The following is a 55,558-nucleotide window of genomic DNA, read 5'->3' as shown; positions in this document are numbered from 1 at the left end:
AGCGCCAGCCCGTAGAAGCGTTTCAATACCGACAAGCGCCGGTTCGCCGAACTGGGGCGCGTGTCGGCGTGGCGTTCGGCGAAATAGGCGGCGATGTCCTCGGGCTGCACGGCAAGCAGGCTGGCGCGCTGCGGCCGCTTGACTTCCAGCCAGCCGGCAAACAGCTTGAGGTCGCGGCGGTAGGCGTCGAGCGAATTTTTGGCCAGCCCCTGTTCCAGCCAGAGGGTGTCGCAGAACTCGTCGATCAGTCCCAGATCGATTGCTGCTGCCATGGGGATGCGGTGGCGCCTTCGTGGCGCAGCAGCCAGCGCTTGACCGACAGGTGGAAGCCGTTCTCGTCGTCCTGGTTCGAAAACCCGCCCAGGCCGCCGGATGCGGTAACGCGGTGGCAGGGAACGATGAGCGGAAACCAATTTGCGCCGCAGGCCTGGCCGACCGCGCGCGGGGCCGAGCCGATCATCTTGGCCAGCTGGCCGTAGGTCTTGACGCTGCCGCGCGGGATTGCAGAGATTTCGGACCAGACCCGGCGCTGGAACTCGGTACCGGCCTCGAACAGCGGCAGGTCGAAGCGGAAGTCGGGGTCTTGCAGGTAGTGCGCCACCTGGACGGCAGCGGCATCGGCCACCTCGTTGTCGGCGGCCTTTTCCTGGAACGAAGGCTGTAGATAGACCAGTTCGCGGACACGTCCGTCAGTGGTGCGGATCCCGATGGCGCCGAACGGCGCCGGGACGATGGCGTTGAACAAGGTGCTTGCCTGGTCGGTCTTCATTCCAGCATCTTAACCGCTGGGATGGCGCCCGGCCACCCCCAGCCAAGGCTTCCGGCGAAAAAAAAGCGCACCCTGAGGTGCGCTACAATTCGGGTCACGTCCCCGGCCGTTTAGCGGTGCTAACGGCTTCTGTAAAACGTGTGTCTCCTCGATTGTTCTCCGGTATGGATTACCGTGATTTTCTCTATGCTCCCCAAAACCGTGTGTGTTCTGTTCGCGTACGCACCATGTGGGTGCGAAGAGGCCCCATCATAACGCAAGCTTTTCGAGCAAACGTATCTTTTTGGCCACATTACCAAAAATTATTTTTAGATATGAAGAAAACGCATGAGCGTTCGCAAGGCCTGTCATGCAGCTGTCATAAGACGCTCTGATCAGTCCTTATCTGGCGACCTCGCGCTGGATCGCCTGCACCACGTCCTTGCCGATGCGCGCTTCCATCTGTGTGTACACCGGCTGCATGGCGCGCCGCCATTCGGCCTGCTGCTGCGGGCTGAGCGTATGGATAGTGGTGGTGCCGGCGCGCCGGATCGATTCCAGGGCCGCGTCATTGGTACGCTGGGCAATGGTCTTCTCGTAGGCGGTAGCCTCGGCCATGGCTTTTTCCAGCGTCTTGCGAATCCCGCCCGGCAGGCCGTCCCAGAACTTCTTGTTGACGATGACGGCGTAGCCCAGGTAGCCGTGGTTCGACACCGTCAGGTGCTTCTGCGACTCGTGCATGCGCTGGGTGTACATGTTCGAGGGCGTGTTCTCGGTGCCTTCCACCACGCCGTCGCGCAGGGCCGGCGTGGTTTCCGAAAACGCCAGCGCCAGCGGCTGGGCGCCCAGCACGCGCATCTGGACGTCCAGCACCTTGGAGGACTGGATGCGCATGCGCAGGCCGCGAAAATCGGATGGCGCCAGCAGCGGCTTGTTGGCCGACATCACCTTGAAACCATTGTCCCAGTAGGCCAGGCCGGTGATGCCCTTCGACTCGAGTTTACGCAGCAGGCCGCGCCCGATGCGCCCCTCCGTCACCGCATACAGCGCCTGCTTGGACGGGAAGATATACGGCAGGTCGAAGGCTTCGAATTCCTTCACGCCCAGCGGCGAGAACTTGGCCAGCGAGGGCGCCAGCATCTGCACCGCGCCCAGTTGCAGGGCTTCGAGCTCCTCGCGGTCCTTGTAGAGCTGGCTGTTCGGGTAGACTTGCACCTTCACCCGGCCGCGGGTCATCTGCTCGGCCAGGACCTTGAAGCGCTCGGCGGCGCGCCCTTTCGGCGTGTCCGGCGCGACCACGTGGCTGAACTTGATGATGATCGGCGCCTGCGCCCAGGCGGCGTTGCCCGTGACGGCGAGCAGTGCGGCGGCGAGGAATCGGATCTGCAGGGCGGCGGTTCGGTTCATCCTGGTGGGGAACGGGAATATGATGGGTGGGACCAGTCTGCGCGGCAGGCTTGCGGCGCGCCATCGTGGACTTCCACAATAGCCCGACAGTGTAACGAAGTACGGAGCATTAATGAAATTTCCCTTCACCCAGCAGCCGGACGCGCAGCGGGCGCGCTCCTGGCGCTGGCTGGTGCCGGTCCTGCTGGTGCTGCTGTTCCTGGCGGTGCTGATCTGGCTGCCCTGGCAGGCGCGCCAGATGGAGCAGACCGAACGCCAGGAACAGCTGATCGCCGACACGCTCTGGGTCGAGCAGACCCTGCGCTTCGAGCTGGCGCGCAGCGAGGAAGCGCTGGCCGGGCTGGGCGCCGACCTGGTGTCGCGACCGCCGCAGCAACAGCTCACCCCGCAGGCATTGCAGGCGCGCTTCCGCCAGATGTTCGAGAACGGCCATGAGCTGGTGCGCATCGTCTGGTATGACGCCGATGGCAAGGTCATGGCCAGCCACGGCCTGGAACCGCCCGCCGTCCTGCCCGCGCCGACCCGGCTGGCGGCCCAGGTGGCCGGCGCGACCCGGCGCGGCCGCTACAGCGAACCCTACGGCGCCAGCGACGCCACGCCGGGCGTGCTCGACTTCTACCTGCCGCTGTACGCCGGCGGCAAGCCGGCCGGCAGCCTGGTGGCCACCTACAGCCTGCAGATCCTGCTCGACGAAGCCGTACCCTGGTGGTTCGCCCAGGACAACGCCCTGACCCTGCTCGACCGCGAGGACGACCCGGTGGCGCGCCGCGCCGCCGGCGGTCCGGGACGGGGGGTGTATACGCACCGGCGCGAGCTCGACCTGCCGGGCGCGCTGGTGGTGCTGTCCACCGACAGCGTCAAGCGCGCGCCCCAGCTGCTGCCGAACCTGCTGGTGGGCTCGGTCATCGTGCTGGCCCTGGGCCTGGTGCTGAGCCTGGGCTCGCTGTGGCGCCACATCTCGCGCACGCTGGCGGCGGAGCGGGCGCTGCGCCAGCAGATGGCCTTCCGTACCGCGATGGAAAACTCCCTGATCACCGGCTTGCGCGCGCGCGACCTCGAGGGGCGTGTGACCTATGTGAACCGGGCCTTCTGCGAGATCGTCGGCCTGCCGGCGGAGGAACTGGTCGGCAAGAAGCCACCGATGCCCTACTGGGCGCCGGAAGTCATGGCCGAGTACGAGGAGCGCTTCGCCGGTGTCCTGTCGGGCAACATCACGCCCCAGTTCGAGACCGTGTTCCAGCGCCCGGACGGCGTGCGCGTGCCGGTGCTGGTCTACGAGGCGCCGCTGGTGGATGCCGACGGCCGCCAGACCGGCTGGATGAGTTCGATCCAGGACATCACCGACCGCAAGCGCGCCGAAGAGCTCAACCGCCAGCAGCAGGAAAAGCTGGAAACCAGCGCGCGCCTGGCCACCATGGGCGAGATGTCCTCGATGCTGGCGCACGAGCTGAACCAGCCGCTGGCGGCGATCTCGAGCTACACGGCCGGCGCCCTCAACGTGCTCGAACGCACCGGCAAGGCGGGCGAACCGGTGAATGCCGGCATGCTGCGGCATGCGCTGGAGCAGGCGCGCCAGCAGGCGCAGCGCGCCGGCCAGATCATCCGCAGCGTGCACGAGTTCGTGAAGAAGCGCGAGCCGCGCCGCGAGCCGGTCACCATCCCCAGCGTGGTCGAGGGGGTGCGCGCGCTGGTCGAGCTGCAGGCGCGCCAGGCCGGCGTCATCCTGCGCGTCGAGCTGCCGCCGCAACTGCCGAAGGTGGAGGCCGACCGCGTCATGCTGGAGCAGGTGCTGCTCAACCTCACCCGCAACGCGATCGAGGCGATGGTCGACACCCGGCTCGACCAGCGCGTGCTGCGCATCGGCGCTGCCCACGCCGATGGCATGGTGTCGGTGTCGGTGATCGACCGCGGCCACGGCATCTCGCCGGAGGTGGCGGCCGGGCTGTTCTCGCCCTTCTACTCGACCAAGCTTGACGGCATGGGCATGGGCCTGTCGATCTGCCGCACTGCGATCGAGTTCCACGGCGGCACGCTGACCCATGCGCCGAACCCCGGCGGCGGCACCATCTTCACGTTCTCGCTGCCGGCGCAAGCGGCGAGCGGGGCGCTGGGCTAAAATCCGGGTGCGACCCTTGCCGCAGATGATCAAGAATACCGAGGACGGAGACCCACCACATGCTGCACATCGTCGACGATGAAGACGTCATCCGCGACGCGCTCGCCTGGCTGGCGCAATCGCGCGGCCTGGAAGCGCGCGGCTACGCCAGCGGCGAAGAATTCCTCGCCGCCGTCGGCGCGTCCGCCCCCGGCACCGATGGCGCGCAGGGTGACTGCGTGCTGCTGGACGTGCGCATGCCCGGCATGAACGGCATCGCCGTTTTTGACCAGTTGGTAAAAAATGGCCTGAGTGCGCGCCTGCCCGTGATCTTCCTGACCGGCCACGGCGACGTGCCGATGGCGGTCGACTCGCTCAAGCGCGGCGCCTTCGATTTCTTCGAAAAACCCTTCAACGACAACGTGCTGATGGACCGCGTCGAGGAAGCGCTGGTTGCCTCGCGCAAGGCGCTCGATGCCGCCGCGGTGCAGGCGCGCCTGGCGACCCTGTCGGCGCGCGAGCGCGAAGTGCTTGACCTGATCCTGGCCGGCATGATGAACAAGGTGGTGGCCGACAAGCTCGGGATCAGCATGCGCACGGTGGAGGTGCACCGCGCCCATATCTTCGACAAGATGCAGGTCAAGACGGCGGTCGAGCTGGCGGGCCTGCTGAAGTGACTATGCCGGCACCGTTACCACAATTAATACTTTGCTTATCACCGCGTGGGCGGAAAATAGTCCACTGGACTATTTTCCCCTGCCCACCCTACACGCCCTCAATTGCTCTTCGTTCTCCTTCTTTTTCGCGCGGCAAGCGTCACTGCGGTTTGAAGGAAGCCTTGTAAAATGAACCGGAACGCGACACGGCCGCTGCATTCTGTGGCGATCGCGGAGCTATTGCATTTAGGAATTCTCATGAACGAAAAAACAGTTGCAGACAAGATGTTCCTGAGGACGGCGAAATCGATGCTGATCCTTAACGGACAAGCCAATCCCGGCGTGGCGGCGCAGATGCCGCAGCAGCTCGTCCAGGAAGGCGACGGTCCCTTCGACGTGATCCTGATGTTCGCGCTCAACCGCAAGGAGCTCGAGCAGTACCTGCCGATCGCCAAGGAACGCCTGGGCGAAAAGGGTTCCTTGTGGATCGCCTACCTCAAGCAGACCGCCTCCAAGGCCACCGACATCAACCGCGATTCGATCAATGCCTATGCCAAGGAAAACGGCATCACCGCGGTGGCGATGATCTCGATCGACGGCGACTGGTCCGGCCTACGCCTCAAACGGATCGAGTAAAACGCCATGCTGTGCGAGCGCCCAGGTTACATGCTCGCGCACCAGGCTTGAAGGGTGGCCGGTACGCGCTCGTAAAGCGGCCACAATCGCCGCATCGCCCTTGCCGGCCGCGCTCGCCGCGGCATTGCCCAGCCCCACCGCCAGGTTGCGCAGCCAGCGCTCGTGGCCGATACGCCGGATCGGGCTGCCTTCCATCCGGCGGTTGAATTCCTCCTCTTCCCACCCGAACAGTTCAATCATGCCGGCGTCGCCCAGGCCATTCCTCTCGTCGAAGTCGGGTAGCAACGCGCGCTGCGCGAACTTGTTCCACGGGCAGGCCAGCTGGCAGTCGTCGCAGCCGTAGATGCGGTTGCCGATCAGGGGGCGCAAGTCTTCCGGGATGCTGCCCTTGAGCTCGATGGTCAGGTAGGAAATGCAGCGCCGCGCGTCGAGCCGGCCGGGGCCGAGGATGGCCTGGGTCGGGCAGACCTCGATGCAGGCCTGGCAGCCGCCGCAGTGGGCGCCGGTGGGCGGATCCACGGGCAGCGGCAGGTCGACCAGGATTTCGCCGATGAAGAAGGTGGAGCCGGCCGCGCGCGACAGCAGCAGCGTGTGCTTGCCGCGCCAGCCCAGGCCGGCTTTTTCCGCCAGCGGCAGTTCCATCACCGGCGCCGAGTCCGTGAATACGCGGTAGCCCAGCTCGCCGACGGCCGCCTTGACCTTCTCGGCCAGGGCCTGCAGGCGGTTGCGCAGCACCTTGTGGTAGTCGCGGCCGCGCGCGTACACCGAGACCACGGCGGCGCCCGGTTTCAGCTGGCGCGCGTGTTCCTCGGCACGCCAGTCCTCGCCGCGCGACATCGGCAGGTAGTCCATGCGCGCGACGATGGCGCGCACCGTGCCCGGCACCAGCTCGCTTGGCCGCGCACGCTTCATGCCGTGGCTTGCCATATAATCCATCTCGCCATGGCAGCCGGCGTCCAGCCAGGCCTGCAAGCCGGCTTCCGCATGCGCCAGGTCGACGTCCGCGATGCGCACGTCGGCGAAACCGAGTTCCGCGCCCCATGCCTTGATGGTGCGTGCGAGCTCGTACAGGTCGGGTGGGGATGTCAGCATGGCGGGATGAACAACATGGCGACAGCGGTCGCTTAACACGCTATTTTATTCGATGCAGCCTTTCAAAGCCTACTTGCCCGACGAATCCGCGACCGCCGCCTTGGGTGCGGCGCTGGCACGCGCGCTCCAGCCCGGCCTGGTGATCTACCTGCACGGCGACCTCGGCGCAGGCAAGACGGCGCTCACCCGCGCCCTGATCCAGGCGGCCGGGCACAAGGGCACGGTCAAGAGCCCGACCTACACGCTGTCCGAACCCTACCGCGTGCAGGTCGATGGCCAGGAAATCAACATCATCCACTACGACCTGTACCGGATGTCGAGCCCCGAAGAATTCCTGGACGCGGGCTTCCGCGAAGACTTCGACGGCAGGAATATCTGCATCGTCGAATGGCCCGAAAAAGGCGAGCCGGTGTTGCCCTCACCCGACGTTCGAATCTTGCTTGACGTCAGCGGTCTCGGCCGTGAGGTAGAATTGCAGGCGTTGACTCAACCAGGCCTGCTATGTCTCGACCGCCTCGCCTACCCGCCACCGACTCCCTGATTCCTGGTTCGCCGCGCCGCCGCACCCTGCTCAAGGCCGGCGGGACGCTGCTGCTTTCCGTGATCGCCCCGCTGCCGGCCAGCGCCGCGCAGATCCTGGCCGTCCGTGTCTGGCCCGCACCCGACTACACGCGCGTGACGCTGGAAAACGACAGCAACCTCAAGACCGAGCACTTCCTGCTGTCCGACCCGCCGCGCATGGTGGTGGACATCGACGGGCTGGGCCTGAACAGCACCCTGAAGAGCCTGGTCGCCAAGATCGAATCGAACGACCCCTACATCAAGCAGGTGCGGGTCGGCCAGAACCGTCCGAACGTGGTGCGCCTGGTGTTCGACCTGAAGGAAGAGATCAAGCCGGAAGTGTTTACGCTGGCGCCGGTGGCCGGCTACCAGCACCGCCTGATCTTCGACCTCTACCCGACCAAGCCGGTCGATCCGATCGCAGCGCTGATCGAAAAGGGCGACTGGTTCAGCGAGGCGCCGACCTCGGCGGCTGCCGGCAGCGCCAATCCAGCCTCGCCCCTGCCGGCCGCGCCGCCGGCCCAGACCGGCGCCGTCCCGGAAGCCATCGCCAAGCTGGAATCCGAGATGTCGGCCCTGGACGGCACCCCGCCGCCGCAGCCGGTACAGCCGACGCCGTCGAAAGCCGGCGCCAAGGCTGCGCCGCCCAAGGTGGTGCGCATGGTCACCATCGCGCTCGACCCGGGCCACGGTGGCGAGGACCCCGGCGCGATCGGCGCCAACGGCAGCCGCGAGAAGGACATCGTGCTGGCCGTGGCCAAGCGCCTGAAGGCCAGGCTCGAGCAGTTGCCGAATACCCGCGTCATGCTCACCCGCGACGGCGATTACTTCGTGCCGCTCGGCCAGCGCGTGCAGAAGGCGCGCAAGGTGCAGGCCGACCTGTTCGTGTCGATCCACGCGGATGCCTGGATCTCGCCGACCGCGCGCGGCTCCTCGGTGTTCGTGCTGTCCGAAAAGGGCGCCAGCTCGAGCGCGGCGCGCTGGCTGGCGGACGGCCAGAACCGGGCCGACCTGATCGGCGGCGCCAACTTCGCGGTGCGGGACAAGCAGATCGCAAGCGTGCTGCTCGACCTGTCGACCACGGCCCAGATCAACGACAGCCTCAAGCTCGGCAAGGCCGTCCTGAGCGAAATCGGCGGCATCAACCGCCTGCACAAGGCCTCGGTCGAACAGGCCGGCTTCGCAGTGCTGAAGGCGCCTGACATTCCGTCGATTCTGGTGGAAACTGCATTCATCTCGAACCCGCAGGAAGAAGCCAAGCTTCGCGACGAAGGCTACCAGAACCAGCTGGCCGAGGCCATCACCAATGGCATCAAGCGCTATTTCGCCGACAACCCGCCAATGGCCAAGAGCCGCCAGACCTGACCCTTAGCTGACCATGACCCTCGCCACCCACACCACCTACGGGCAACTGCCCGCGATCCGGATCCAGGCGCCGGACGGCGCCGAAGCCACCATCACCCTGTATGGCGCCCACCTGGTTTCCTGGAAGGGCGCGGACGGCCGGGAACGCATGTTCATGAGCGAGAAATCGGTGCTCGACGGCAGCAAGGCGCTGCGCGGCGGCGTGCCGGTGATCTTTCCGCAGTTCGCCGAACGCGGCAAGGGCATGCGCCACGGCTTTGCGCGCGTGAGCAACTGGCGCCTCGAAGACAGCGGCCTGGAAGACAATGCAGCCTGGGCCAGCTTCGACCTGGCGGCGGGCGACCTGCCCACCACCCTGGCCGACGCCTGGCCGCACACCTTTGCCCTGTGCCTGCGCGTGGCGGTGCGCGCCAACGAACTGGACATGACGCTCACCGTGCGCAACCTGGGCGCCGCCCCCTTCCCCTTCGCGGCGGCGCTGCATACCTACCACCAGGTGCCGGACGTGTGCGAGGTGCGCATCGAGGGCATCTCCTCGGACGAGATCTCGATCATCGACAAGCTCGACGAGGTGTATCCGCACGTGGCGGGGCGCGCCCAGCTGGCCACCAGCACGGGAACGCTGGTGCTGGAACAAAGCGGCTTTACCGATGCGGTGGTGTGGAACCCGGGCGCAGTGGATGCGGCGGCGCTGCCGGACATGGAAAACGGCGAGTACAAGCGCTTCGTGTGCATCGAGCCGGCCGTGCTCGATCCGGTGACACTGGAGGCGGGGCAGTCCTGGACCGGGACCTACCGCGTCAGCTGAAATGAAGAAGCCCGGTGATGCCGGGCTTCTTTTTGCGCTGGTGGAGCGCGACGTACTTGGATTCCCGCCTTCGCGGGAATGACGTGCATGAGTTATCGTTGAAGTCGTTTGTACTGTTAACCCAGAGACCGTCGTTCCCGCGAAGGCGGGAACCCAATTTTGCGTACGTACAGACCAAACGACCGTCAGTTCGACTCCTTGATCATCCTGCCGTTACTCTGCTGGATCGGCCGCGCATTGAGCGGATACAGGCGCGAGAACAGCGCCATCTGCGCCGGCGACGCCTGCATGGTCTGCTTCATCACGATCCACAGCACGTCTTCGGTGCACGGCGGCTCGGTCAAGGAACCCATGTAGGTGAAGTACTCGCGCTTTTCCGGCAGCGCCTCGCTCGGGTCGATCAGGATCGAGGGCGACACGGTCTGGTGCTTTTCCAGCGGCAGGTGGTTCCACACCGTCTGGATCAGGGAATTGGCCTTGCCGCGCTCGAGCAGCACGGCCAGCACCAGCAGCTTGCCTTCATAGCTGCGGTGCACCAGGTGGATCACCATTTCGGTGCCCTTGCCGTTGATGCGCTCTTCCGACGGACGATGGAAGTGGAACTGCTGCAGCTCGTAGGCCATGTTGCCGACCGTGAGGAAGTTACCGCCGCCGACCGTCACCTGGATGGTGTGGCCGTTGTCGATCTCGCTGAACGAGCTCGGACGGTAGTCGAAAGCGATCTGCTCGAGGTCGACCTTGATGCCGTCGCGCAGGTCGATCGGCGACTGGCGCTTGCCGGTATTGCACTTGGCCCAGTTCGAGTTGATGTTCGACCAGTTGGCCGGGCCGTACTCGCCTTCGTAGCTCCAGTGGGTGCCGTTCTTCGGCTTGTTGGCGGCGGCGATCGCAGCTTCGGCTTCCTTGCGGCGCTTGGCTTCGGCCGCCTTGCGCGCCCTGGCGGCCGCGGCGGCGCGGGCCGCCTGCTGCTCGCGCAACTGGGCCAGGCGCTCGGCGATGCGCACCGACAGGTCGACTTCCGACTGTTCTTCGTCGGCGGCAGCCGGCGCCGGGCGGGCCGCCGCGGCGCTACGGGCATCCGCGGCGGCGGCCAGGGCCTTCATGTCCGGCTTGACCGAGCCGGGGACGGGCTTGCCTTCGAGAATGGCCTTGACGGTGGCCGTCTTGCCATCGGCGGGCTTGGGAGCGGGGTCGCTCGCGCTTGCGGAAGCCATGACAAGGCTGCAAGCCAACAGGGCGATGAGGTGGCGCATGAGAATCCAGGGAGTGTCTGTCCTCATGCTTATCGGCAATAAGCGCGGTAAACTTGAGCGCGCTGGAACAAGAACGCCCCGAAAAATCGGGGCGCTGCAAGGATGACAAGCCTTTGTCTTTACCGGCTCAGCATGTTGCGGCCGAATTTATACAGGCCGCCGATCGCCAGCGGCACCATCGCCGCCGAAATGCCGACCAGCACGATTTCGGTCAGGTGCTCCTTCACCACCGGGACATTGCCGAACAGGTAGCCGGCAGTGACCAGGCTACCCACCCACAGCACAGCCCCGGTCACGTTGAACAGCTGGAAGCGGGCCAGCGTCATCTCGGACACGCCGGCCACCAGGGGCGCGAAGCTGCGCACCACCGGCACGAAGCGCGCCACGATGATGGTCTTGCCGCCGTGCTTCTCGAAAAAGTCATGGGTGCGGCGCAGCGCATCCTTGTTGATCCAGCGGTAGTTGTGCGTAAACACGCGCTGGCCGATGGCCCGCCCCACGTAGTAGTTCACGGTATTGCCCGTCACCGCGGCCACGATCAGGAGCGTCATCAGGAGCGCGAAGTTCATCTGGCCGGTGGCGCAGAAAGCGCCCGCGATGAACAGCAGGGTGTCGCCGGGGAGGAAGAAGAACAGGACCAGTCCGGTTTCGCAAAACACGATCGCGAACAGCACGATGTAAACATAGGTTCCGTACTGGGCCAGGAGCGCGCCCAGCGTCCTGTCGACATGCAGGAGCATGTCGAATAACTGCATCAGATCCATCATCTTCCTAGAGGTTAGCCGCGCATCATACCACCAGTTACCCTCCCGGCATGCGGCAGCATCCGGACGGCTTTACCTTCCGACCACATTCCCGCACAATCGCCGGGATAAGCAACGGATAACACACCTGGAGACCGCATGACCGCTTCGTTCAACGCATCACGCCTGGCCCTCGCCGCCCTGGCCCTGCTGGCCGCCGGCAGCGCCGGCGCCGCCCCTGCCAAGCCTGAAAAAGAGTTGCCGCCGAAGCCCGCGCTGGCCGACGTGGTCAAGGCATCCAAGCCGGCCGACTGGCGCGCGCTGGACCCGGAAAACACGCTGTACATGGACCTGCCGACCGGACGCGTGGTCATCGAACTGGCTCCGAGCTTTGCACCGAATACCGCCGCCAACATCCGCGCCCTCGTGCGCGAGAAGTACTTCGACGACCTGTTCATCATCCGCTCGCAGGACGGCTTCGTGGTGCAGTGGGGCGACCCGGACGAGGAAAACCCGAAACCGTTCAAGGCCGCCAGGACCATCAAGGCCGAGTTCACCGCGCCGATCAAGGCTGCCGGCAGCTTCACCCGGCTGAAGGACGGCGACGTCTACGCGCCCCAGGTCGGACACGTAGAAGGCTTCCCGGCCGCGCGCGACCCAAGCAGCGGCCAGACCTGGCTGGTGCACTGTCCCGCGATGATCGGCGTGGCGCGCGACACCGGTTCTGACACCGGCAATGGCTCGCAGCTGTACGTCGTCACCGGCCACGCGCCGCGCCACCTCGACCGCAACATCACCGTGGTGGGCCGGGTCGTGCAGGGCATGCCGCTGCTCTCCAGCCAGCCGCGCGGCACGGGTGCCGCCGGCTTCTACGAGAAGCCCGAGCAGCGCATGCCGCTCAAGCTGGTGCGCCTGGCGGCCGACGTGCCGGAAGCCGAGCGCAGCAAGCTGGAGGTGATGCGCACCGACAGCGCCACCTGGCAGGCCGTGGTCGAGGCGCAGCGCAACCGCGGCGGCCCCTGGACCAAGGTCGCGGCCGGCAAGATCGACCTGTGCAATGCGCCGATTCCGGTGCGGGAGCAGAAGTAGGCGGGATATAATTTGGCGATGAACGCGCCCGCTCCCACCCATCGCCCGATCCAGCAACTCCCCGACCAGCTCATCTCCCAGATCGCCGCCGGCGAAGTGGTCGAGCGGCCATCTGCCGTGGTCAAGGAGCTGCTGGAAAACGCCCTCGACGCGGGCGCGACCCAGATCACCGTGCGCCTGGAAGAAGGCGGCGTCAAGCGCATCGCCATCACCGACAACGGGCGCGGCATCGAGCCCGACCAGCTGCCGTTGGCGCTGGCGCGCCATGCCACCTCAAAGATCGCCTCGCTGCACGACCTCGAACACGTCGGGACGCTGGGCTTTCGCGGCGAGGCGCTGGCGTCGATCGCCTCGGTGGCTGCGGTGCGCATCACCTCGCGCACGCCGAACGCCGCCCACGCCTATGAAATCGTCGGCTCGCACGAGGGCACGGTGGCCCCATCCTCGGGCGCGTTCGGCACCACCATCGACGTGCAGGACCTGTACTTCAATACCCCGGCGCGCCGCAAGTTCCTGAAGTCCGAGCAGACCGAATACGGCCACTGCGCCGAAGTCGTGCGCCGCATCGCGCTGTCGCGCCCGGACGTCTCGTTCAGCCTGACGCACAACGGCCGCACCATCGACCACTGGAACGTGAGCGAAGCGGCCAAGCGCAGCGGCCAGATCCTCGGCAACGACTTCGCCGAGGCGCGCCTGGCGCTGGACGAATCCGCCGGCCCGCTGCGCCTGCACGGCTACGTCGGCCTGCCGACCGCCTCCAAGGCGCGCGCCGACGGCCAGTTCTTCTACGTGAACGGGCGTTTCGTGCGCGACAAGCTGCTGGTGCACGCGGTGCGCGCGGCCTACCAGGACGTGCTGCACGGCGACCGCTTCCCCTGCTACGTGCTGTCGCTCGACCTCGATCCGGCGCTGGTCGACGTCAACGTCCACCCGTCGAAGATCGAGGTGCGCTTCCGCGACAGCCGCGCGGTGCACCAGTTCGTGTTCCACGCGGTGCAGCGCACCCTGGCCCAGACCTCGGCCACCGCCCACGGCAGCGCGCCGGCGCCGATTTCCGCGGCTGAGGTGAAACCCACCGGCACCCCGGTATGGGCGCCGCGCCCGCACGAGCAGACCTCCTTCGGTGCGCAGCTCGCGCCGAGCTTCTCGCCCTCGCCCTTCGCGCCGGGCAGCCGCTGGGACGATCCGCGCCCGCAACCGAGCACTGGCGGCGTGGCGCAGCGCACCGAATCCTACGGCGCCCTGTTCGCCGCCGGCGGACCGGCCAGGGCCGAGACGCCGGTCGGCGTGCCCTTGTCGAGCTCCGAGCGCCCGCTGTCGAACGAGGACTTCCCGCTCGGTTTCGCCCTGGCCCAGCTGCACGGCATCTACATCCTCGCCCAGAACACCAAGGGCCTGGTGCTGGTCGACATGCACGCGGCCCATGAACGCATCCTGTACGAGCAGATCAAGAACGCGCTGGACGCGCGCGCCGAGGGCGAAGAACTGCAGGTGCAACAGCTCCTGATCCCGGTGACCTTCTACGCCGACGCCATCGAGGTGGCGACCGCCCAGGACCACGCGGAGACCCTGAAGACGCTCGGCTTCGACATCGCCGCGCTGTCGCCCACCACGCTGGCGGTGCGCACCGTGCCGACCCTCCTGAAGAACGCCGACGCCCAGACGCTGGCGCGCGACGTGCTGCGCGACGTGCGCGAATTCGGCGGCTCGCGCGTGCTGATCGAGCGCCGCAACGAGCTGCTCGGCACCCTCGCCTGTCACACGGCGGTGCGTGCCAACCGTATCCTTTCTGTGCAGGAGATGAACGCCCTGCTGCGCCAGATGGAGATCACCGAGCGCTCCGACCAGTGCAACCACGGCCGCCCGACCTGGGTCCAGCTCGAAATCTCGGCACTCGACAAACTCTTCCTGCGCGGGCAGTAATCAAGATGAGCAACAAGAAACCGATGGCCGTGGCCATCATGGGCCCGACCGCGTCCGGCAAGACCGCGGCCGCGCTGGCGATCGCCAGGACCCGTCCCGTCGAGATCATCTCGGTCGACTCGGCCCTGGTCTACCGCGGCATGGACATCGGCACCGCCAAGCCGAGTCCCGAGGAGCTGGCGGCCGTGCCGCACCACCTGATCGACATCATCGACCCGCTGGAAGCCTATTCGGTGATGCAGTTCCGCGAAGATGCGATCCGCCTGGTGGGCGAGATCAGCGCGCGCGGCGCCCTGCCCCTGCTGGTGGGCGGCACCATGATGTACTTTAAGGGCCTGACCGACAGCCTGGACGAGCTGCCGACCGCCGACCCGGCCCTGCGCGCGCAGCTCGATGCGGAAGCAGCCAGCATCGGCTGGCCCGGCATGCATGCAAAGTTACGCACGCTCGACCCCGTGACTGCCGAGCGCCTGAAGCCCAAGGACGCGCAGCGCATCAACCGCGCGCTGGAGATCATCGCCCTGACCGGCAAGCCGATGTCCGAACTGCTGGGCAAGCGCGAGAAGCCCGAGCTGCCGTTTGACTTGATCTCGTTCGCGCTGGAGCCCTCGGACCGCGCCGTGCTGCACGGGCGCATCGCGCAGCGCTTCGACGCCATGCTGGGCGGGCGCGACGACGAAGGGCTGGTGGCGGAAGTGGCGCGCCTGCGTGCGCGCGGCGACCTGACGCCTGCCCTACCGTCGATCCGCTGCGTCGGCTACCGCCAGACCTGGGACTACTTAGATGGCAAGATCGACCGCGCGGAACTGCGCGAACTGGGCATCATCGCCACGCGCCAACTGGCCAAGCGCCAGATCACCTGGCTGCGCGCGATGCCGGAGCGGATCGTGATAGACTGCTTGGGTACGGACCCGACGGGCGAGCTGATGGATCGCCTGGCTCAGTTGGAAAAATGACATTGGCGCGAGATTTTTGCGTCGCAGATCGGCGTCCAGCCTTGACAGGCGGCGCGCCGGCATCGATAATGCCTGCCGTTGCGGTGATATAGCTCAGTTGGTTAGAGCACAGCACTCATAATGCTGGGGTCGGTGGTTCAAGTCCACCTATCACCACCACAGAATTCCAAACGGATGGCTTGGCTCGCAGGGTCAGGCCATTTTGTTTTACCGCCTTGCGGTGACCCTTTTCGGTGATATAGCTCAGTTGGTTAGAGCACAGCACTCATAATGCTGGGGTCGGTGGTTCAAGTCCACCTATCACCACCAGACAGAAGCGGCCCGGTTCTCGCGAACCGGGCCGTTTTGCTTATCAAGGTCGTCAGTGCTTCTTGCCGCCACCCGAGATCTTGTTCTCGGTGGCCCAGGCGCGCCGCTCGGCTTCCTTCTTCGGCACGCCCTTCTTCTCGTAGCCCTGCTCGATATGCTGGGCCTGCCGCTTCTGCTTGTCCGTATAGGACGATTTATCACCTTGAGGCATGATGGTTCTCCTGTCGATGGTGGGATGGTCCACGGGCTCTAGCCTACGCTCCTGTTTGCCTTCCATACGTTCGGTAGTTCACGCCCGGCGCCAAGCTACTCGGCCATAAAGAACGCGTCCGGATCGTGGCTGCAGATCCCCGTGTGAATTGGTGAAATTTCCTGCTTGGCAGGCTGATATAGTGATACGGATCGAGTGATCCTGAAAAGAAGATAAAAATGAGCAATCATCAATCATCCTTCCGCAGTGCATGCATCGAATTCGCCAAGATCCTGCTGCTCGTGACGTTCTCGGCTTTTATCATTGGGTACGTCGTTGGCAGCCTTGGCGGATCGCGGGAAATCGGGCTCGTCACCGCCTTCACCGGTGCAGCGATGGCTTCGACGTGGTGGCGCAGGCGCCGCAAAGCGCGCAAGGCGCAGCATCCTGGCTGAGCAGCCAGGGACTACTCGGCAGTAAAGGACTCGTCCAGCGCATAGTCGCCGCGCGCCAGGCCTTCCAGCACCGCGCCGGCCTGCTGCAGGTAGTCGGATGGCACCAGGATGCGCACCCCGCCCAGCGCCGGCGCCAGCAGCAGATCGGTCTGCATCAGGTGGGCGTCCGCCAGCACGGCCGGGATGCCGGCCGCGACCAGGCAGCCCTGGGCCAGCGTCGCTTCCATCGGGACCAGGTACCTGGCGATGATGAACAGGTCGCGGCCGGGAATCTGGACGACCTCAGGGTTGGCGGCCAGCCAGGCGTTCAGTGCGAGTTGTTCCATGCGACCCTCTCTTTTACCGTTCGGTCAAAACAGCGCCGGCGCCTGTGACAGCAGGTACAGGGTGACGCCGATCAGGCCACCGACGATGGTGCCGTTGATGCGAATGTACTGCAAGTCCTTGCCGATGTTGAGTTCGATTTGCTCGGACATCTCGCGATCGTCCCACTGTTTCACCGTATCGGCGATGTGGCGCGTCAGGAAGCCCGCGAACTCTGGGGCGATGCCGCGCGCCGCCGATTCCAGGTTGTCGCTCAGGGAGGCGCGCAGCTGGGGATCCTCGGCCAGCACCTTGCCGACCCAGGCGCCGGTCGCCACCAGGCGCCGGCGCAGGCTCGACTCCTCGCTCTGCAGGTCCCGCTTGACCCAGTCCTTCAGGTCGCTCCACAGGGTGGCGAGGTAGCCGTTGAGCGTCTCGTCGCCCAGCAGGTAGGCCTTGATCTCGTCCGCCTTGCCTGCGAAGGACGGGTCGGCCTTCAGGCGCTCGATGAACTCCTGGGTGAACTTGTCGAAACGCTCGCGCAAGGGGTGGGAGGGATCGGCTGCGACCTTGTTCAGGATGCCGGAGGCGAGCCGCACGGCCAGGCCGGCGCCCTTGCGTCCGATCAGCTCGGACGGCAGCATGCTTTCGATGAAGGCATAGTCTTCCTTGAGCCAGTCGACGATGCCCTGCGAGATCGTGGCCTGGGTGTCGGCGTTGTCGAGCAGGCGCGCCAGCTGGGTGATGCCTTCGTTGAGCAGTTCCTGGTGGCGCCCGTTGCGGGTCAGGCTCTCGAGGATGGTGCCGGCCGACTTCGACAGGTCGACGCTGTTCACCATGGCGTGCACGGCGCGCCGGATGAAACCCTGGACCGCGCTGTCCTCGATGAAGTCGAGCAGCCAGACGCCCACCCGCACCAGGTGCTGGCCCAGCAGCTCGGTATTGGCGGGCTTGACCAGCCAGTCGGCCACCTTCTGCACCGGGTCGTGGCGCTGGATCAGCCTGACGATCGATTCGGTGTCGAGGAATTTCTCGTGCACGAAGCGCCCCAGGTTGTCGGCGATGCGCTCCTTGTTCTTCGGGATGATCTCGGTGTGGCGCGAGACGATCGGGATCGGCACGCGCTTGAACAGCGCCACCACCGCGAACCAGTCGGCCAGGGCGCCGACCATGGCGGCTTCGGAAAAGGCGCGCAGCAGGCCGGTCCACCAGTTCTGGGGAAGGAACAGGGTCAGCACGAACAGCAAGGCCGCGCCCGCGAAAAACGCGAGCGCGAGCATTTTCGATCGCCGCAGTTCGGCTTCTTTCGTCATAGGCTCCGGGGTCATGCCGTCCACCCCACGAATGCTATATGACTTCGCCCTTTCTCAGCGCTTCGATTGACTGTTGAGTGAAACCCCAGTCCGCCAGGATCGCCTCGCTATCCGCCCCCGGGCTGCTCGGCGCGCCGGGGGTGGCAGTTGCCGTGCGGCTGAAGCGCGGCGCCGGCGCCGGCTGGGTGACGCCGTCGATTTCCACGAAGGTGCCGCGCGCCGCGTTATGCGGGTGGCGCGGCGCCTCGATCAGGTCGAGCACAGGCGCGAAGCACACCTCGGTGCCCTCCAGCAGGCGGCACCATTCGTCGCGCGTCTTGGTGAGGAACAGCTCCGCGAAACGCTCCTGCAGCTCGGGCCAGTGCGCCTTGTTCCAGCGCTTGGTGAACAGCGGATCGACCTGGCCCGTGAGTTTCAACAGGGTGGCGAAGAACTGCGGCTCGATGGCGCCGATCGAAATGAACTTGCCGTCGGCGCAGGCATAGGTGTCGTAGAACGGCGCGCCGCCGTCGAGCAGGTTGCCTTCGCGCTGGCCGCTCCAGCTGCCTGCGCTGCGCAGGCCGTACATCATGGCGCCGAGCAGCGCTGCGCCGTCGGTCATGGCGGCATCCACCACCTGGCCCTGCCCCGACTTGCGCGCCTCCAGCACCGCGCAGACGACACCGAAAGCCAGCATCATGCCGCCGCCGCCGAAGTCGCCCACCAGGTTCAGCGGCGGCGGCGGTGGGCTGTCGGCCCGCCCGGTCGAGTACAGCATGCCCGACAGGGCGACGTAATTGATGTCGTGCCCCGCCGCCTGTGCCAGCGGCCCGGTCTGGCCCCAGCCGGTGACGCGGCCATACACCAGCTTCGGGTTGCGCTCCAGGCAGTCGTCCGGGCCCAGCCCGAGGCGCTCCATCACACCCGGCCGGAAGCCTTCCAGCAGCACGTCGGCCCGTTCGATCAGCTTCATCGCCGCGCAGCGCCCGGCCGCATTCTTGAGGTCGAGCGCCAGCGAGCGGCGCCCGCGCGCCATCACGTCGTGGCGCGTGCCCAGCACCGGGTAGGGCGTGTCCGCGCCGCGACTGGCCCCGGCCTTCCTGTCGATGCGGATCACCTCCGCCCCCATGTCCGCCAGCATCATCGCGGCGAACGGGCAGGGGCCGATGCCCACCATCTCGACGACCCGCACTCCTGACAATGGTCCCGTCATGTTTTCAAGCTCCTTCAGAGAGAACGGGCGATGATTTCTTTCATGATCTCGTTGGCGCCGCCATAGATGCGCTGGACCCTGGCGTCCACGTACATCTGGGCGATCGGGTATTCCAGCATGTAGCCGTAGCCGCCGAACAGCTGCACGCACTGGTCCACCACCTTGCACTGCAGGTCCGAGATCCAGTATTTCGCCATCGAGGCGCGCACGGTGTCCATGCGCCCGGCCAGCATGTCTTCGATGCAGCGGTCGATGAAGATGCGCGCAACGGTCGCCTCGGTCTTGATCTCGGCCAGCACGAAGCGGGTGTTCTGCATCTCGATCAGGGCCTGGCCGAAGGCCTTGCGCTCGCGCGTGTGCTCGACCGTGAGCTGCAGGGCGCGCTCGATGGCGGCCACGCCGCACACCCCGAGGATGGTGCGCTCGTAGGGCAGCTCGGTCATGAGCTGGGCGAAGCCCCTGCCCTCCTCGCCTCCCAGCACGTTCGCCAAGGGGACGTGGGCTTCGTCGAAGAACAGCTCGCAGGTGTCCTGGCCCTTCTGCCCCACCTTCTCCAGGATGCGGCCGACGCGAAAGCCCGGGTTGTCCCTGGTTTCCAGCAGCAGCAGGGACACACCCTTGGCCCCGGCGGCCGGGTCGGTCTTGGCCACCACCAGGATCAGGTCGGCCATGTAGCCGTTCGAGATGAAGGTCTTGGAGCCGCTCACGCGGTAGCCATCCCGGCCGCGCACGGCCGTCGTACGGATGCCTTTCAGGTCCGAGCCGGCGCCCGGCTCGCTCATGGCGATCGCCGCGATCATCTCGCCGCTGGCCAGGCGCGGCAGGTATGTCCGCTTCTGCTCCTCGGTGCCCTGGTTCAGCAGGTAGTGCGCGACGATGGCGTGGACGTGGATCCCAAAGGCCGTATCGCCGCCATAGGACAGCTCTTCGAACACCACCGCCATGTGGGCGAAGCTGCCGCCGGCGCCGCCGTATTCTTCCGGGATGTCGGCCAGCAGCAGGCCCATCTCGCCGGCCTTGCGCCACAGGTCGCGGTCGACGTGCTGCTGCTCCCGCCAGGTCTGCTGGTGCGGCGTGATCTCGCCAGCCACGAAGCGGCGCACGGCGTCGCGAAACGCGTGCAGTTCCTCGTTCATCCAGGGGGACGTGATATCCATGCGCGCCCCCTCAGCCGTTGCGGTACATGGTGACGACACAGGCGCCGCCCAGGCCCAGGTTGTGCTGCAGCGCCACCCGCGCGCCCTCGACCTGGCGCGCCTGTGCGCTGCCGCGCAGCTGATGGGTCAGCTCGTAGCACTGGGCCAGGCCGGTGGCGCCCAGCGGGTGTCCTTTCGAGAGCAGGCCGCCGGAGGGGTTGGTGACGACCCGCCCGCCATAGGTGTTGTCGCCCTCGCGGATGAACTTGTCGGCGCCGCCTTCCGGGCACAGGCCCAGGGCTTCGTAGGTGATCAGTTCGTTGTGCGCGAAGCAGTCGTGCAGCTCGACCACGTCCAGGTCTTCCGGGCCCAGGCCGGACTGCTCGTAGACGTTTTGCGCGGCGGCGCGGCTCATGTCGTAGCCGACCAGGCGCATCATGTCGCCGGCCTCGAAGGTGTTCGGGCGGTCGGTGGTCATGGCCTGCGCGGCGATGTGGACGTCGTGGCGCAGGCCGTGGCGCAGCGCGAACTCGCCCGACACCAGCAGCGCCGCCGCGGCGCCGCAGGTCGGCGGGCAGGCCATCAGGCGCGTCATCACGCCCGGCCAGATCGCGGGGGCATCGAGTACGTCCTGGGCCGTGACTTCCTTGCGGAACAGCGCCAGCGGATTGTTCACGGCGTGGCGGCTGGCCTTGGCGCGGATGCGGGCAAAGGCTTCGAGCGGCGTGCCGTATTTGTCCATGTGCGCCAGGCCCGCGCCGCCGAAGTAGCGCAGCGCCAGCGGGATGTCCGGCTTGCCGACCAGGCGGTCGGTGACTTCGTCGAAGGCGTCGAAGGGCGTCGGGCGGTCGGTGAACACCGAGCCGAGGGCTCCGGGGCTCATCTGCTCGAAGCCGAGCACCAGCACGCACTCGGCGGCGCCGCTGGCGATCGCCTGGCGTCCGAGGAACAGCGCGGTCGAGCCGGTCGAGCAGTTGTTGTTGACGTTGACGATGGGGATGCCGCTCATGCCGACCGCGTACAGGGCCTTCTGGCCGCTGGTCGAGTCGCCGTAGACGTAGCCCGCATAGGCCTGCTCCACCTGGTCGTAGACGACGCCGGCATCTTCCAGCGCGGCGCGCGCCGCCTGCGCGCCCATCTCGTGGTAGGGGCTGCTCGCGCCCGGCTTGGCGAAGGGGATCATTCCCACACCGCTCACGTACACTTTCCTCATTACGTCTCCGTATTCTTGATTAGGTCGAGCGACCTACTATTGATCAATTATAGGTCAGTCGTACCATTAGCGGTATGCCTCTGCGATAATCGTGCGATGCCTCCCATTTCCGACGATTCGATCGATAACGCCTTGCGCAACAAGGCCTCCACCACGACCGAAAAGGGTTTTGGGCGCGCGGTCGAGATCCTGCTGGTGGCGCGCCGCCTGCTGGCCGCCGAGGGCTATGCCGGGCTGACGATGCGACGCGTGGCCCAGGAAGCCGGCATGAGCCTGTCGAACCTGCAGCATTACTACGGCAGCAAGGAGCAGTTGCTCGAAGCCCTGCTCCTGACCACGATGGACGAGTTCCAGGCCAAGATGGACCGGATCGCGGTGGCGATGGCCGGCCGGCCGCAGGTGGAGCGCTTCCTCAGCACGGTCGACATGTTCCTCGACGAGATCACCGAGCCCACCATGCATGCGATCTTCTTCGAGATCTGGGCGCTGGCCTCGCGCCATCCCTTCGCGTCCGGCCTGATGGGCAAGATGATGGGGCGCGAGCGCAAGGCGGTGTATGGCCTGATCCAGGGCCTGAACCCGGCCATCACCGAGGAGCAATACATGGAACGCGCGGTGCTGGTCGTGGCCCAGATCCAGGGGCTGATGCTGTTCCGGCTGGACCGCGTGGCGCGTCCGGAGCAGTACGCCGCGGTGCGCGCATCCCTGCACAAAGTGCTGCTATCGCTCGCAAGCGTGCCGTGATTTGCTGCCAACTGGCGCAAAGTCGCCCGTAAAAAATACCGATGAGCGACCCTCCGTCGCGTATACTGGAAGGCTTGTCAACCTGCCACGGAGGCCGCACGGATGCACCATGAACTCAGTCTGATCACCACCATTGCAGCCGCGCTGGGCTTCGGCCTCGTGTTCGGCATGCTCGCCATACGCCTGAAACTGCCTGCGCTGGTCGGCTACCTCGCCGCCGGCGTCCTGATCGGCCCCGCCACACCGGGTTTCGTCGCGGACGTAGCGCTGGCTTCCCAATTGGCGGAGATCGGGGTGATGTTGCTGATGTTCGGCGTGGGCCTGCACTTCTCGCTGGGCGACCTGCTCGACGTGAAGAAGATCGCCCTGCCCGGCGCGCTGCTGCAGATCGGCGTGGCCACGGTGATGGGCATCGGCCTGGCCCACTGGTGGGGCTGGGGCCTGGGTGCGGGACTGGTGTTCGGCCTGGCGCTGTCGGTGGCCAGTACCGTGGTGCTGCTGCGCGCTCTCGAGGCGCGCGGCGTGCTCGATTCCATGAACGGCCGCATCGCGGTGGGCTGGCTGGTGGTCGAGGACCTGGTGATGGTGCTGGTGCTGGTGATGTTGCCGGCCCTGGCCGGTCCGCTCGGCGGCAAGGGCGACGCCGGCGCCGAGCTGTGGCCGGCGCTGGGCAAGACCCTGCTGCAGGTGGGCGCCTTCGTCGCCTTCATGCTGGTGGTCGGGCGCAAGATCTTCCCGTGGTTCCTGTGGCGGGTCGCCAAGACCAATTCACGCGAGCTGTTCACGCTGTCCGTGATCGCCGCAGCGGTCGGCATCGCCTTCGCTTCGTCGGCACTGTTCGGCGTGTCGTTCGCGCTGGGCGCCTTCTTCGCGGGCATGGTGCTGCGCGAGTCCGAGCTGAGCCACCGCGCGGCGGAAGAATCGCTGCCGCTGCGCGACGCCTTCTCGGTGCTGTTCTTCGTCTCGGTCGGCATGCTGTTCGACCCGATGGTGCTGGTGCAGTATCCGCTGGAAGTGCTGGCGACCGTGGCGATCATCCTGTTCGGCAAATCGATCGCCGCCTTCGTGCTGGTGCTGGCGCTGCGCTATCCGATCAACACCGCCGTCACGGTCTCCGCCTCGTTGGCCCAGATCGGCGAATTCTCCTTCATCCTGGCGGCGCTGGGCATGCAGCTCGAACTGCTCCCCAGCCTGGGCCAGAACCTGATCCTGGCGGGCGCCATCATCTCGATCGCGGTCAACCCGCTGATGTTCAGCCTGGCCGCGCCGCTGGAGAAGTGGCTGCAATCCAAGCCGGAGCTGGCCCGCAAGCTGGAGCGTCCGGCCGACCCGCTGGCCGAGCTGCCGATGGAGACCGAGCGCGAGAAGCTGAGCGGCCAGGTGGTGCTGGTGGGCTTCGGCCGCGTCGGCCGCCGCATCGCCGACGACCTGGTGGCGCGCGGCGTGCACTTCGTGGTGGCGGAGCAGAACCGCGAGGTCGTCGAGCAGCTGCGCGGGCGCGGCATCCCGGCGGTGGCCGGCAATGCCGCCGAGCCGGCGGTGCTGATCCAGGCCCACATCACGCATGCGGCCCTCTTGGTAATCGCCACGCCCGACACCTTCCACGTGCGCCGGATGGTGGAGATCGCGCGCATGCTCAACCCCGCGGTCAAGGTGGTGGTGCGCTCGCATAACGAGGGCGAGGCCGCGCTGCTGCGCGAGGATACCGGCGGCAAGGTGTTCGTCGGCGAGCAGGAACTGGCGGCCAGCATGACGCGGCACGTGATGGAGACGCTCAAGGAGCGGGCGGCGGCGCATTAAGGCAGGTGTGCTTGTTTACTATGTGGGGCTAATTATTTTCTGGAAGAGTTTCGCATGCAACTTCTGCTGATGTACGACTTTGCCGGCGACGATCTCGCAGTGCGCCAAGTGCAATGAAATTCAAGATGGGCGCAGTGCCCGACCCCGACGATTTCAACCCGACCGCTCCCTGGCGCAAGCTCGATGAACCGCGCGCAGACAAGATCCAGCTGATCGGCGCACCGGTCGGCATGGGGGTGGCCGTGCTGTTGGCCGTGTTGTGGTACTGGCTCACGCCCATCACCGGCAAGCCGCAGGTGCCGCCGCTGTGGGAGGCGTTTGCGGCCATCGCCATCTTGATCGTGCTGCACGAAATGGTGCACGGCATGGCGCACCCGAAGGCCGGCCTGTCCGACGATTCGGTGTACGGCGTGTGGCCCTCGAAGGGCTTGTTTTACGCAATGTACCTCGGTGAGATGTCGCGCAACCGCTTCGTGGGGGTACTCCTGGCGCCGTTCCTGATCATCAGCGTGGCGCCCCTGGTAGTGTGCGCGCTGTGGTCAATTCGCTCCGACCTGGTCATGCTGGTGTCGCTCCTGAACGCGCTGTTCGCCTGCGTCGACCTGATCGGCGCCTGGCTCTTGATGACGCAGCTGCCTTCGAGCGCCATGGCGCGCAACAAGGGCTGGGAAACCTGGTGGCGCGAAGGCTGAGCGGCTGGACAAAAGCGGAGACCATGAAGTTATCTTCATGCACGCCACAGATCCGTACGCGCCTCCTTCCACCTTCTGCCCCTGACCGGACATCTGGCGCGCGACCTGAAAGCGATTGGAAAGTAGCGCCGGCGCCAATTGAATCCACGGTCGACTCCTGTCCTTCTGATAGCCTGTGATGTCTTGGCTCTGTGACCTGCTATGCTGATCTTGATGGAAGAGTTCGGCCAGACAGTCAACGGAGGAAGTAACATGAACGACCCAGGAAAAACTACGATCGCCGAGTTAGCCTTTGAACTTGGCAAAGTAACGAGACGCGCAATCGACAACACCGAAGGCAAGGCCAACCCGGCCGAACTGACGATGATCGCGAACAATCTACTTGAAGCAGGGCATGAGAAGGTTCCGAGCGAATTGCTCATGTTATTTGTAGCGGGCTTTGAAGAGGGAGACCCTCCCGAACGCCGTACCAATCTAACAAACCGTTAGTACCCCGTGCCGGGACGCTCCCTTCCCTTCCCGGCAGTTTTCGTTCCTTGTAGCCCCTGGCAAAGCCGGTGCACGGCAGCGCCGGCCGGCGTCACCCGGCTCCGGAATGCACGCAGCCCGCATCAGAATGGCAAATGCTGTGCCACCGGCTGCCGGCGGCCATCCTGCGCACGCCGACATAAAAAAACCCGCCAGCTTGCGCCAGGCGGGTTGAAGAACAGCAAGGAAAAACCTTGGGTACTCAGGCGGCCACCACTTCTTCCACGCACAGCTTGAGGTTCGCGTGGCGGCCGTGCAGCTGCGAATGGATCAGCTCGCTGCGCTCTTCGAGCAGCGCGAACACCGCATCTTTTGAGAGCACATACTCTTCCATCAGGGTGTCCTTGAGCGACTCGATCACCAGCTTGTAGTCGCGGATCGCGTTCAGGGTGTAGCTGTAGAGCTCGTCTGCCTTTTCTTCCACCAGGCGCAGCGTGTGCTCGCCGCCCATGTCCTTCTGCAGCTGCGAATAGTCCAGCTTCGAGCGCGAGTACATCGACAGGCGGCCGACCATCAGGTTCAGCATCTTGGTGATCTTCTCGATGTCGTTCTGGCTGCCCACCGAGATGCCGCGCGGGCCGTAGAACAGCTCTTCCGCCGCCACGCCGCCGTACAGGCCGATCACGTCGCGCTCCAGCTCTTCCAGGGTACGCAGCGACATATCCTGGCCCGACTGCAGCACGTAGCCCAGCGCGCCAATCTTCGACACCGCTTCGGTGCTGATCTTCAGCAGGTGCGACTTTTCCTTCACTTCGGCCAGGCTCATGCCAGCGCGCAGGTAGGGATCGATCTGCATGAAGAAGTGACCCAGTTCGTGCAGGGCGATGCGCTCGCGCTGCTTGGTCTTCTCGGCCGTGGTCGCGCGGTCGGTCAGGCCGATGGTGGCGCGCTCATAGGCACGGAACAGCAGGTTGGTGTTGATGATCGTCTTTTCCTGGATCGACAGCATCGACGCACGCTCGACCACGGTTTCCAGCAGCGCCGGGCTGAGGTTCTGCGTGATTTCCGCCACCTGGTCCAGGTTGGTGTCGGTCCAGTCGACCAGGCCGTCCTTCTTGCGCGCCAGAAAGCTGCGCAGCAATTCCTTGCGCTCGCCCTTGTTCGGCAGGCGGAAGTTGATCTTGACCGAGAAGCGGCGCAGCATCGCTTCGTCCATCTCGGTGTTCGAGTCGTCGAAGTTCGAGGCGACCACCCAGATCACGCCCTGGCCCTTGTCGCTCTTCACGCCGTCCAGCAGGCCCAGCAGGGTGTTGGCGGTGTCGTCTTCCCACTTCTTTTCGCTGCGGCCGCGCGGCATGAACAGGCTTTGCGCTTCATCCAGGAAGATGATGCACTTGCCCTTGGCGCAGGCCTTCTTGTACAGCGCGTTCAGCGCCTTCGAACCGCCGCCGACGTAGCCCGATTCCAGCGCCGAACCCGATGCCGAGATCAGCGGCATGTCCAGGCGCTTGGCCAGGTAGCCGACCAGCTTGGTCTTGCCGGTACCGGCCGGACCGGTCAGCATCACGTTGAACGGCTTGTCGATGTTGTGCGACTGGTATTCGTCGCGGTTGCGGATCATGTCTTCCAGGTGCAGGACTTCCTGCTTGATGTCGTCCATGCCGATCAGGTCGTCCATGCTGCCCTTGAGCTTGTCCGGGGTGATGACCGAGGCGCTCATGCCCATGCCCGGGACGCCGAACTTGAGCAGGTACAGCACCAGCAGCAGCACGCCGATGGTCAGGCCATAGTTCTTCAGGAAGGTGCCGGCAGTGTCGAGGGCGGTGGCGCCGTCGTCCATCACGGCCTTGTGTCTGGCCAGGTAGTCGTCCTTGGCGATCGAGTACGGGATCGCGTTCTTCAGCAGCACCTCGCGCTCGAGCGACAGGTGCGAGGTGCTCGGCACCTTGACCACGTGGATCGCCTCGGCGTCCTTGAACTTGTAGACGTAGCGCGGCGACTCCGACAGCGGCTTGGCGATCAGGAGGTATTCCAGGCGGCCCTTGTGCGCGGCCAGTTCGGTGATCTCGGCAATATTTTGCGACTGCACCACCGGATTCGGATCCTGCGGCACGGTCGATTTCCAGATTGTCACTGCCGCAATCACACCGAGCAGCACTGCCAGCGAAATGCGGACGTACACGCTCTTGAATGCGTTCTTGAAAGCAACCTGAAGTTGGGCGAAATTCGGCATCGTTTGATCTTTAAGCAAAGTTGTCGGACAGCGGTGCTTCTGGGGTGCCGTGCCGGCGTTGGTCTCTCGCGGGATCGGCGTGCGGCGCGTGGTGGCCGCTTTATGGTTCCAAACGTGTTCGTTTGGTATTGTTTTGATGCCCGAGGGCAATGGGATAAGGAGACTATACCTGTAAAAAAAACCGAGGTGTATACGGAGCGACGAAAAAAATAGCGATCGCAACGATAGTGAGTAAATAAATAATGAAATTTATTGGCAGATTATCAGCAAAAATTATCGAACTTTTAAATAAAAGCGATTTCTTTGCTAAAACAACATGCCATTCCGAGCATCCGCTTGCAATAATGTCAGGATGTCTGCGAGGCTAATCTGCGACACCGGGATTTCTTTGATTGATCGCAACATGCACTCATCTTTCATCAAACTGATGACTTCTTTGTGCAACTCAGCAATTCAATTGAGCGCAGCAATTTGTCCGCTTTTGATATGCTGATTTCACCGGAGTGCCGTGATGCGACCTGTCATATATGGGGCTGTCTCAGCCGGAAGCAAGTCGCCACGCAGGCAAGACCGGGCAAGAACACCAGTATCAGCAAGCGAGCAACATCAAGAGGAACGGCTATGAATAGATACGCATTGGCAGCAGCACTGGCGATCTGCCTCGGCAGTCCCGCGCAAGCTGCCCTGATCGACCTCTCTACCAGCAACCAGGCCATGGCGCGCGTACAGCAACCGGTACGCAACCTGGCGGTCACCCAGCGCCAGGACGTGGTGGCGCCGCCGGCGAACATGTCGGAGCTGCCCGAACCGGAAGTGTTCGCGATGATGTTGCTGGGGCTGATCCTGATCGGCTACAAGGCGGGGCGCGACAGTAGCGAGAAGTTCAAGTAGCCATCGGGGCCTGAACAAGCGCCTCTGTCCGGCCCCACTGGACACCGGCGCTCAGGCGCCATCGCACAGGGCCTGCAGTTTCAGCAGCGTGTTCCAGTTACGGGATGTGGTGCCATCCCCAAGAAGTTTCCCAAGAGACGTAGCCGCAGCGCTAAGCAACATCCCTTCCGGACACCAGACATAGGCAGCGTGCTCCCCCAGCGCGAGCCGCTCGCAGCCCCAGTCGCGGCTGTCGAGCGCAGCCAGCTTGTCGCGTTGTGCGGCCGCACCCAGCAGGAACACGATCAGGCGCGCGTGGTCGGTCGCCACATCGAGCAGCGGGTTGCCGTCGATGATCGCGCCCAGTTCCTCGCGGCCGAGCACGAACACGCGCGCGGCCACGCCGAGCCTGAGCACCAGCGCTTCCTCGATCGCCCCGGCGGCTTCCTGCGCCGTGGCGCCTTCCGCCCGGAACACGAGGTTGCCGCTGTTGAGCAGGCTGCGCACGCCGGTATAGCCCAGGCCTCCGACCAGCGTGCGCAGGTCGGCCATGGCAATGCGCTTGGCGCGTCCGACGTTAATTCCCTCGCAAGAATGCGATGTAGCAGGAGCTGTTCATGGGCGCGATCCTACCCGAGGCGACCCCGGCGTGGCGCAGTGCTCGAGCTTCGACGGACTCAGGCGAGACCTTCGGCGCGCAGCGCTTCCTGCACGGCCGGGATGGCGCCGATTCTCGCCTGGAAGGCCTGCAGGGCCGGCCAGTCGTCCAGGCTGAACCTGGCGAACAGCGCCCAGTTCAGCACGGTGAACAGGTAGGCGTCGGCGATGGTGAAGCCGCTCTCCATCAGGAAATCGCGGTTTGCCAGCTTGCCGGCCAGGTAATCCAGCGGACGCGCCAGCGCAGCCCACGCCGCGGCACGGCCCTCTTCGGTACAGCCCGGCGTAAACAGCGGCGTGAAGCGCTTGTGCACCTCGGTGGCGATATAGTTGAGCCATTCCATGACCTGGTAGCGCTCGAAGGTCCCGTAGGCCGGGGCCAGGTTCGCGCCAGGTGCCTGGTCGGCGACGTACTGCAGCAGGACCGCGGCTTCGGTGAGCACCCTGCCGTCGTCCAGTTGCAGGGCCGGCAGCGCGCCCTTGTCATTGATCTCGCGGTAGTCGCCGCCGCTGGCGATGGCCTTGGTCTTCATGTTCACGCGCTCGACCGAGAACGGCAGGCCGGCAGCGATCAGCGCGATGTGCGGCGCCAGCGAACACACGCCTGGACTGATATAGAGCTTCATCGTTTTCCTTTCATGATGGGGGCGACACGGTCGCGAATTGCAAGCGTACAACATTTCTCAATACCTGCTGCGGGAATGCCACAAAGCTGTGCCAGGCCGGGCGGCGCCCCCACCCCCGGTGTTAAGATCGTCCAAGTTATTGGAAGCAGGAAAGAACAGGAGAAAGAATGAGCGATAGCTACGAACTGGTGCCGCTGGCGCACCTGTATCCGGGCATGGTGCTCGCCGATGCGCTGCTCGATGCGCACGGAAACGTGCTGCTGGCCGAAGGCGCGGTGCTGGGCGAGGCGACCATCCTGTCGCTGTCCCGGCACGGCGTTGGCGCGGCCCCGATCCGCCGCGCTGCCCCCTCGAGCGAGCCGGACCCGGGCGCGGTGCAGGCGCGGCTGGACCATCTGTTCCGCCGCAACGACCGCGACGACCACGCGGACTGGGCCACCGGCCTGCTGCGCCGCTACGTCGAGGATTACCGCCTGCGGCGCGAGGTGGCGCCATGAACGCACACCTTGAACAGGGCGACGGGATCGACAGCGCGGACATCCTGGGCGGCGTCGAGGACCTGCCCTCGCTGCCGGCCGTGGTCATGGAACTGCTCGGCAGCCTCGACCAGGAAGACCTCGACATCGCCGTGCTGGCGAAGAAGGTAGCGAACGATCCGGCGCTGACGGCCAAGACCCTGCGCCTGGCCAACTCCTCGGCCTTCGGCCTGCAGGTGAAGGCGACCACGATCCAGCAGGCCATGACCTACCTCGGCTTCGAGGCCACGCGCAACCTGATCACCACGGCAGCCCTGACCGGCTGCTTCCCGGCCGGGCGCTGCCCGAGCTTCAACGACAAGGCCTTCTGGCGCCACTCGATCGCCACCGCCGCCTGCGCCCGCGCGCTGGCGCGCCGGGTTCGCTTCAATGCGGACTACGCCTTCACCGCCGGCCTCCTGCACGACATCGGGCGGCTGGTGCTGGTGTCGCGTTTCCCCGAGCGCTACCAGGCGGTGCTGTCGCTGCGCGACAAACTTGACGGAGAGCTGATCGATGCCGAACGCGCCCTGCTGGGCGTGGACCACGTCGACGCCGGCGTGGCGCTGGCGGCGCACTGGAATTTCTCGGACACCATGCGCCAGGCGATCGCTTACCACCACACGCCGGAAGCTGCGGGCGCCGGTTTCCTGGCGACGATCGTGCACGTGGCGAGCGCGGTCGTGCATGCGCTGGACCTGGCCGGGAATCCGGACGAGCTGGTGCCGCGCGTGTCCTCGGTGGCCTGGACGGCGCTGGGCATGGCGGAAGAAGCGTGGCTGCAGGTCTTCCATGAAACCGAACTGCAGTACGAGGAGATGTCGGCCATCCTGATGGCCTGACGGAAACGGGAATAGCGCAGATGGGCTGCGCGAAAGCCGGTCGAACCGGCGCGGCACAACGCTCAGGGCGAGGTGCCGCAGCCCGCTGGCACCGAAGGCATGACAGGCGCGGCCGTCATGCCCACGGCATCAGTGAGCATAATTGCCGGTCGACGGATTTGCTTCGTTACCTTGCTGCTGTTGCTGAGGCTGTTGCTGCTGTTGCTGCTGGGCTGCCGCTGCGGCGGCTGCCTGGGCTGCCTTCTCTTCTGGCTTCGGGCGGCCTTGTGCGTCCGAGAGGCGATACTTGGTGCGGCGGTCGCCCATCAGGTCGCGCAGGTCACGGATGCTCATGCCGGTCACTTCGTGCATGCGGATCAACAGCGAAGCGCCGACCGGCAGGCGGTGGTGACGGATTTTGCTGATGACTGGCGGCGCAACTTCGAGCATGCGCGACAGCGCGGCGTCGTTCTTCAGCTGCATTTTACCGAGCAGGATGTCCAGCAGATGGTTCGGGTTGTAGCTTTCCTGCGAAGACAGAGCATGATGCTGTTGTGCCATGATGTTTACCTCTTCAGTTTGGTTAAAATAGTTCCTTTACGAACTTTTGTTAAAGACTACATTTCGTCAACATAAGTTCCGGACTACCTTCAGGAAATTAAACAGGTCGAGCCTGAAGAACTCCTTAAGACATGTATCGAATTGCATACTCCCGCGTACCCTCTCCGCATGCGCACTTGTCTTTCAAACAAATTATCAGGCTCATACGTCCACAGTACATCCGAGCGGCGCATGTGACTCATTGTCAGAAATCAAGCTATCGTGCGGAAAGCTTGTCACATAGGCATTTCAGCACATGGGGATTATTTGTGGCGCACGCAAGAGATTTCTGCAATAAATTTTCCTAGTTATAAGTTGAGTCGAAGCTGTTGATTTACAAGAAGAAAGAATCGATTCCAACATGATCATTTTCAAGGAACCGAGGGCTTTTGCTCATCATCTCACATTTAACAATCTGAGCAGCTTTGCAACGACTTTAGGTTAAGAAACCTATCGTTCCCTGTGGCATTAAAATGCAGGCGCACATCGCCATTCAGGGGGTTCAAACGATTTACGCTAAACTGAGCTCCTGTTTTTGCCAAAGCATTCGCTCCTCTTTCAATACAGCATTCCATGCAGAAAAAAGTATTCATCAAGACCTTCGGCTGCCAGATGAACGAATACGATTCGGACAAGATGGCGGACGTCCTCGGTGCATCCGATGGGCTGGTCCGTACCGACTCGCCCGAAGACGCCGACGTCATCCTGCTCAACACCTGCTCGGTGCGCGAAAAAGCGCAAGAGAAAGTGTTCTCCGACCTGGGCCGCTTCAAGGCGCTCAAGCGCGACAAGCCGGACCTGGTGATCGGCGTGGGCGGCTGCGTGGCTTCGCAGGAAGGGGAAGCCATCGTCAAGCGTGCGCCGCACGTGGACGTGGTGTTCGGACCGCAGACCCTGCACCGCCTGCCGCAGCTGATCCGCGAGCGCCGCCATAGCGGCAGCGCCCAGGTCGACATCAGCTTCCCGGAAATCGAGAAATTCGACCACTTGCCGCCCGCCAAGGTGGAAGGTCCGGTCGCTTACGTGTCGATCATGGAAGGCTGCAGCAAGTACTGCAGCTACTGCGTGGTGCCCTACACCCGCGGCGAGGAAGTCTCGCGTCCCTTCGAGGACGTGCTGACCGAGTGCGCCGGCCTGGCCGCCCAGGGCGTGAAGGAAATCATGCTGCTGGGCCAGAACGTGAATGCCTACCGCGGCGCCATGGAAGCTGGAGAGATTGCCGACTTCGCGCTGCTGCTGGAATACATCGCCGATATTCCCGGCGTCGAGCGCCTGCGTTACGTCACCAGCCACCCGAAGGAATTCACCCAGCGCCTGATCGACGCCTACGCGAAGATCCCGCAGCTGGTGAACCACATCTACCTGCCGGTGCAGCACGGCTCCGACCGCGTGCTCGGCGCCATGAAGCGCGGCTATACCGCCCTCGAATACAAGTCGATCATCCGCCGCATCCGCGCGGTGCGCCCGGAAATGGCCTTCTCGTCCGACTTCATCGTCGGCTTCCCCGGCGAAACCGACGCCGATTTCGAGGCCATGATGAAACTGGTCGAGGACGTCGGTTTCGACAACAGCTTCAGCTTCATCTTCAGCAAGCGCCCGGGCACCCCGGCCGCCAACCTCGAGGACGACACTCCGCATGAAGTAAAACTGAGTCGCCTGCAGCGTTTGCAGGCCTTGATTGATGCGAATACGCGCAAATATAGTGCGGCAATGGTCGGCAGCGTCCAGCGCGTGCTGGTCGAAGGCCCGTCCAAGAAACACCCGGAACAGCTGCAAGGCCGTACCGAAAACAATCGCGTGGTCAACTTCAGCGCAGACGACGGTCTCGAGCTGCTTGGGCAACTGGTCGACGTGCGCATCGTGACCAGCCACGATTATTTCCTCAGCGGCGAACTCGTCGCCAACCTAGACACGATTGCCAAAGCCAGTTGAAAAACACACCCACCCAGCCTTCGTACTTCATCCCCGAGCCGCTCGACAACACGCGGCTTGCCCACCTGTGCGGCCCACTGGACGAGAACCTGCGCCAGATCTCGGCCGCGCTTGACGTCACCATCTTCCGGCGCGGCGAGAAATTCATCGTCAGCGGCAGCAATGCCGAGCGCGCGGTCGAACTGCTGGAGCGCTTCTACGCGGTCGCCAACAAGGTCGTGCCGATCGAGGAAGTGCAGCTGGCCCTGGTGGAACAGCGCTCCGGCCTGAAGCCGCGTGCACCGGGCGAAGCCGAAGCGCCGGAAGCAGCGGCCAAGGACGACGAGGACGGCAGCGCGGCCGCCGGCGCGGAAGAACTGTCCGAACTGGTCAGCCCGACACTGAAGACCCGCCGCAGCGACCTGCGCGGCCGCACCCCGCACCAGATCCAGTACCTGCGGTCCGTGCTCGAGCACGACATCAGCTTCGGGGTCGGCCCGGCCGGCACCGGCAAGACCTATCTTGCGGTGGCCTGCGCCGTGGACGCGCTGGAACGCGACGCGGTCAAGCGCATCATCCTGACCCGTCCCGCGGTGGAAGCGGGCGAGCGCCTCGGCTTCCTGCCGGGCGACCTGAGCCAGAAAGTCGACCCCTACCTGCGCCCGCTGTACGACGCGCTGTACGACCTGCTCGGCTTCGATCGCACCCAGAAGCTGTTCGAGAAGCAGGTGATCGAGATCGCCCCGCTGGCCTACATGCGCGGGCGCACGCTGAACCACGCCTTCGTGATCCTGGACGAAGCCCAGAACACGACGGTCGAGCAGATGAAGATGTTCCTGACCCGCATCGGCTTCGGCAGCAAGGCCGTGATCACCGGCGACGTCACCCAGGTCGACCTGCACAAGTCGCAGCGCTCCGGCCTGGTCGACGCCATCCACGTGCTGAAGAACGTACGCGGCATTGCCTTCACCCACTTCGCGAGCGAAGACGTGGTGCGCCACCCGGTGGTGGCGCGCATCATCGACGCCTACGAGAAAAACTCCTCGATCGAGGAACTGGCCGCCCTCCCCAAACCGACCCCTGTGAAAAATGCAAGAAAAAAAACATAAGCTCGACCTCGAAGTCCAGTATCCCGACACCCGCCTCGAAAAGGAGATCACCGAGGAAATGCTGCAGCGCTGGGTGGAAGCCGCCCTGCTCGGCCCGGCCGAACTGTCGATCCGCTTCGTCGATGCCGAGGAAGGCCTGGCCCTGAACCGCCAGTACCGCGGCAAGGACTATGCGACCAACGTGCTGACCTTCGCCTACAACGAAGGCGAGGAACTGGGCGAGGACGACCCGACCCAGGCCGACATCATCCTGTGCACCGACGTCCTGCTGCGCGAGGCCGAGGAGCAGAAGAAGACGGTCGAGGAACACGCGGCCCACCTGGTGGTGCACGGCGTCCTGCACGCCCAGGGCTACGACCACGAGCACGATGAGGAAGCCGACGAGATGGAGCAGTTCGAGCGCGACATCATGGAAGTGCTCGGCTATCCGGACCCGTACTCGGACTGAAAAATGGGGCGGGACCGATCCCGCCCTTTCCGTACGTCAACATGCCGTCATCGGCGCGCATGATGGGCCTTTCGCCCTTTTGGTGTATCCTATACCCATCGCAACAACGGCTTCACGCCAAACTATGCCCGAGTATCCCAGTGACGTCCGATCGGACGTCAAACCCCACCGGTCGCTGTTCGAACGGCTGACCGCACTCATCTCCCCCGAGCCTGAAAACCGCGCAGAACTCCTCGAAGTCCTGCACGAAGCCCACGAACGCAAGCTGATCGACGCCGACGCACTCTCGATGATCGAGGGCGTGTTCCAGGTCTCCGACCTGTCCGTGCGCGACATCATGGTGCCGCGTTCGCAAATGGACGTGATCGACATTACCGATCCGATCGAGCAGTGGCTGCCGATCGTGCTCGAGACCCAGCACTCGCGTTTCCCCGCCATCGAGGGCGAGCGCGACAAGGTGGTCGGCATCCTGCTGGCCAAGGACCTGCTGCGCTACTACGCCGAGGACTCCTTCGACGTGCGCAAGATGCTGCGCCCGGCGATCTTCATCCCGGAATCGAAGCGCCTGAACGTGCTGCTGCGCGACTTCCGCGCCAACCACAACCACATGGCCATCGTCGTCGACGAGTACAGCGGCGTGGCCGGCCTGATCACCATCGAGGACGTGCTCGAGCAGATCGTCGGCGACATCGAGGACGAATACGACTTCGACGAGGACGAAGACAACATCCTGTCGATCAAGGAAGGCCAGCTGGGTCCCCGCTGGCGCGTCAAGGCGCTGACCGAGATCGAGCAGTTCAACGAAGAAGTCGGCGCCGACCTGCCCGAAGACGATGCCGACACCATCGGCGGCCTGGTCGCCAGCCACCTCGGGCGCATGCCGCACAAGGGCGAAGTGTTCGACCTCCAGAACCTGCGCTTCGAAGTGCTGCGCGCCGACGCGCGCCAGATCCACGTGCTGCTGGTCGAGAAGCTGCCTTACGCCGAAGACGACCGCGACTGATGCTGCGTCGCCGTACCCAGCCCGGATCGCCGGACCGTTCCACTGCCACTGACCCGGCAAACCGCGGCGCCAGGCCTTCTCCGAAGGCCCTGGTGCTGATGGCGCTGGCCGGCGCTACCTCGCTGCTGTCCTTCCAGCCCTTCGGCTGGTGGCCGCTGCAGTTCCTGTCCCTTGCCTACTTCTTCTACCAGGTCGGCATGGGGACCTCGCCGCGGCGCGGCGTGTGGCTGGGCTGGGCCTTCGGTTTCGGCTGGTCGGTGGCCGGCATGCACTGGCTGTACATCGCCGTCACCCGCTTCGGCGGCCTGCCCGCCATCCTGGGGGCGATCGCGATCGCCCTGCTCGGCCTGTACATGGGCCTGTTCGGCGCCTTCGCCGGCGGCGCCGCCAGCTGGCTGCGCCGCAAGTGGTCGCTGCCGGTGAGCGCCTTCGTGCTGCTGGTGCTGCCCGCCGTGTGGGGCGTATCGGAATGGATGCGCGGCTGGATCTTCACCGGTTTCCCGTGGGCGGCCTCGGGCTATGCCCACAATGTTTCGCCGCTCGCCGGCTACGCGCCGATCGTCGGCGTCTACGGCCTCGGCGTGCTGGCCGCCCTGTGCGCCGGCTGCCTGGTGATGCTGACCCAGCGCGCGCGCTGGCCGGCCATCGGCCTGCTTGCGGCCGTGATGGCGGCCGGCTTCGGCCTGAAGCAGGTCAGCTGGACCCAGGAGGTGGGACAGCCGGTGACGGTGCGCCTGCTGCAGGGCGACGTGCGGCAGGACCAGAAATTCGACGCGGCCTACCTGTTCGAGATCATCGAGCGCTACCAGGCGATGATCACGGCGGCCCCGGCCGACCTGATCGCCACGCCGGAGACCGCGATCCCCGTCACGCCGCAGCAGCTTCCCGACGGCTACCTGGATGCGCTGCAGGGCTTTGCCCGGCAGACCCGCAGCCACCTGATGATCGGCATTCCGACCCTGAGCCACGAGGGCCGCTACGCCAACAGCGTGATCGCGCTCGATCCGCGCAGCGCGGCAGGCACGCAAGGCTACCTCTACAACAAGTTCCACCTGGTGCCCTTCGGCGAATTCATCCCGCCGGGCTTCCGCTGGTTCACCGACCTGATGAGCATCCCGCTGGGCGACCAGACCCGCGGCGAGCCCTTGCAGGCGCCCTTCCCGGTCAAGGACCAGCTGGTGCTGCCCAACATCTGCTACGAGGACGCCTTCGGTGAAGAGATCGCGGCCCAGCTGCGCAATGCCGCCAAGCCGGCGACGCTGCTGCTGAACGTGTCGAACCTGGCCTGGTACGGCGAATCGGTGGCGATCCCGCAGCACCTGCAGATCTCGCAGATGCGCGCCATCGAGACCGGCCGCCCGATGCTGCGCTCGACCAACAACGGCGCCACCGCCATCATCGACGGCCGCGGCAACGTCGTGCAGCGCCTGCCCTTCTACGAGCGCGGCGTGCTGGCGGCCACGGTGCGCGGCACCGAAGGCCTGACCCCGTACGTCCGCGCCGGCAACCTGGCTTTCCTGGCGCTCGGCGGCCTGATGCTCCTCGGCGCATGGATCGCCGGCCGCTACCGCAATCGGGTTTCGTAGGGTGGACGGCTCCGCCGTCCACCCTACAAAAACCCCACCAATTCGTACTGCTGAGTTGAATCGCTCCCCAGCCTACCGGTAAAACTTAGTAGAATTGGTCATTTGGCAAATTTACCGTGACCGCGGCAGGCAATGCCGCAGCGCCCCACATATTGCTCACATCCGATGCTCACATTCCAACAAATCATCCTCACCCTGCAGACCTACTGGGACAAGCAGGGTTGCGCACTGCTGCAGCCCTATGACATGGAAGTCGGCGCAGGCACCTTCCACACCGGCACCTTCCTGCGCGCGATCGGCCCGGAGCCGTGGCGCGCCGCCTACGTGCAGCCGTCGCGCCGCCCGAAGGACGGCCGCTACGGCGAGAACCCGAACCGCCTGCAGCACTACTACCAGTACCAGGTGGTGCTCAAACCCGCGCCGGAGAACATCCTCGACCTCTACCTCGGCTCGCTCGAGGCCCTGGGCCTGGACCTGAAGAAGAACGACGTGCGCTTCGTCGAAGACGACTGGGAAAGCCCGACCCTGGGCGCCTGGGGCCTGGGCTGGGAAGTCTGGCTGAACGGCATGGAAGTCACCCAGTTCACCTACTTCCAGCAGGTCGGCGGCCTCGATTGCAAGCCGGTGCTGGGCGAGATCACCTACGGCATCGAGCGCCTGGCCATGTACCTGCAGGGCGTCGAGAACGTGTACGACCTGGTGTGGACCGAGTGGGAAGAAAATGGCGTCAAGAAAACCCTGTCCTACGGCGACGTCTTCCACCAGAACGAAGTCGAGCAGTCGACCTACAACTTCGAGCATGCGAATACCGAGCTGCTGTTCCAGGCCTTCAGCAACCACGAAGCCGAGGCCAAGCGCCTGGTCGAGCTGCAGCTGACGCTGCCGGCCTACGAGCAGATCATGAAGGCTTCGCACAGCTTCAACATGCTGGATGCGCGCGGCGCCATCTCGGTGACCGAGCGCGCCGCCTACATCGGCCGCGTGCGCACCCTGTCGCGCCTGGTGGCCCAGGCCTACTACGACTCGCGCGAGAAGCTCGGCTTCCCGATGCTTCCAGGTGCCGACAAGGCTGCTGCTTAAAGAAGAACAGAACAAACCATGAACCAGACTCTCCTCGTCGAAATCCAGACCGAAGAACTGCCGCCGAAAGCGCTCGTCAAGCTGGGCGCCGCCTTTGCGAACGGCATCGCCAACGGCCTGAAGGCACGCGACTTTCTTGAGCTTGATAGCGTCGTCACGTCCCACGCCACCCCGCGCCGCCTGGCGGTCACGATCACCAATGTGCGCGGCACCTCGCCCGACAAATCGATCCGCGAAAAGGTGCTGCCGGTCTCAGTCGCCCTGGACAAGGACGGCAACCCGAGCGCGCCGCTTGGCAAGAAGCTGGCCGCGCTGGGCTTCCCCGACCTGAAGATCAGCGACCTCGAACGCGCCCAGGACGGCAAGGCCGAATCCTTCTTCTACACCTATACCGCCAGCGGCAGCCAGCTCGCGGGCGCCCTGCAGGACGTCCTGCAGGAGACCGTCAGCAAGCTGCCGATCCCGAAGGTCATGAGCTACCAGCGCCCGAGCGGCGACACGGTGCACTTCGTGCGCCCGGTGCACCTGCTGCTTGCCCTGCATGGCGAAGAGGTGCTGCCGCTGACGCTGCTGGGCCTCGAAGCCGGCCGCCACACCATGGGCCACCGCTTCCTGTCGCACGGCGGCCAGATCGCCATCCCGCACGCCGACCAGTACGCGCACGTGCTGGAAAGCGAAGGCAAGGTGCTGTCGAGCGCCGAAGCCCGCAAGGAAAGCATCCGCAAGCAGCTGCTCGACAAGGCAGGCGCCGACCAGGTCCTGATGCCGGAATCGCTGCTCGACGAAGTGGCCGCGCTGGTGGAATGGCCGGTGGTCTACGAATGCCGCTTTGAGGAAGAATTCCTGGCGGTGCCGCAGGAATGCCTGATCCTGACGATGCAGACCAATCAGAAGTATTTCGCGCTGACGGATAGCACGGGCAAGCTGCGCTCGCGCTTCCTGATCGTCTCGAACCTGGCAACCGATGACCCGTCGGCCATCATCGGCGGCAACGAGCGCGTGGTGCGCCCGCGCCTGTCGGACGCCAAGTTCTTCTTCGAGCAGGACAAGAAGAAGACCCTGGAATCGCGTCTGCCGCTGCTGGAGAACGTGGTCTATCACAACAAGCTCGGCACCCAGCTCGAGCGCAGCGAGCGCGTCACGATCCTGGCAAGCAGCATCGCGCGCCGCCTGGGCTACGACGTGCCGCTGGCCGAACGCGGCGCACGGCTGGCCAAGGCCGACCTGCTGACCGACATGGTCGGCGAGTTCCCTGAACTGCAGGGCATCATGGGCACCTATTACGCGCGCCACGACGGCGAGCACGAGGAAGTCGCCCTGGCCGCCTCCGAGCACTACCAGCCGCGCTTCGCCGGCGATGCGCTCCCCTCGACCAATACCGGCCTGGTGGCCGCGCTGGCCGACAAGCTGGAAACCCTGGTCGGCATCTGGGCCATCGGCCTGCAGCCGACCGGCGAGAAGGATCCGTTCGCGCTGCGCCGCCACGCCCTGGGCGTGATGCGCATGCTGGTCGAGAAGCGCCTGCCGCTGTCGATTTCCGAGCTGCTGGCTGCAGCGGCCGGCGTGTTCGAAGGCCAGGCGGCGTTCAAGGACCCGCGTACCGAAGTCACCGTGTTCATGCTGGACCGCCTGCGCGGCATGCTGCGCGAGCGCGGCTTCTCGCCGAACGAGGTCGAGGCCGTGCTGGCCCAGAACCCGGACCGCGTCGACGACGTGGTCCAGCGCCTGGAAGCGGTGCAGGCCTTCGCGGCCCTGCCGGAATCGAGCTCGCTGGCCGCCGCCAACAAGCGCATCACCAACATCCTCAAGAAGAACGAGGACGCCATGCCGGCCGACGCGTCGGTCAGGCAGGAGCTGCTGGTCGAGCCGGCGGAAAGCGCGCTGGCCGCCAAGATGACCGCGCTCGAGGGCGAAGTCACCAGCGCGTTCGAGAAGAGCGACTTCACCGGCGCCCTCAAGACGCTGGCGCTGATGAAGGATGAAGTCGACGCCTTCTTCAACGACGTCATGGTGATGGCGGACGACGTTAACCTGCGCAACAACCGCCTGGCGCTGCTGTCGCAGCTGCACGGCATGATGAACCGCGTGGCCGACATCTCCAAGCTCGCGGCATAAGGCCTTATCATGAAACTCATCATCCTCGACCGGGATGGGGTCATCAACCACGATTCGCCGGACTTCATCAAGTCGCCGGCGGAGTGGATCCCCATTCCCGGCTCGCTGGAAGCGATCGCCCGCCTGAACCAGGCGGGTTACCGGGTCGTGATCGCCTCGAACCAGTCGGGCATCGCGCGCGAACTGTTCGACATCACGACCCTGAACGCGATCCACCAGAAACTGCATGCCAGCGCCCAGCTGGTCGGCGCCGACATCGACGCCATCTTCTTCTGCCCGCATGCGGCGGCCGACAACTGCGACTGCCGCAAGCCCAAGGCCGGCATGTTCGAAGAGATCAGCAAGCGCTACAAGCTGAGCCTGAAGGGCGTGCCCACCGTGGGCGACTCGCTGCGCGACCTGCAGGCCGGCTTCAAGTTGGGCTGTGTGCCCTACCTGGTCCTGACCGGCAAGGGCGAGAAGACGCAGCAGACCGGCGGCCTGCCGCCCGGCACCCAGGTATTCCCCGACCTCGCGTCGATGGTGAACGCCTTCCTCAAGACCGCGGCACAGCGGTCCGAGTAAATAAGTAAGCTATAACATCCAGAACCAGTCCATTGTCCGGAGCCCCTTTGCATACCCTCAGCTTGTTCCTGCGTTCCCTGCTCTTCAAGATCGTCATGATCGTGGCCACCGTGGTGTGGGCCTGTGTATGCTTCCTGGCGGCGCCGCTGCCCTACAACAAGCGCTTCTGGGTGACCTCGCGCTGGAACGTCTTCATCATCTGGTGTGCGAAGGTCATCTGCGGCATCCGCTACGAGTTCAAGGGCTACGAGAACCTGCCGGACGGCCCGGCCATCATCCTGTCCAAGCACCAGTCGGCGTGGGAGACCATCTTCCTGCTGCCGAACCTCACCCGGCCGCTGGTCTACGTCTTCAAGAAGGAGATCCTCTACATCCCCTTCTTCGGCTGGGGCATGGCGCTGCTGCGCATGATCCCGATCGACCGCAAGCAGGGCAAGAACGCGTTCGCCCAGGTGGTCAGGCACGGCCGCCGGCGCCTGGCCGATGGCCAGTGGATCATCATGTTCCCGGAAGGGACGCGCATCCCGGTCGGCCAGAAAGGCAAGTACAAGAGCGGCGGTACGCGCCTGGCTGTCGAAACCCAAACCGTGGTCGTGCCGATCGCGCATAATTCAGGTGAGTGCTGGCCGAAGAATTCCTTCCTGAAGCGCCCCGGCCTGATCACGGTCTCGATCGGCAAGCCGATTTCGCCGGACAATCACACCCCCGACAGCATGATGCAAGAGGTCGAAAATTGGATAGAATCCGAAATGCGCGTTATCTCGCCCCACGTCTACAGAGGTGGCTGAGCGACGTCAGCGCCCAGATCAGGAATTCGAAACCGCAGCAACTTATGACCTCTTCCAGGATCGACGGGCACCAGCTGGAACTGTTTGCACAGGAATTCTTCGCGGCGCTCAAGCCTTCGGATAAACCGGCCCCGCCCTCGCAGCCTCTCTTCAAGGCGCCGCCCCCGGCGCCGCGCCACCTCATACCGAGTCCGCCCGTCGCCGAGGGCGAGCCGCCGCTCAAGCGCATCGTCCTCGGGTCCCATACGGTCGATTACGCCCTGCGGCGCTCGACGCGCCGCTCGATCGGCTTCATGATCGACGACGACGGCCTGCGCGTGACCGCCCCGCGCCGCTGCACGCAAATCGACATCGACAACGCGATCCGCGCCAAGCAGCGCTGGATCCTCACCAAGCTGCTGGAACGCGGCGAGCGCCGCGCCCAACGCCAGGAACGTGCACCGGTCGAATGGAAGGACGGCGCCCGCCTGCCCTACCTGGGCGGCGAGATCACCCTGCGCCTGGAAGAAGCGGCGCGCAGCCACTGCCAGTACGACGCGGCGAACCGCGAGCTATGGATCGGCGTAGTGCCAGGCCTGTCGGAATGGCAGTTGAAGGAACGCGTCAAGCTGTGGTTCCAGGCCGAGGCGAAACGGCTGTTCAAGGAGCGCCTGGATTTCTTCGCGCCGCAGCTGAACGTGGCCTACAAGGCCTTCGCTCTGTCTTCGGCCGGCACGCGCTGGGGTTCGTGCACGATCGAGGGGAATATCCGCCTGAACTGGCGGCTGGTCCACTATCCCGCGTCGCTGGTCGACTACGTGGTGGTGCACGAACTGGCGCACCTGCGCGAGATGAACCACAGTCCGCGTTTCTGGGCGACCGTGGCCGAGGTGTATCCGGATTACGACGGGGCGCGGCTGGCGCTCAAGAAGCGGTCGCTCGAGATGCCGGTGCTGTTCGCGGATTGATTCGCGGCGCTGGATTCGACGTGATCGTAGGGTGGACGGCTTCGCCGTCCGCGCGTTCAACCGACCTCGGTGAAACCGCGCTGCATCATTTCAACGGGAATCTGAACGCGCGTACGGCGAAGCCGTACACCCTACAACAACGCATCGCGGCGTGCCGCGGCCAGCTCCCGCATCGCGGCCTCCTGCGCCTCCGACAGCGCCCGATACGGAATCGGCAAGGTCCCGCGCTTCAGCACCATCATGAACCCGCGCGAATAGGTGCGCACGCCGATCACGTCTTCCCACCCGATCAGGGTCACGCCCCCGCTGGTGCGCACGATGCCGTGCTGGTCGATGGTGAATTCATAGGTGCGCCGGCCGCGGCCGAGCATGACGAAATGGAGGGCGGCCCCCAGGGTGCTTTTCAGGCGAAGGTAGAGGCTGGCTGGCCAGCGGATGCGCCGGCGGCGGATCAGGAAACCGCCGTGCTGCCACATGAAGCTGATGTATTCACCCAGCGTGTAGCGCACGAAGAAATGCAGTTCGGATAAGGGAACGGGAGGCGCAGCGGATGGCGCCGGGATATCCACCGGGCCGTCACTCACAGGCATGTGCAACAGCTTGTCGTCGGCCTGCTGTTGTAACGGCATGGCGGCAGGTTGATTGCTGCTCATTGTGTCACTAAGCGGCCTCGGGTGATTAAACGACAACATAGCGCATCCCCTGGTTATTATCCGAGCTCGAACCGGAATGGTAGCAAAACCTACCGGATAAGTCGTCGCAGGAGTTCAACAGTGCGCAGGGTGGCGCCGCGGTGGCGGCCCGCGAACGCGAGCGCATGCGCGCCCATGCCAAGGCGGGCAGCCTCGTCTTCCAGCAGGCGCAGCGCGGCCGCGATCAAGGCGTCGGCGTCAAGCACGCGCAGGGCGGCGCCATCCGCCACCGCTTCCTCGGTCGCCTGGGCGAAGTTGAAGGTGTGCTCGCCCACCAGCACCGGCTTGCCCAGGGCGCAGGCTTCGATCAGGTTCTGCCCGCCCAGCGGCATCAGGCTGCCGCCGATGAAGGCGCAGTCGCAGGCGGCGTAATAGGCGAACATCTCGCCCATCGAGTCGCCCAGCAGCACGTCGGCGCTCCCCATACCCGCTTCCAGGCGCGAGCGCCGCTGTACCGACAGGCCGCGCGCCGCGGCCAGTTTCTCGACTTCGTCGAAGCGCTGCGGATGGCGCGGCACGATCGCCAGCAGCGCATTCGCCGGCTTGTCCGCCGCACGCTGCCAGGCGTCCAGGATCAGGGCTTCCTCGCCCTCGCGCGTGCTGGCGCACAGGAACACAGGACGCGCGCCGAACTGCGCGCGCAGCCAGGCGCCCTTCTCCAGCGCCGTCTGCGGCGGCACCACGTCGAACTTGATGCTGCCGGTAACCGCCACCTGCGGCGCGCCCAGCGAACGGATGCGCCCGGCGTCAGCCTCGGTCTGCGCCGCCACCAGCGTGATAGCCCGCGCCGCATCCGTCATCAGGGCGCCCATCTTCTGCCCGCGCCCCAGCGAGCGTTCCGACAGGCGCGCATTGACCAGCGCCACCGGCACCCCGGCCGAGGCGCAGCCTTCGACCAAGTTCGGCCACACCTCGGTCTCCATCAGGATGCACACGCGCGGCTGGAAGCGGCGCAGGAAGCGTCCCACCATGAAACCGGTGTCGTAAGGCAGGTAGGACTGCACCAGGCGCTCGCCATGGTGGCCGAACAGGGACTTGCCGGTTGCGCGGCCGGTCGGCGTCATGTGGGTCAGCAGAATGCGGGAATCGGGATACGCGGCGAGCAGCGCCTCGACCAGCGGTTCGCTGGCGCGGGTTTCGCCGACCGAGACGGCGTGCACCCACAGGGTCATGCGCGCCGATGGGGGCGCAGCGGGAAAGCCCAGGCGCTCGGCCCAGTGGGCGCGGTAGCCGGGCTCCTTGCGCCCGCGCCACCACAGGCGCCCGAACACGAGCGGCAGCGCCAGCCACCAGGCCAGCGAATACAGCCACCGCTTCACACGGCCTCCAGCAGGCGGCGCGCGGCGGCGATGACTTCAGGCGCGGACGGCGGCGATTGCATGTCGCCGAGGTTGACGATCCGATCCGACCAGTTGCCCTCGGTCTTCCACTTCGGCGAATCGCAGTAGATCTCGACCGTCGGGCGGACAAAGGCGGCGGCGATATGGGTCAGGCCGGTGTCCACGCCCACCGCGAGGCGCGCATGCTGGGCCAGGGCCACCGCGTCCATCATCGACAGCTTCGGCAGCACGCGCGCATTCGGCAGGCCGGCGGCCATGGCTTCGGCCTCCTGCTGTTCCTGGGGCGAGCCCCAGGGCAGCAGCACCGGCATCGGCGCCAGGGCGCGGCCGAGTTCGATCCAGTTCTCGCGCGACCAGCGCTTGGCGTCGCGCGCGGTGCCGTGGAAGAACACGGCATAGTCTTCAGGCGGCAGGAAGCCCGGACGCGACGCTGCCTGCGGCGCAGGCAGGCCGAAATCCGGCGCATGGTCGACCGTGTAGCCGAACGCGGCGCCGGCGACCATGCGTCCGCGCGCCACCGCGTGGGTACGCGGATTCAGCGGGATGCTGTCGGTGTGGAAGATGCGCGAGATACCCTCGTAGCCCGAGCCTTCGCTGCCGTTGGCCAGGCCGACCTTCCGGCCGCCCTTGCGCACGCGCGCAGCGCCCATGATGACGCCGGTCTTGAGCAGGCCCTGGGTGTCGAACACATAGTCGTATTCCTCCTCGCGCAGGGTACGGAAGAAGGCCTTGATCTCGGCCCGGGTTTCCGCCTTGCCGAGGCCCTTGCGCCAGCGGCGCAGCGCCCAGGGGATGATTTTGCGGACGTGCGGATTCAGGCGCACCAGGCTGGTGTAGCCTTCTTCCACCACCCAGTCGATGGTGGCGCCCGGATGGTGGCGCAGGATGTCGGCCACCATCGGCAGGTTATGCAGCACGTCGCCCAGCGACGACACGCGCACCAGCAGGATCTTCAAGCGCAAGTCCTTAGAACGGCAGTTCGGCGTCCGGCTTGGCCGCCAGGATCACGGTCTTGAACTCGGCCTGGATGCGTGCCAGGGCTTCCGGGTTCTCGCCTTCGAAGCGCAGGACCACCACCGGGGTGGTGTTCGAGGAGCGCGCCAGGCCGAAGCCGTCCGGGTACTCCACGCGCAGGCCGTCGATGCCGTTGATCTTTTCCGAGGTCGGGAAAGTCGCGTTGGCGCGCAGGCTGTCGATCAGGGCGAAGTTCTCGCCCTCCTTCAGGTGCAGGTGCAGCTCCGGGGTGCTGCTGGCGATCGGCAGGCTGTTCAGCAGCCTGGAAGGGTCCTGCTCTTTCGTCAGGATCTCGAGCATGCGCGCGCCGGCGTACAGGCCGTCGTCGAAGCCGTACCAGCGGTCCTTGAAGAAGATGTGGCCGCTCATCTCGCCGCCCAGCGGGGCGCCGGTTTCCTTCAGCTTGGCCTTGACCAGTGAGTGGCCGGTCTTCCACATCAGCGGGCGGCCGCCGGCATGCTCGATCCAGGGAGCGAGGTGGCGGGTGCACTTGACGTCGTACAGGATCTCGGCGCCCGGATTGCGCGACAGGACGTCGCTGGCGAACAGCATCATCTGGCGGTCCGGGAAGATGATCTGGCCATCCTTGGTGACGATGCCGAGACGGTCGCCGTCGCCATCGAAGGCCAGGCCAATCTCGGCGTCGGTGTCCTGCAGCGCCTTGATGAGGTCCTGCAGGTTCTCCGGGTGCGCCGGGTCCGGGTGGTGGTTCGGGAAGTGGCCGTCCACTTCGCAGAACAGTTCGACCACTTCGCAGCCCATGCCGCGATACAGGTCGCCGGCAAAGGCGCCGGCCACGCCGTTGCCGCAATCGACCGCGATCTTGATCGGGCGCGCGATCTTGACGTCGCCAATGATGCGCTCGAGGTAGGCGGCGCGGATATCGTGGGTGCCGTAGGCGCCGCGCTGTTCCGCGACGCTGCCGTCGTAGGCTGCGATGCTGTCGTGCAGGGCCAGGATGGCCTCGCCGTAGATCGCCTCGCCCGCCATGACCATCTTGAAGCCATTGTAGTCCGGCGGATTGTGGCTGCCGGTGACCATGATGCCCGAACGGGTGTCGAGCACGTTGGTGGCGAAGTAGACCATCGGGGTGGCGACCATGCCGAGGTCGATCACGTCCACGCCGGCGTCGCGCAGGCCTTCGCCCAGGGCGGCGGCCAGGCCGGGACCCGACAGGCGGCCGTCGCGGCCGATCACGACCTTGCGCTCTCCCTTCGCCAGGGCGGCGGCGCCGAATGCGCGGCCGATGTGGCGTGCAATGCCTTCGTCCAGCGTCTTGTCGATGACGCCGCGAATGTCATAGGCCTTGAAGATCGTTTTCGAGAGAGCAAGCATGATGTCCTTGGAAAGCTGGGGCGCGGGCATACGAAAGCAGCCGGAGGACGCGGCAGGCGTCGGCGCCGAATTATCGGATGAGAGTTAGAGGAATGACAAATGCAGCTATTGTAGCGGCAAGCGGCGTCCGTTGGGAAACGGACGGACCGCTCGCGCTGGTCCTGCCAGGGCCGGGAAGTCCGGCCAGAAAAACTTAGACGCGCAGCTTGTCGAGCGACTTGCCGCCTTCGACCCATTCCTTGACCCATTTCGGCTGGCGGCCGCGGCCGGTCCACTGCTGCGATGCATTGTCCGGATGGCGATAACGCACGGCCACCGAATTGCCCTTGGTCGCATTGCCGCGGCCGCCGGTTGCCAGCAGGTCCTTGAGGGGCACGCCAACACTCTGCGCGATCGCCAGAATCTGTTCGCGCGCCTTTTGCACTTCCTGGACTTCGCGCTTCTTCATCTCCTGCTTGATTTGTTCCTGCAGGTTGCGCAAATCGCCTACGGACATATTGGACAGATCCATCGTCGTTCCCTCTTGAATGAAAGGTTGAAATTAAAGCTTGTACGGCACGGCGAGATACTCACCAATTGTCGCAATATACTAACATTAATGACTTAATTGCGCTTTTTCTTTTGTAAGAAAAGCCAGCGTGGCGACTTAAATCGAACAATACGCACATATAACCAGAGGTAGCTGATTATAAACAACAAACTGAAGAAGATGAGCACACTGGTGTTTTTCCAGAACACGGTTGCCGGAATGACGGCCATCAGGGAAAACAGCCATAAATAAGGCGAGGTGCGCGCGTTCCGTTTCATCAGTGCGCGCGCCTCGCGCGGCCCCACCGTCCATTGCACGATACGCCGGAATATCAAACTATGCAGGTGAATTCCGTCCGGCAGTGCCGGTGATTTACCGCGCACGAACATGCGGCGGTAAGCGGAGAATATCGTTTCGAATGCGGGATAAATCAGCAGCAGCGCGGCGTACCAGGTGGACACGCCGGGATTGCGCATCACCAGCAGCAGCGCCAGTTCGCCGAGCATGAAACCGATGAAGTAGGCGCCGCCGTCGCCAAGGAAAATCAGGCCCACCGGGTAATTCCAGATCAGGAAGCCCGCAGTGGCGCCGGCCACGATCAGTGCGGTCACCAGCACCACCATGTCCCCCACCTGCAGCGCCACATAGGCCAGCGACAGCAGCATGCAAATGCTGACCATGCTGGCCAGGCCATTGAAGCCGTCGATGATATTCACGGCATTCGCGATGCCCGCCACCGCGAGCACCGTGAGCGGCAGCACCACCAGATCCCATTGCAGCGGCAGCGCGCCCCAGGGCAGGTCGAGGCGCACCAGTTTCGCATCGAGCAGGTAATAGGCGAACAGCGCGGCAAGCATCGTGAGCAGCAGCCGGCGCGCCGGTGAAACGCGGCCGGTATAGTCTTCGACGATACCGCCGGCCATGGCAATGAAGGCGCATCCGAGCAGGGGCGCGATCCATGCGCCGAGCGCCGGTTCGCGCATCGTCGACATCGCGGCGGTGAATAAGACGGCGAGAAAGATTGGCACCCCGCCGATGCGCGCAACCAGATGCGCGTGGAACTTCTGCACGCCGCCATAATCGGTATCGAGCGCAAAACCATTGCGCTTCGCATACTTAATCACCAGCAGGGTGAGCACTGCACAGGATACGAAACCGACGAAAAAGGAGAACATTTTATTATTCTTTCGGTGCACACTGTAAGTCGTTTCCGCGTCGACCCTGCGGAAAAAAACACCGCACTCTTATCGTGGGAATGGTGGCCCATTGTACCGGAATAGAAGAGGCGCTCCGGAGCCGAATGCGATTCCGCACGGCGTCGTTCGATTGCATCAAATTCGCGTTAGTTCGATTGCGCGCACGTGTTCCGTATTCGCCTGCGTTTCACCGTGCCGATGCGGCCACCGGCGAAATCATTTAGTATCCCCACAGCGGTCCTGTTCCGCCTCTGCTCCACCACTTCGATAAGAACAACATGAGAACCTACGCCATCGGCGACCTGCAGGGCTGCGCCCACGAAGCCCGACTCCTGATCGACCGCATCGTCGACGACGCGCACCAGCATGGACAAACGCAGCCGCGCATCCTGTTCGTGGGCGACCTGATCAACCGCGGTCCGGATTCGCTGACCGCACTGCGCCGCATGAAGGCGCTGTCCGACGAGAACCCCGGCCGCATCGAAGCGCTGCTCGGCAACCATGACCTGCACCTGATCGCGGTGGCAGTCGGCGCGCAGCGCGCCAGCCGTTCCGACACGCTCGACGAGATCCTGGCCGCACCCGACCGCGATGAACTCATCGGGTGGCTGCGCCGGCGTCCGCTGGCGATGTTCCTTGACGCGCACCTGCTGGTGCACGCCGGCGTCGCGCCGCAATGGACCGCGGCGCAGACGATGGCGCTGGCGCACGAGGTCGAAGCCGTGCTGCGCGGCGACGGCTGGATCGATTTCCTGGGCCAGATGTACGGGAACGAGCCGAACCAGTGGGACGACAGCCTGACCGGGATCGCGCGCCTGCGCTGCATCGTCAACGCGCTCACGCGCATGCGCCTGTGCGCGCCGGACGGGAGCATGGATTTCCTGCACAAGGAAAGCGAGAGCGGGCCGGAAGGCTCCGGCCTGCTGCCCTGGTTCGACCTGCCGCAGCGGGCGACGGCCGACGTGACCGTGGTGTTCGGGCACTGGTCGGCACTGGGGCTGGTGCTGCGGCCCAACCTGGTGGGACTCGACAGCGGCTGCGTGTGGGGCGGGAAGCTGACGGCGGTGTGCCTGGACGACCGCTCGCTGCTGCAGGTGGATTGTCCCGAGTACCGGGAGCACAGCGGCAAGAAATGACATGGCCGGCGGGGCCGGCCATGCGAGGGATCAGCGGTGCAGCTGGCTCAGGTCGCGCACCGCGCCGCGGTCCGCCGAGGTCGTGAGCGCCGCATACGCCTGCAGCGCCTGCGACACGTAGCGCTCGCGCGCCACCGGCTTCCACGCATCGCGGCCGCGCTCTTCCATCTTCCCGCGCCGGTGCGCCAGCTCTTCGAAGCTCACGCGCAGGTTGATGGTACGCGCGGGGATGTCGATGTCGATGATGTCACCCTCCTCCACCAGCCCGATCGCGCCGCCTTCCGCCGCTTCCGGCGAGGCGTGGCCGATCACCAGGCCCGAGGAGCCGCCCGAGAAGCGCCCGTCGGTGAACAGCGCGCAGGCCTTGCCGAGGCCCTTGGACTTGATGTACGAGGTCGGGTACAGCATCTCCTGCATGCCCGGCCCGCCCTTCGGGCCTTCGTAGCGGATGATGACCACGTCGCCGGCGTGGACCGTGTCGCCCAGGATGCCTTCCACCGCCGCGTCCTGGCTTTCGAACACGCGCGCCTTGCCGCTGAACTTGAGGATGCTCTCGTCCACGCCCGCCGTCTTCACGATGCAGCCCTTCTCGGCGATGTTGCCGTACAGGACAGCCAGGCCGCCGTCCTGCGAATAGGCGTGCTCGCGGTCGCGGATGCAACCCGTGCTGCGATCGAGGTCGTTCGCATCGAAGCGCTCGGACTGCGAGAACGCGACCTGGGTCGGCACGCCGCCCGGCGCTGCGCGGAACAGCTGGTGCACGCCTGGATCGTCGCTGCGCTTGATGTCGTACTTCTCGATCGCCTCACCCATGGTCGGGCTGTGCACGGTCGGCAGCGAGGTGTCGAGCAGGCCGGCGCGCGCCAGCTCGCCCAGGATGGAGATGATGCCGCCGGCGCGGTGGACGTCCTCGATGTGGTACTTGTCGGTCATCGGCGCCACCTTGCACAGGCAGGGCACCTTGCGCGAGATGCGGTCGATGTCGGCCATGGTGAAGTCCACCCCCGCCTCGTGCGCCGCCGCCAGCAGGTGCAGCACGGTGTTGGTGGAGCCGCCCATCGAGACGTCCAGCGCCATCGCGTTTTCCCAGGCGGCCTTGGTGGCGATCGAGCGCGGCAGCACCGAGTAGTCGTCCTGTTCGTAGTGGCGCTTGGCGATTTCCACGATCAGGCGGCCGGCGCGCAGGAACAGTTCCTTGCGGTCGGCATGGGTGGCGACGATGGTGCCGTTGCCCGGCAGCGACAGGCCCAGCGCCTCGGTCAGGCAGTTCATCGAGTTCGCGGTGAACATGCCCGAGCAGGAGCCGCAGGTCGGGCAGGCCGAGCGTTCGATCTCGGCAACGTCGGCATCGGACACCGTGCTGTCGCCGGCCTTGATCATGGCGTCGACCAGGTCCAGCTTGATCACCTTGCGGTCATTGTTGACCACCTTGACCACCTTGCCCGCTTCCATCGGGCCGCCGGAGACGAACACCACCGGGATGTTCAGGCGCATCGCGGCCATCAGCATGCCCGGGGTGATCTTGTCGCAGTTCGAGATGCAGACCATGGCGTCGGCGCAGTGGGCGTTGACCATGTACTCGACCGAGTCGGCGATCAGGTCGCGCGAAGGCAGCGAGTACAGCATGCCGCCGTGGCCCATGGCGATGCCGTCGTCGACCGCGATGGTATTGAATTCCTTGGCCACGCCGCCGCTGGCTTCGATCTCGCGCGCCACCAGCTGGCCCAGGTCCTTCAGGTGCACGTGGCCGGGCACGAACTGGGTGAAGGAGTTGACCACCGCAATGATCGGTTTCTCGAAGTCGCCGTCCTTCATGCCGGTGGCGCGCCACAGGGCACGGGCGCCGGCCATGTTGCGGCCCTGGGTGGTGGTGCGGGAACGGTAAGTCGGCATCGTGGTCTCCTGGGACAGCGTATAGGTAAGGCACCAGCGTGCCGCCTTGGCTGTGAGTTGTCCAATATATGATTTATTGCTCTGTGATACGTTTTACATATCACCGCGCAATGCTGCGCCGACCGCCTCCTGCGCGGACTCGGCCAGCTCGCGGCGGTGCGCCCCTGTTGCATCGATCGGCGCCAGCGGCTGCAGGCGCGCGATCACCGGCTTGCCTTCCAGGATCGTGAACAGGCTGTCCACAAAAGTGGTGTCGCCGGTATAGTCGACCGAGCGGTGGAAGGCCCCCTGCCCATCCACATAGGACAGCGCATACGGCTGCACCGCCACCTTGGCATCGATGGCGGCCTCGAACAGGTTGGCGTGGAAAGGCAGCACCTCGCCCTGCCTGGACGTGGTCCCTTCGGGGAAGAAGGCGACACGCTGCCCTTCCTGCAATACCGTGACCAGGCCCTTGAAGATGTGGCGCAGCTCGCGCCGGTTGCCGCGCGCGATGAACACCGTGCCCGCGGCGGCGGCCAGCCAGCCGAGCACCGGCCAGGCGCGGATCTCGGCCTTGGCCACGAAACGGCAGGGATGAAGGGCGTTGATGACGAAGATGTCGAGCCAGGAGACGTGGTTGGCCACGATCAGCGCATGGTCGAGCACGGGCGCTCCGGGCATCTGCTCGACGCTGACGCGGCACAGGCCGAGAAGTTGTCGCGACCAGCGCCGCGTGAGGCGCTCGCGCGTGCCTGGCGAGACCAGCGGAAACACCAAGGCGCAGGTCGCCAGGCCCGCCACCAGGTGGACCGCGACGCGCGCCAGGCGCAGGGCAAGCCTGATCTTCACAATGAAGCGTCGAACCGCCCGTCCAGCTCAGCGCTGGAACGCCATGCGGCCGCGCACGAGCGTTGCACGCACCTGCCCGGCCAGCTCAAAGCCGAGGAAAGGCGTGTGCTTGCCCTGGCTCGCCAGGGCCTTGCGCTCGACCTTCCAGCGGGCGTCCGGATCGAACAGCACCACGTCGGCCGCCGCGCCCACCGACAGCGTGCCGGCGGGCAGGCCGGCGATGCGCGCCGGCTCCGACGTTACCTTGGCCAGCGCCTGGGCCAGCGCGTCCTTGCCATCCCGGTCCTCCACCCACTTCAGGGTCAGGGCCAGCAGCAGCTCCAGGCCGGTCGCGCCCGGGGTCGCTTCAGCGAAGGGCAGCAGCTTCTCGTCCTCGTCCACCGGGGTGTGGTCGGAGCAGACCGCATCCACGGTGCCGTCCAGCAGGGCGCTGCGGATCGCGTCGCGGTCGCGCTGGCTGCGCAGCGGCGGGTTGAAGCGCGCATTCGGGTCGAAGAAGCCGATGTCGGCGTCGGTCATGTGCAGGTGGTGCACGCCGACGTCGCAGGTAACGCTCAGGCCTTCCTTCTTGGCGCCGGCCACCAGCGCCAAACCGGCTGCGGAGGACATGCGGCACAGGTGCACGCGGGCGCCGGTGGCGCGCATCAGCTCGAAGATGGTGTGCAGGGCGATGGTTTCCGACATGACGGGCACGCCCGACAGGCCCAGACGCGAGGCCAACGGGCCGCTGTGGGCCACGCCGCCGCGGCCGATGTGGGCGTCCTGCGGGCGCAGCCACACGGTGTAGCCGAAGGTCTTGGCATACTGCATGGCGCGCAGCAGCACGGTGGTGTCCAGCACCGGCACCTCGGCCTGCGAGAAGCCGATGCAGCCGGCTTCGGTCAGCTCGGCCATTTCGGTGAGCGCCTGGCCCTTCAGGCCCATGGTCAGCGCGCCCAGCGGGTGCACGTTGGCCTGGTCGAGGATGCGCGCGCGGTGCTTGAGCATCTCCACCAGGCCCGGCTCGTCCAGCACCGGGTCGGTGTCCGGCGGGCAGACCAGGGTGGTCACGCCGCCCTGCATCGCCGCCTGCATTTCGGATTCCAGCGTCGCCTTGTATTCGTAGCCCGGCTCGCGCAGGCGCGCGGACAGGTCGACCAGGCCGGGAGCGACCACCAGGCCGCTGGCATCGATGGTCTGGTCGGCGCTGAAGCCGTCGGGGGCCTTGCCGAGGGCGGCGATCTTGCCGTCGGCGATGAACAGGTCCGTGACCTGGTCGATATTGTTTGCCGGGTCGATGATTCGCCCGTTCTTGATGTGGTAGTTCATCCGTGGGTTCCCGCCAAAATGCTCATCACTGCCATGCGTACCGCAATGCCGAAGGTCACCTGCGGCAGGATCACCGCCTGGCTGCCGTCGGCCACCGCCGAGTCGATCTCGACGCCGCGGTTCATCGGGCCCGGGTGCATCACGATCGCATCCGGCTTGGCCAGCGCCAGGCGTTCCGGGGTCAGGCCGTAGCTCTTGAAGTACTCCTGCGCCGAAGGCAGCAGCGCGCCGCTCATGCGTTCGTTCTGCAGGCGCAGCATGATGATGACGTCGACGTCCTTCAGGCCCTCGTCCATGTTGGTGAAGGTGCGCACGCCCATTTCGGCCAGGCCGCCCGGCAGCAGCGTATGCGGGCCGATGGCGCGCACTTCCGGCACGCCCAGGGTGGTCAGCGCGTGGATGTCCGAGCGCGCCACGCGGCTGTGCAGGATGTCGCCGACGATCGCCACCCGCAGGTTGGTGAAGTCCTTCTTGTAGTGGCGGATCGTGTACATGTCGAGCAGGCCCTGGGTCGGGTGCGCGTGGCGGCCGTCGCCGGCGTTCACGACGTGCACGTGCGACTGCCCGGTCTCGACCAGGTGCTTTGCGATCAGGTAGGGCGCGCCCGACTGCGCGTGGCGCACCACGAACATGTCGGCGTGCATGGCCGACAGGTTGTCGATGGTGTCGAGCAGCGACTCGCCCTTGCTGGCCGACGAGGCCTGGATGTTCAGGTTGATGACGTCAGCCGACAGGCGCTTGGCGGCGATCTCGAAGGTGGTGCGGGTGCGCGTGCTGTTTTCGAAGAACAGGTTGAACACGCTCTTGCCGCGCATCAGCGGCACCTTCTTGACCTCGCGGTCGGAAATGCCCACGAAGCTCGATGCGGTGTCGAGGATGTGGTTGACGACCGACTTGGGCAGGCCCTCAATGGAGAGCAGGTGCTGCAGCTCCCCGTTCTTGTTCAGTTGCGGGTTAAGAAAGATCTTGGACATTGTCTTCTTCAATGGTCAGCGAAAGTTGGCCGGCGTCGTCGCGCTGCAGGCACAGCGACTGCTGAGGCGCCAGCTCGGCGCGGGTGCCGACGTAGTCGGGCGCCACCGGCAGCTCGCGTCCGCCGCGGTCGGCCAGGGCCGCCAGGCGGATGCAGGCCGGGCGACCGTAGTCGAACAGCACGTTGATCGCGGCGCGCACGGTGCGGCCGGTCTGCAGCACGTCGTCCACCAGCACCACCGTCGCGCCGTCGACCGGGAAGCGGATGTGGGTCGGCTTCACGTCCGGGTGC

General features: G+C 65.3%; 55 protein-coding genes and 2 tRNA genes (2 of these 57 cut by a window edge). 30 read left to right on the top strand and 27 right to left on the bottom strand.

The window, feature by feature from the left end; translation table 11 throughout:
• From xerD to YWC_RS0118380, 3 genes are all read right to left on the bottom strand, one after another.
• Positions 1–272 carry the 5' portion of a site-specific tyrosine recombinase XerD gene (xerD, locus tag YWC_RS0118390; RefSeq protein WP_027866706.1) on the bottom strand. 634 nt of this gene lie to the left of the window's left edge, so the window shows 272 of its 906 coding nt (coding positions 1–272); it begins with the start codon at positions 270–272; its stop codon lies off the left edge, out of view.
• On the bottom strand, positions 245–769 hold the full coding sequence (locus YWC_RS0118385) for a methylated-DNA--[protein]-cysteine S-methyltransferase (protein ID WP_027866705.1): 525 nt from the start codon (positions 767–769) through the stop codon (positions 245–247). The genes xerD and YWC_RS0118385 overlap by 28 nt, the downstream gene beginning before the upstream one ends.
• A 381-nt stretch (positions 770–1,150) precedes the next feature.
• The gene (locus tag YWC_RS0118380) at positions 1,151–2,155 is read right to left on the bottom strand and encodes a TRAP transporter substrate-binding protein (RefSeq protein WP_051306552.1); all 1,005 of its coding nucleotides are present in this window, start codon (positions 2,153–2,155) and stop codon (positions 1,151–1,153) included.
• Positions 2,156–2,267: 112 nt separating this feature from the next.
• Between YWC_RS0118380 and YWC_RS0118375 the strand changes: the two genes are divergently transcribed.
• The 3 genes from YWC_RS0118375 to YWC_RS0118365 all read left to right on the top strand — a co-directional run bounded on the left by YWC_RS0118375 (position 2,268) and on the right by YWC_RS0118365 (position 5,542).
• Entirely contained in the window at positions 2,268–4,271 is a 2,004-nt protein-coding gene (locus YWC_RS0118375) for a PAS domain-containing sensor histidine kinase (RefSeq protein ID WP_027866703.1), read from the top strand.
• 59 nt (positions 4,272–4,330) lie between these two features.
• Complete coding sequence (locus tag YWC_RS0118370) at positions 4,331–4,927, top strand: response regulator transcription factor (protein WP_027866702.1); 597 nt, start codon at positions 4,331–4,333, stop codon at positions 4,925–4,927.
• Positions 4,928–5,215: 288 nt separating this feature from the next.
• A complete protein-coding gene (locus YWC_RS0118365; protein WP_229413135.1) occupies positions 5,216–5,542 on the top strand; it encodes a DUF3052 family protein in 327 nt (108 codons plus the stop codon).
• On the opposite strand, the gene queG is transcribed toward YWC_RS0118365, so the two are convergent.
• Positions 5,519–6,634: a tRNA epoxyqueuosine(34) reductase QueG gene (queG, locus tag YWC_RS0118360; protein ID WP_027866700.1), complete on the bottom strand. Its 1,116-nt coding sequence runs from the start codon at positions 6,632–6,634 to the stop codon at positions 5,519–5,521. The genes YWC_RS0118365 and queG overlap by 24 nt on opposite strands.
• 52 nt (positions 6,635–6,686) lie before the next feature.
• Between queG and tsaE the strand changes: the two genes are divergently transcribed.
• The 3 genes from tsaE to YWC_RS0118345 are packed head-to-tail and all read left to right on the top strand — an operon-like array spanning position 6,687 to position 9,368.
• On the top strand, positions 6,687–7,175 hold the full coding sequence (gene tsaE, locus YWC_RS0118355; RefSeq protein ID WP_027866699.1) for a tRNA (adenosine(37)-N6)-threonylcarbamoyltransferase complex ATPase subunit type 1 TsaE: 489 nt from the start codon (positions 6,687–6,689) through the stop codon (positions 7,173–7,175).
• Positions 7,136–8,560: an N-acetylmuramoyl-L-alanine amidase gene (locus YWC_RS0118350; protein WP_051306551.1), complete on the top strand. Its 1,425-nt coding sequence runs from the start codon at positions 7,136–7,138 to the stop codon at positions 8,558–8,560. The genes tsaE and YWC_RS0118350 overlap by 40 nt, the downstream gene beginning before the upstream one ends.
• A gap of 13 nt (positions 8,561–8,573) precedes the next feature.
• Complete coding sequence (locus YWC_RS0118345; protein ID WP_036214956.1) at positions 8,574–9,368, top strand: D-hexose-6-phosphate mutarotase; 795 nt, start codon at positions 8,574–8,576, stop codon at positions 9,366–9,368.
• 185 nt (positions 9,369–9,553) lie between these two features.
• On the opposite strand, the gene YWC_RS0118340 is transcribed toward YWC_RS0118345, so the two are convergent.
• Entirely contained in the window at positions 9,554–10,621 is a 1,068-nt protein-coding gene (locus YWC_RS0118340) for a carbonic anhydrase (protein WP_027866696.1), read from the bottom strand.
• Between the two features lie 119 nt (positions 10,622–10,740).
• A complete protein-coding gene (locus YWC_RS0118335; protein ID WP_027866695.1) occupies positions 10,741–11,385 on the bottom strand; it encodes a VTT domain-containing protein in 645 nt (214 codons plus the stop codon).
• 138 nt (positions 11,386–11,523) lie between these two features.
• On the opposite strand from YWC_RS0118335, the gene YWC_RS0118330 reads away from it, so the two are divergent.
• The 5 genes from YWC_RS0118330 (at position 11,524) to YWC_RS0118310 (ending at position 15,641) form a co-directional block, all read left to right on the top strand.
• Positions 11,524–12,453, top strand: a complete 930-nt coding sequence (locus YWC_RS0118330) for a peptidylprolyl isomerase (RefSeq protein WP_036214955.1) — start codon at positions 11,524–11,526, stop codon at positions 12,451–12,453.
• Between the two features lie 18 nt (positions 12,454–12,471).
• A complete protein-coding gene (mutL, locus tag YWC_RS0118325; protein ID WP_027866693.1) occupies positions 12,472–14,376 on the top strand; it encodes a DNA mismatch repair endonuclease MutL in 1,905 nt (634 codons plus the stop codon).
• Positions 14,377–14,381: 5 nt separating this feature from the next.
• Positions 14,382–15,332, top strand: a complete 951-nt coding sequence (gene miaA / locus YWC_RS0118320) for a tRNA (adenosine(37)-N6)-dimethylallyltransferase MiaA (RefSeq protein ID WP_027866692.1) — start codon at positions 14,382–14,384, stop codon at positions 15,330–15,332.
• Positions 15,333–15,414: 82 nt separating this feature from the next.
• A tRNA-Met gene (locus YWC_RS0118315) sits at positions 15,415–15,491 on the top strand.
• A 73-nt stretch (positions 15,492–15,564) separates the two neighbouring features.
• A tRNA-Met gene (locus YWC_RS0118310) sits at positions 15,565–15,641 on the top strand.
• A 52-nt stretch (positions 15,642–15,693) separates the two neighbouring features.
• Here the strand turns inward: YWC_RS0118310 and YWC_RS33375 are convergent.
• Entirely contained in the window at positions 15,694–15,852 is a 159-nt protein-coding gene (locus YWC_RS33375; protein WP_027866691.1) for a hypothetical protein, read from the bottom strand.
• Between the two features lie 218 nt (positions 15,853–16,070).
• Here YWC_RS33375 and YWC_RS0118300 point away from each other — a divergent pair, with 218 nt between their 5' ends.
• The gene (locus YWC_RS0118300) at positions 16,071–16,286 is read left to right on the top strand and encodes a hypothetical protein (protein ID WP_027866690.1); all 216 of its coding nucleotides are present in this window, start codon (positions 16,071–16,073) and stop codon (positions 16,284–16,286) included.
• An 11-nt stretch (positions 16,287–16,297) separates the two neighbouring features.
• Here the strand turns inward: YWC_RS0118300 and YWC_RS29955 are convergent, their stop codons facing one another.
• Genes YWC_RS29955 through YWC_RS0118275 form a run of 5 tightly spaced genes read right to left on the bottom strand, consistent with a single transcriptional unit; the run spans position 16,298 to position 21,443 of the window.
• Positions 16,298–16,612 (bottom strand): putative signal transducing protein, encoded by a 315-nt coding sequence (locus YWC_RS29955; protein WP_027866689.1) that lies wholly within the window; start codon positions 16,610–16,612, stop codon positions 16,298–16,300.
• Between the two features lie 24 nt (positions 16,613–16,636).
• Entirely contained in the window at positions 16,637–17,902 is a 1,266-nt protein-coding gene (locus tag YWC_RS0118290; RefSeq protein WP_027866688.1) for a DUF445 domain-containing protein, read from the bottom strand.
• Between the two features lie 34 nt (positions 17,903–17,936).
• Positions 17,937–19,094, bottom strand: a complete 1,158-nt coding sequence (locus YWC_RS0118285) for a CaiB/BaiF CoA transferase family protein (protein ID WP_027866687.1) — start codon at positions 19,092–19,094, stop codon at positions 17,937–17,939.
• Between the two features lie 14 nt (positions 19,095–19,108).
• The gene (locus YWC_RS0118280) at positions 19,109–20,251 is read right to left on the bottom strand and encodes an acyl-CoA dehydrogenase family protein (protein WP_027866686.1); all 1,143 of its coding nucleotides are present in this window, start codon (positions 20,249–20,251) and stop codon (positions 19,109–19,111) included.
• Between the two features lie 10 nt (positions 20,252–20,261).
• Entirely contained in the window at positions 20,262–21,443 is a 1,182-nt protein-coding gene (locus YWC_RS0118275; protein ID WP_027866685.1) for a lipid-transfer protein, read from the bottom strand.
• A gap of 96 nt (positions 21,444–21,539) precedes the next feature.
• Between YWC_RS0118275 and YWC_RS0118270 the strand changes: the two genes are divergently transcribed.
• The 4 genes from YWC_RS0118270 to YWC_RS0118255 all read left to right on the top strand — a co-directional run bounded on the left by YWC_RS0118270 (position 21,540) and on the right by YWC_RS0118255 (position 25,168).
• A complete protein-coding gene (locus YWC_RS0118270; protein ID WP_027866684.1) occupies positions 21,540–22,187 on the top strand; it encodes a TetR/AcrR family transcriptional regulator in 648 nt (215 codons plus the stop codon).
• A 102-nt stretch (positions 22,188–22,289) separates the two neighbouring features.
• Complete coding sequence (locus YWC_RS0118265) at positions 22,290–23,987, top strand: cation:proton antiporter domain-containing protein (protein ID WP_027866683.1); 1,698 nt, start codon at positions 22,290–22,292, stop codon at positions 23,985–23,987.
• A 113-nt stretch (positions 23,988–24,100) separates the two neighbouring features.
• On the top strand, positions 24,101–24,679 hold the full coding sequence (locus YWC_RS0118260; RefSeq protein ID WP_027866682.1) for a DUF3267 domain-containing protein: 579 nt from the start codon (positions 24,101–24,103) through the stop codon (positions 24,677–24,679).
• Positions 24,680–24,931: 252 nt separating this feature from the next.
• Positions 24,932–25,168, top strand: a complete 237-nt coding sequence (locus YWC_RS0118255) for a hypothetical protein (protein WP_027866681.1) — start codon at positions 24,932–24,934, stop codon at positions 25,166–25,168.
• 241 nt (positions 25,169–25,409) lie between these two features.
• Here YWC_RS0118255 and YWC_RS0118250 read toward each other — a convergent pair whose 3' ends face one another.
• Positions 25,410–27,380 carry an AAA family ATPase gene (locus tag YWC_RS0118250; RefSeq protein ID WP_027866680.1) on the bottom strand — a complete coding sequence of 657 codons (1,971 nt, stop codon included), beginning with the start codon at positions 27,378–27,380 and terminating at the stop codon, positions 25,410–25,412.
• Positions 27,381–28,001: 621 nt separating this feature from the next.
• Between YWC_RS0118250 and YWC_RS0118240 the strand changes: the two genes are divergently transcribed.
• Positions 28,002–28,271 (top strand): hypothetical protein, encoded by a 270-nt coding sequence (locus YWC_RS0118240; protein WP_027866679.1) that lies wholly within the window; start codon positions 28,002–28,004, stop codon positions 28,269–28,271.
• 51 nt (positions 28,272–28,322) lie between these two features.
• Here YWC_RS0118240 and YWC_RS29950 read toward each other — a convergent pair whose 3' ends face one another.
• Both YWC_RS29950 and gstA read right to left on the bottom strand, forming a co-directional pair.
• Complete coding sequence (locus YWC_RS29950) at positions 28,323–28,802, bottom strand: DUF1697 domain-containing protein (RefSeq protein WP_229413134.1); 480 nt, start codon at positions 28,800–28,802, stop codon at positions 28,323–28,325.
• A 125-nt stretch (positions 28,803–28,927) separates the two neighbouring features.
• Positions 28,928–29,533 (bottom strand): glutathione transferase GstA, encoded by a 606-nt coding sequence (gstA, locus tag YWC_RS0118230; RefSeq protein WP_027866678.1) that lies wholly within the window; start codon positions 29,531–29,533, stop codon positions 28,928–28,930.
• Between the two features lie 167 nt (positions 29,534–29,700).
• On the opposite strand from gstA, the gene YWC_RS0118225 reads away from it, so the two are divergent.
• Both YWC_RS0118225 and YWC_RS0118220 read left to right on the top strand, forming a co-directional pair.
• Positions 29,701–30,030: a hypothetical protein gene (locus tag YWC_RS0118225; RefSeq protein ID WP_027866677.1), complete on the top strand. Its 330-nt coding sequence runs from the start codon at positions 29,701–29,703 to the stop codon at positions 30,028–30,030.
• Positions 30,027–30,890 (top strand): HDOD domain-containing protein, encoded by an 864-nt coding sequence (locus tag YWC_RS0118220; protein ID WP_051306549.1) that lies wholly within the window; start codon positions 30,027–30,029, stop codon positions 30,888–30,890. The genes YWC_RS0118225 and YWC_RS0118220 overlap by 4 nt, the downstream gene beginning before the upstream one ends.
• Before the next feature lie 129 nt (positions 30,891–31,019).
• On the opposite strand, the gene YWC_RS0118215 is transcribed toward YWC_RS0118220, so the two are convergent.
• A complete protein-coding gene (locus tag YWC_RS0118215) occupies positions 31,020–31,430 on the bottom strand; it encodes a hypothetical protein (protein ID WP_027866675.1) in 411 nt (136 codons plus the stop codon).
• Positions 31,431–32,042: 612 nt separating this feature from the next.
• Here YWC_RS0118215 and miaB point away from each other — a divergent pair.
• The 10 genes from miaB (at position 32,043) to YWC_RS0118165 (ending at position 43,020) form a co-directional block, all read left to right on the top strand.
• Positions 32,043–33,401, top strand: coding sequence for a tRNA (N6-isopentenyl adenosine(37)-C2)-methylthiotransferase MiaB (miaB, locus tag YWC_RS0118210; protein WP_027866674.1), 1,359 nt, complete (start codon positions 32,043–32,045; stop codon positions 33,399–33,401).
• Positions 33,398–34,489: a PhoH family protein gene (locus tag YWC_RS0118205; protein ID WP_027866673.1), complete on the top strand. Its 1,092-nt coding sequence runs from the start codon at positions 33,398–33,400 to the stop codon at positions 34,487–34,489. Before miaB ends, YWC_RS0118205 begins: the two co-directional genes overlap by 4 nt.
• Positions 34,470–34,937 (top strand): rRNA maturation RNase YbeY, encoded by a 468-nt coding sequence (ybeY, locus tag YWC_RS0118200; RefSeq protein ID WP_027866672.1) that lies wholly within the window; start codon positions 34,470–34,472, stop codon positions 34,935–34,937. Before YWC_RS0118205 ends, ybeY begins: the two co-directional genes overlap by 20 nt.
• Positions 34,938–35,061: 124 nt before the next feature.
• Positions 35,062–35,940 (top strand): CorC family transporter, encoded by an 879-nt coding sequence (locus YWC_RS0118195; RefSeq protein ID WP_027866671.1) that lies wholly within the window; start codon positions 35,062–35,064, stop codon positions 35,938–35,940.
• Positions 35,940–37,526: an apolipoprotein N-acyltransferase gene (lnt, locus tag YWC_RS0118190; protein WP_027866670.1), complete on the top strand. Its 1,587-nt coding sequence runs from the start codon at positions 35,940–35,942 to the stop codon at positions 37,524–37,526. Before YWC_RS0118195 ends, lnt begins: the two co-directional genes overlap by 1 nt.
• A gap of 165 nt (positions 37,527–37,691) precedes the next feature.
• Positions 37,692–38,606, top strand: a complete 915-nt coding sequence (gene glyQ / locus YWC_RS0118185) for a glycine--tRNA ligase subunit alpha (protein WP_027866669.1) — start codon at positions 37,692–37,694, stop codon at positions 38,604–38,606.
• A gap of 18 nt (positions 38,607–38,624) precedes the next feature.
• Positions 38,625–40,721, top strand: a complete 2,097-nt coding sequence (gene glyS, locus YWC_RS0118180; RefSeq protein ID WP_027866668.1) for a glycine--tRNA ligase subunit beta — start codon at positions 38,625–38,627, stop codon at positions 40,719–40,721.
• A 9-nt stretch (positions 40,722–40,730) separates the two neighbouring features.
• A complete protein-coding gene (gene gmhB, locus YWC_RS0118175) occupies positions 40,731–41,285 on the top strand; it encodes a D-glycero-beta-D-manno-heptose 1,7-bisphosphate 7-phosphatase (protein WP_027866667.1) in 555 nt (184 codons plus the stop codon).
• A 47-nt stretch (positions 41,286–41,332) separates the two neighbouring features.
• Complete coding sequence (locus tag YWC_RS0118170; protein ID WP_027866666.1) at positions 41,333–42,073, top strand: lysophospholipid acyltransferase family protein; 741 nt, start codon at positions 41,333–41,335, stop codon at positions 42,071–42,073.
• A gap of 44 nt (positions 42,074–42,117) precedes the next feature.
• Positions 42,118–43,020, top strand: coding sequence for a M48 family metallopeptidase (locus tag YWC_RS0118165; protein WP_027866665.1), 903 nt, complete (start codon positions 42,118–42,120; stop codon positions 43,018–43,020).
• A gap of 131 nt (positions 43,021–43,151) precedes the next feature.
• Here the strand turns inward: YWC_RS0118165 and YWC_RS0118160 are convergent, their stop codons facing one another.
• The 6 genes from YWC_RS0118160 to YWC_RS0118135 all read right to left on the bottom strand — a co-directional run bounded on the left by YWC_RS0118160 (position 43,152) and on the right by YWC_RS0118135 (position 49,105).
• Complete coding sequence (locus YWC_RS0118160) at positions 43,152–43,673, bottom strand: YcxB family protein (RefSeq protein WP_229413133.1); 522 nt, start codon at positions 43,671–43,673, stop codon at positions 43,152–43,154.
• An 89-nt stretch (positions 43,674–43,762) separates the two neighbouring features.
• The gene (waaA, locus tag YWC_RS0118155; RefSeq protein WP_027866663.1) at positions 43,763–45,031 is read right to left on the bottom strand and encodes a lipid IV(A) 3-deoxy-D-manno-octulosonic acid transferase; all 1,269 of its coding nucleotides are present in this window, start codon (positions 45,029–45,031) and stop codon (positions 43,763–43,765) included.
• On the bottom strand, positions 45,028–46,008 hold the full coding sequence (gene waaC, locus YWC_RS0118150; protein WP_036214951.1) for a lipopolysaccharide heptosyltransferase I: 981 nt from the start codon (positions 46,006–46,008) through the stop codon (positions 45,028–45,030). The genes waaA and waaC overlap by 4 nt, the downstream gene beginning before the upstream one ends.
• A gap of 10 nt (positions 46,009–46,018) precedes the next feature.
• Positions 46,019–47,401, bottom strand: coding sequence for a phosphomannomutase/phosphoglucomutase (locus YWC_RS0118145; RefSeq protein ID WP_027866661.1), 1,383 nt, complete (start codon positions 47,399–47,401; stop codon positions 46,019–46,021).
• A 193-nt stretch (positions 47,402–47,594) separates the two neighbouring features.
• Complete coding sequence (locus YWC_RS0118140) at positions 47,595–47,912, bottom strand: H-NS histone family protein (RefSeq protein ID WP_027866660.1); 318 nt, start codon at positions 47,910–47,912, stop codon at positions 47,595–47,597.
• Between the two features lie 92 nt (positions 47,913–48,004).
• The gene (locus YWC_RS0118135) at positions 48,005–49,105 is read right to left on the bottom strand and encodes a glycosyltransferase family 4 protein (protein ID WP_027866659.1); all 1,101 of its coding nucleotides are present in this window, start codon (positions 49,103–49,105) and stop codon (positions 48,005–48,007) included.
• A 299-nt stretch (positions 49,106–49,404) separates the two neighbouring features.
• Between YWC_RS0118135 and YWC_RS0118130 the strand changes: the two genes are divergently transcribed.
• Positions 49,405–50,262 (top strand): symmetrical bis(5'-nucleosyl)-tetraphosphatase, encoded by an 858-nt coding sequence (locus YWC_RS0118130; protein WP_027866658.1) that lies wholly within the window; start codon positions 49,405–49,407, stop codon positions 50,260–50,262.
• Positions 50,263–50,292: 30 nt separating this feature from the next.
• On the opposite strand, the gene ilvD is transcribed toward YWC_RS0118130, so the two are convergent.
• From ilvD to pyrR, 5 genes are all read right to left on the bottom strand, one after another.
• Positions 50,293–52,155 carry a dihydroxy-acid dehydratase gene (ilvD, locus tag YWC_RS0118125; protein WP_027866657.1) on the bottom strand — a complete coding sequence of 621 codons (1,863 nt, stop codon included), beginning with the start codon at positions 52,153–52,155 and terminating at the stop codon, positions 50,293–50,295.
• Between the two features lie 93 nt (positions 52,156–52,248).
• Positions 52,249–52,986, bottom strand: a complete 738-nt coding sequence (locus YWC_RS0118120) for a lysophospholipid acyltransferase family protein (RefSeq protein ID WP_027866656.1) — start codon at positions 52,984–52,986, stop codon at positions 52,249–52,251.
• 27 nt (positions 52,987–53,013) lie between these two features.
• Positions 53,014–54,294 carry a dihydroorotase gene (locus tag YWC_RS0118115; protein WP_027866655.1) on the bottom strand — a complete coding sequence of 427 codons (1,281 nt, stop codon included), beginning with the start codon at positions 54,292–54,294 and terminating at the stop codon, positions 53,014–53,016.
• On the bottom strand, positions 54,291–55,268 hold the full coding sequence (locus tag YWC_RS0118110; protein WP_027866654.1) for an aspartate carbamoyltransferase catalytic subunit: 978 nt from the start codon (positions 55,266–55,268) through the stop codon (positions 54,291–54,293). Before YWC_RS0118110 ends, YWC_RS0118115 begins: the two co-directional genes overlap by 4 nt.
• On the bottom strand, positions 55,249–55,558 hold the 3' portion of the coding sequence (pyrR, locus tag YWC_RS0118105; RefSeq protein ID WP_027866653.1) for a bifunctional pyr operon transcriptional regulator/uracil phosphoribosyltransferase PyrR. The gene runs 221 nt beyond the window's last position; the window shows 310 of its 531 coding nt (coding positions 222–531); its start codon lies off the right edge, out of view; its stop codon occupies positions 55,249–55,251. The genes YWC_RS0118110 and pyrR overlap by 20 nt, the downstream gene beginning before the upstream one ends.

The organism is Massilia alkalitolerans DSM 17462 (assembly GCF_000427785.1).
GTDB classification, from domain to species: domain Bacteria; phylum Pseudomonadota; class Gammaproteobacteria; order Burkholderiales; family Burkholderiaceae_D; genus Telluria; species Telluria alkalitolerans.
This window is presented reverse-complemented; position numbering and strand designations above follow the sequence as displayed.

Coding starts and splice junctions, on each gene's coding strand:
- YWC_RS0118385 (WP_027866705.1), bottom strand. CDS start 769: ATGAAGACCGACCAGGCAAGCACCTTGTTCAACGCCATCGTCCCGGCG.
- YWC_RS0118380 (WP_051306552.1), bottom strand. CDS start 2,155: ATGAACCGAACCGCCGCCCTGCAGATCCGATTCCTCGCCGCCGCACTG.
- YWC_RS0118375 (WP_027866703.1), top strand. CDS start 2,268: ATGAAATTTCCCTTCACCCAGCAGCCGGACGCGCAGCGGGCGCGCTCC.
- YWC_RS0118370 (WP_027866702.1), top strand. CDS start 4,331: ATGCTGCACATCGTCGACGATGAAGACGTCATCCGCGACGCGCTCGCC.
- YWC_RS0118365 (WP_229413135.1), top strand. CDS start 5,216: ATGCTGATCCTTAACGGACAAGCCAATCCCGGCGTGGCGGCGCAGATG.
- queG (WP_027866700.1), bottom strand. CDS start 6,634: ATGCTGACATCCCCACCCGACCTGTACGAGCTCGCACGCACCATCAAG.
- tsaE (WP_027866699.1), top strand. CDS start 6,687: ATGCAGCCTTTCAAAGCCTACTTGCCCGACGAATCCGCGACCGCCGCC.
- YWC_RS0118350 (WP_051306551.1), top strand. CDS start 7,136: ATGTCTCGACCGCCTCGCCTACCCGCCACCGACTCCCTGATTCCTGGT.
- YWC_RS0118345 (WP_036214956.1), top strand. CDS start 8,574: ATGACCCTCGCCACCCACACCACCTACGGGCAACTGCCCGCGATCCGG.
- YWC_RS0118340 (WP_027866696.1), bottom strand. CDS start 10,621: ATGCGCCACCTCATCGCCCTGTTGGCTTGCAGCCTTGTCATGGCTTCC.
- YWC_RS0118335 (WP_027866695.1), bottom strand. CDS start 11,385: ATGGATCTGATGCAGTTATTCGACATGCTCCTGCATGTCGACAGGACG.
- YWC_RS0118330 (WP_036214955.1), top strand. CDS start 11,524: ATGACCGCTTCGTTCAACGCATCACGCCTGGCCCTCGCCGCCCTGGCC.
- mutL (WP_027866693.1), top strand. CDS start 12,472: ATGAACGCGCCCGCTCCCACCCATCGCCCGATCCAGCAACTCCCCGAC.
- miaA (WP_027866692.1), top strand. CDS start 14,382: ATGAGCAACAAGAAACCGATGGCCGTGGCCATCATGGGCCCGACCGCG.
- YWC_RS33375 (WP_027866691.1), bottom strand. CDS start 15,852: ATGCCTCAAGGTGATAAATCGTCCTATACGGACAAGCAGAAGCGGCAG.
- YWC_RS0118300 (WP_027866690.1), top strand. CDS start 16,071: ATGAGCAATCATCAATCATCCTTCCGCAGTGCATGCATCGAATTCGCC.
- YWC_RS29955 (WP_027866689.1), bottom strand. CDS start 16,612: ATGGAACAACTCGCACTGAACGCCTGGCTGGCCGCCAACCCTGAGGTC.
- YWC_RS0118290 (WP_027866688.1), bottom strand. CDS start 17,902: ATGACGAAAGAAGCCGAACTGCGGCGATCGAAAATGCTCGCGCTCGCG.
- YWC_RS0118285 (WP_027866687.1), bottom strand. CDS start 19,094: ATGACGGGACCATTGTCAGGAGTGCGGGTCGTCGAGATGGTGGGCATC.
- YWC_RS0118280 (WP_027866686.1), bottom strand. CDS start 20,251: ATGGATATCACGTCCCCCTGGATGAACGAGGAACTGCACGCGTTTCGC.
- YWC_RS0118275 (WP_027866685.1), bottom strand. CDS start 21,443: ATGAGGAAAGTGTACGTGAGCGGTGTGGGAATGATCCCCTTCGCCAAG.
- YWC_RS0118270 (WP_027866684.1), top strand. CDS start 21,540: ATGCCTCCCATTTCCGACGATTCGATCGATAACGCCTTGCGCAACAAG.
- YWC_RS0118265 (WP_027866683.1), top strand. CDS start 22,290: ATGCACCATGAACTCAGTCTGATCACCACCATTGCAGCCGCGCTGGGC.
- YWC_RS0118260 (WP_027866682.1), top strand. CDS start 24,101: ATGAAATTCAAGATGGGCGCAGTGCCCGACCCCGACGATTTCAACCCG.
- YWC_RS0118255 (WP_027866681.1), top strand. CDS start 24,932: ATGAACGACCCAGGAAAAACTACGATCGCCGAGTTAGCCTTTGAACTT.
- YWC_RS0118250 (WP_027866680.1), bottom strand. CDS start 27,380: ATGCCGAATTTCGCCCAACTTCAGGTTGCTTTCAAGAACGCATTCAAG.
- YWC_RS0118240 (WP_027866679.1), top strand. CDS start 28,002: ATGAATAGATACGCATTGGCAGCAGCACTGGCGATCTGCCTCGGCAGT.
- YWC_RS29950 (WP_229413134.1), bottom strand. CDS start 28,802: ATGGCCGACCTGCGCACGCTGGTCGGAGGCCTGGGCTATACCGGCGTG.
- gstA (WP_027866678.1), bottom strand. CDS start 29,533: ATGAAGCTCTATATCAGTCCAGGCGTGTGTTCGCTGGCGCCGCACATC.
- YWC_RS0118225 (WP_027866677.1), top strand. CDS start 29,701: ATGAGCGATAGCTACGAACTGGTGCCGCTGGCGCACCTGTATCCGGGC.
- YWC_RS0118220 (WP_051306549.1), top strand. CDS start 30,027: ATGAACGCACACCTTGAACAGGGCGACGGGATCGACAGCGCGGACATC.
- YWC_RS0118215 (WP_027866675.1), bottom strand. CDS start 31,430: ATGGCACAACAGCATCATGCTCTGTCTTCGCAGGAAAGCTACAACCCG.
- miaB (WP_027866674.1), top strand. CDS start 32,043: ATGCAGAAAAAAGTATTCATCAAGACCTTCGGCTGCCAGATGAACGAA.
- ybeY (WP_027866672.1), top strand. CDS start 34,470: ATGCAAGAAAAAAAACATAAGCTCGACCTCGAAGTCCAGTATCCCGAC.
- YWC_RS0118195 (WP_027866671.1), top strand. CDS start 35,062: ATGCCCGAGTATCCCAGTGACGTCCGATCGGACGTCAAACCCCACCGG.
- lnt (WP_027866670.1), top strand. CDS start 35,940: ATGCTGCGTCGCCGTACCCAGCCCGGATCGCCGGACCGTTCCACTGCC.
- glyQ (WP_027866669.1), top strand. CDS start 37,692: ATGCTCACATTCCAACAAATCATCCTCACCCTGCAGACCTACTGGGAC.
- glyS (WP_027866668.1), top strand. CDS start 38,625: ATGAACCAGACTCTCCTCGTCGAAATCCAGACCGAAGAACTGCCGCCG.
- gmhB (WP_027866667.1), top strand. CDS start 40,731: ATGAAACTCATCATCCTCGACCGGGATGGGGTCATCAACCACGATTCG.
- YWC_RS0118165 (WP_027866665.1), top strand. CDS start 42,118: ATGACCTCTTCCAGGATCGACGGGCACCAGCTGGAACTGTTTGCACAG.
- YWC_RS0118160 (WP_229413133.1), bottom strand. CDS start 43,673: ATGAGCAGCAATCAACCTGCCGCCATGCCGTTACAACAGCAGGCCGAC.
- YWC_RS0118145 (WP_027866661.1), bottom strand. CDS start 47,401: ATGCTTGCTCTCTCGAAAACGATCTTCAAGGCCTATGACATTCGCGGC.
- YWC_RS0118140 (WP_027866660.1), bottom strand. CDS start 47,912: ATGGATCTGTCCAATATGTCCGTAGGCGATTTGCGCAACCTGCAGGAA.
- YWC_RS0118135 (WP_027866659.1), bottom strand. CDS start 49,105: ATGTTCTCCTTTTTCGTCGGTTTCGTATCCTGTGCAGTGCTCACCCTG.
- YWC_RS0118130 (WP_027866658.1), top strand. CDS start 49,405: ATGAGAACCTACGCCATCGGCGACCTGCAGGGCTGCGCCCACGAAGCC.
- ilvD (WP_027866657.1), bottom strand. CDS start 52,155: ATGCCGACTTACCGTTCCCGCACCACCACCCAGGGCCGCAACATGGCC.
- YWC_RS0118115 (WP_027866655.1), bottom strand. CDS start 54,294: ATGAACTACCACATCAAGAACGGGCGAATCATCGACCCGGCAAACAAT.
- YWC_RS0118110 (WP_027866654.1), bottom strand. CDS start 55,268: ATGTCCAAGATCTTTCTTAACCCGCAACTGAACAAGAACGGGGAGCTG.